The organism is Maritimibacter alkaliphilus HTCC2654, assembly GCF_000152805.1.
Lineage (GTDB): Bacteria > Pseudomonadota > Alphaproteobacteria > Rhodobacterales > Rhodobacteraceae > Maritimibacter > Maritimibacter alkaliphilus.
Genome location: NZ_CH902580.1, coordinates 50,968 through 105,848, shown reverse-complemented (window position 1 = coordinate 105,848; position 54,881 = coordinate 50,968). Strand labels below are relative to the sequence as shown.

General features: G+C 60.9%; 57 protein-coding genes, 6 pseudogenes and 1 riboswitch. Of the genes and pseudogenes, 27 read left to right on the top strand and 36 right to left on the bottom strand.

Annotated features, from left to right (window positions below; all coding sequences use genetic code 11):
- Nucleotides 1-55: 55 nt before the first annotated feature.
- The 3 genes from RB2654_RS21720 to RB2654_RS21705 all read right to left on the bottom strand — a co-directional run bounded on the left by RB2654_RS21720 (nt 56) and on the right by RB2654_RS21705 (nt 2,967).
- A complete protein-coding gene (locus tag RB2654_RS21720; RefSeq protein ID WP_040885945.1) occupies nt 56-901 on the bottom strand; it encodes a DMT family transporter in 846 nt (281 codons plus the stop codon).
- Between the two features lie 241 nt (nt 902-1,142).
- Nucleotides 1,143-1,484: a helix-turn-helix transcriptional regulator gene (locus tag RB2654_RS21715; RefSeq protein WP_008335736.1), complete on the bottom strand. Its 342-nt coding sequence runs from the start codon at nt 1,482-1,484 to the stop codon at nt 1,143-1,145.
- 1,240 nt (nt 1,485-2,724) lie between these two features.
- Complete coding sequence (locus RB2654_RS21705; RefSeq protein ID WP_008335738.1) at nt 2,725-2,967, bottom strand: helix-turn-helix domain-containing protein; 243 nt, start codon at nt 2,965-2,967, stop codon at nt 2,725-2,727.
- 678 nt (nt 2,968-3,645) lie between these two features.
- Between RB2654_RS21705 and RB2654_RS21700 the strand changes: the two genes are divergently transcribed.
- On the top strand, nt 3,646-4,071 hold the full coding sequence (locus RB2654_RS21700) for a helix-turn-helix domain-containing protein (RefSeq protein ID WP_008335739.1): 426 nt from the start codon (nt 3,646-3,648) through the stop codon (nt 4,069-4,071).
- Between the two features lie 285 nt (nt 4,072-4,356).
- On the opposite strand, the gene RB2654_RS21695 is transcribed toward RB2654_RS21700, so the two are convergent.
- The 7 genes from RB2654_RS21695 to RB2654_RS22700 all read right to left on the bottom strand — a co-directional run bounded on the left by RB2654_RS21695 (nt 4,357) and on the right by RB2654_RS22700 (nt 11,313).
- The gene (locus RB2654_RS21695; protein ID WP_008335741.1) at nt 4,357-5,697 is read right to left on the bottom strand and encodes a hypothetical protein; all 1,341 of its coding nucleotides are present in this window, start codon (nt 5,695-5,697) and stop codon (nt 4,357-4,359) included.
- A 1,001-nt stretch (nt 5,698-6,698) separates the two neighbouring features.
- On the bottom strand, nt 6,699-7,244 hold the full coding sequence (locus tag RB2654_RS21690; RefSeq protein WP_008335743.1) for a hypothetical protein: 546 nt from the start codon (nt 7,242-7,244) through the stop codon (nt 6,699-6,701).
- A 224-nt stretch (nt 7,245-7,468) separates the two neighbouring features.
- The gene (locus RB2654_RS21685; RefSeq protein WP_008335748.1) at nt 7,469-8,023 is read right to left on the bottom strand and encodes a hypothetical protein; all 555 of its coding nucleotides are present in this window, start codon (nt 8,021-8,023) and stop codon (nt 7,469-7,471) included.
- 157 nt (nt 8,024-8,180) lie between these two features.
- Complete coding sequence (locus tag RB2654_RS21680; protein WP_008335750.1) at nt 8,181-8,858, bottom strand: hypothetical protein; 678 nt, start codon at nt 8,856-8,858, stop codon at nt 8,181-8,183.
- On the bottom strand, nt 8,855-9,550 hold the full coding sequence (locus tag RB2654_RS21675) for a hypothetical protein (RefSeq protein ID WP_161600720.1): 696 nt from the start codon (nt 9,548-9,550) through the stop codon (nt 8,855-8,857). Before RB2654_RS21675 ends, RB2654_RS21680 begins: the two co-directional genes overlap by 4 nt.
- Before the next feature lie 123 nt (nt 9,551-9,673).
- Nucleotides 9,674-10,183, bottom strand: a complete 510-nt coding sequence (locus RB2654_RS21670) for a hypothetical protein (protein WP_008335752.1) — start codon at nt 10,181-10,183, stop codon at nt 9,674-9,676.
- Nucleotides 10,184-10,335: 152 nt separating this feature from the next.
- Nucleotides 10,336-11,313, bottom strand: coding sequence for a hypothetical protein (locus RB2654_RS22700; RefSeq protein WP_008335753.1), 978 nt, complete (start codon nt 11,311-11,313; stop codon nt 10,336-10,338).
- Nucleotides 11,314-11,704: 391 nt separating this feature from the next.
- Here RB2654_RS22700 and RB2654_RS21660 point away from each other — a divergent pair, with 391 nt between their 5' ends.
- Nucleotides 11,705-12,256 (top strand): PAS and helix-turn-helix domain-containing protein, encoded by a 552-nt coding sequence (locus RB2654_RS21660; protein WP_008335754.1) that lies wholly within the window; start codon nt 11,705-11,707, stop codon nt 12,254-12,256.
- Between the two features lie 13 nt (nt 12,257-12,269).
- On the opposite strand, the gene panD is transcribed toward RB2654_RS21660, so the two are convergent.
- Nucleotides 12,270-12,719 carry an aspartate 1-decarboxylase gene (panD, locus tag RB2654_RS21655; RefSeq protein ID WP_008335756.1) on the bottom strand — a complete coding sequence of 150 codons (450 nt, stop codon included), beginning with the start codon at nt 12,717-12,719 and terminating at the stop codon, nt 12,270-12,272.
- Nucleotides 12,720-12,816: 97 nt separating this feature from the next.
- Between panD and panB the strand changes: the two genes are divergently transcribed.
- Together panB and panC are read left to right on the top strand one after the other, a co-directional pair.
- Nucleotides 12,817-13,644, top strand: a complete 828-nt coding sequence (gene panB / locus RB2654_RS21650; RefSeq protein WP_008335758.1) for a 3-methyl-2-oxobutanoate hydroxymethyltransferase — start codon at nt 12,817-12,819, stop codon at nt 13,642-13,644.
- Nucleotides 13,641-14,489, top strand: a complete 849-nt coding sequence (gene panC / locus RB2654_RS21645; RefSeq protein WP_008335760.1) for a pantoate--beta-alanine ligase — start codon at nt 13,641-13,643, stop codon at nt 14,487-14,489. Before panB ends, panC begins: the two co-directional genes overlap by 4 nt.
- 19 nt (nt 14,490-14,508) lie before the next feature.
- On the opposite strand, the gene RB2654_RS21640 is transcribed toward panC, so the two are convergent.
- The 10 genes from RB2654_RS21640 to RB2654_RS21595 all read right to left on the bottom strand — a co-directional run bounded on the left by RB2654_RS21640 (nt 14,509) and on the right by RB2654_RS21595 (nt 22,836).
- Nucleotides 14,509-15,453, bottom strand: a complete 945-nt coding sequence (locus RB2654_RS21640; RefSeq protein WP_008335762.1) for an alpha/beta fold hydrolase — start codon at nt 15,451-15,453, stop codon at nt 14,509-14,511.
- Nucleotides 15,454-15,461: 8 nt separating this feature from the next.
- Nucleotides 15,462-16,616, bottom strand: coding sequence for a pyrroloquinoline quinone biosynthesis protein PqqE (gene pqqE, locus RB2654_RS21635; protein WP_148912641.1), 1,155 nt, complete (start codon nt 16,614-16,616; stop codon nt 15,462-15,464).
- Nucleotides 16,613-16,936 (bottom strand): pyrroloquinoline quinone biosynthesis peptide chaperone PqqD, encoded by a 324-nt coding sequence (pqqD, locus tag RB2654_RS21630; RefSeq protein WP_008335768.1) that lies wholly within the window; start codon nt 16,934-16,936, stop codon nt 16,613-16,615. Before pqqD ends, pqqE begins: the two co-directional genes overlap by 4 nt.
- Complete coding sequence (gene pqqC / locus RB2654_RS21625; protein ID WP_040885943.1) at nt 16,933-17,703, bottom strand: pyrroloquinoline-quinone synthase PqqC; 771 nt, start codon at nt 17,701-17,703, stop codon at nt 16,933-16,935. Before pqqC ends, pqqD begins: the two co-directional genes overlap by 4 nt.
- A complete protein-coding gene (pqqB, locus tag RB2654_RS21620) occupies nt 17,700-18,662 on the bottom strand; it encodes a pyrroloquinoline quinone biosynthesis protein PqqB (protein ID WP_008335770.1) in 963 nt (320 codons plus the stop codon). The genes pqqC and pqqB overlap by 4 nt, the downstream gene beginning before the upstream one ends.
- 3 nt (nt 18,663-18,665) lie before the next feature.
- Entirely contained in the window at nt 18,666-18,746 is an 81-nt protein-coding gene (pqqA, locus tag RB2654_RS21615; RefSeq protein WP_008335771.1) for a pyrroloquinoline quinone precursor peptide PqqA, read from the bottom strand.
- Nucleotides 18,747-18,865: 119 nt separating this feature from the next.
- Nucleotides 18,866-19,894 (bottom strand): LysR family transcriptional regulator, encoded by a 1,029-nt coding sequence (locus tag RB2654_RS21610; protein ID WP_161600719.1) that lies wholly within the window; start codon nt 19,892-19,894, stop codon nt 18,866-18,868.
- 106 nt (nt 19,895-20,000) lie between these two features.
- On the bottom strand, nt 20,001-21,122 hold the full coding sequence (locus RB2654_RS21605) for a Fic family protein (RefSeq protein WP_008335773.1): 1,122 nt from the start codon (nt 21,120-21,122) through the stop codon (nt 20,001-20,003).
- Between the two features lie 62 nt (nt 21,123-21,184).
- Nucleotides 21,185-21,568 (bottom strand): replication initiation protein RepC, encoded by a 384-nt coding sequence (gene repC, locus RB2654_RS24110; RefSeq protein ID WP_040885942.1) that lies wholly within the window; start codon nt 21,566-21,568, stop codon nt 21,185-21,187.
- Nucleotides 21,569-21,780: 212 nt separating this feature from the next.
- Nucleotides 21,781-22,836, bottom strand: a complete 1,056-nt coding sequence (locus tag RB2654_RS21595) for an MBL fold metallo-hydrolase (RefSeq protein WP_040885941.1) — start codon at nt 22,834-22,836, stop codon at nt 21,781-21,783.
- 126 nt (nt 22,837-22,962) lie between these two features.
- A riboswitch (TPP riboswitch) is annotated at nt 22,963-23,071 on the top strand.
- On the opposite strand from RB2654_RS21595, the gene RB2654_RS21590 reads away from it, so the two are divergent.
- The 4 genes from RB2654_RS21590 to RB2654_RS21575 all read left to right on the top strand — a co-directional run bounded on the left by RB2654_RS21590 (nt 23,064) and on the right by RB2654_RS21575 (nt 26,184).
- A complete protein-coding gene (locus RB2654_RS21590) occupies nt 23,064-23,675 on the top strand; it encodes a YkoF family thiamine/hydroxymethylpyrimidine-binding protein (RefSeq protein ID WP_008335784.1) in 612 nt (203 codons plus the stop codon). (Overlaps the previous riboswitch by 8 nt.)
- Nucleotides 23,676-23,715: 40 nt before the next feature.
- The gene (locus RB2654_RS21585) at nt 23,716-24,477 is read left to right on the top strand and encodes an ABC transporter permease (protein WP_008335786.1); all 762 of its coding nucleotides are present in this window, start codon (nt 23,716-23,718) and stop codon (nt 24,475-24,477) included.
- On the top strand, nt 24,470-25,210 hold the full coding sequence (locus tag RB2654_RS21580; RefSeq protein ID WP_008335790.1) for an ABC transporter ATP-binding protein: 741 nt from the start codon (nt 24,470-24,472) through the stop codon (nt 25,208-25,210). The genes RB2654_RS21585 and RB2654_RS21580 overlap by 8 nt, the downstream gene beginning before the upstream one ends.
- Nucleotides 25,207-26,184: an ABC transporter substrate-binding protein gene (locus RB2654_RS21575; protein ID WP_008335791.1), complete on the top strand. Its 978-nt coding sequence runs from the start codon at nt 25,207-25,209 to the stop codon at nt 26,182-26,184. Before RB2654_RS21580 ends, RB2654_RS21575 begins: the two co-directional genes overlap by 4 nt.
- A 180-nt stretch (nt 26,185-26,364) precedes the next feature.
- On the opposite strand, the gene RB2654_RS21570 is transcribed toward RB2654_RS21575, so the two are convergent.
- The 6 genes from RB2654_RS21570 to RB2654_RS23530 form a co-directional block, all read right to left on the bottom strand.
- Nucleotides 26,365-26,982, bottom strand: a complete 618-nt coding sequence (locus RB2654_RS21570; RefSeq protein WP_008335792.1) for a class I SAM-dependent methyltransferase — start codon at nt 26,980-26,982, stop codon at nt 26,365-26,367.
- Nucleotides 26,983-27,002: 20 nt separating this feature from the next.
- Nucleotides 27,003-27,740: a CDP-diacylglycerol--serine O-phosphatidyltransferase gene (gene pssA, locus RB2654_RS21565; protein WP_008335793.1), complete on the bottom strand. Its 738-nt coding sequence runs from the start codon at nt 27,738-27,740 to the stop codon at nt 27,003-27,005.
- A 10-nt stretch (nt 27,741-27,750) separates the two neighbouring features.
- Entirely contained in the window at nt 27,751-28,425 is a 675-nt protein-coding gene (locus RB2654_RS21560) for a phosphatidylserine decarboxylase (RefSeq protein WP_008335794.1), read from the bottom strand.
- Between the two features lie 109 nt (nt 28,426-28,534).
- Entirely contained in the window at nt 28,535-28,825 is a 291-nt protein-coding gene (locus RB2654_RS23130; protein ID WP_083783495.1) for a WGR domain-containing protein, read from the bottom strand.
- 250 nt (nt 28,826-29,075) lie between these two features.
- Nucleotides 29,076-29,654, bottom strand: coding sequence for a PIN domain-containing protein (locus RB2654_RS21555; RefSeq protein WP_008335796.1), 579 nt, complete (start codon nt 29,652-29,654; stop codon nt 29,076-29,078).
- Complete coding sequence (locus tag RB2654_RS23530) at nt 29,651-30,247, bottom strand: helix-turn-helix domain-containing protein (RefSeq protein WP_246146616.1); 597 nt, start codon at nt 30,245-30,247, stop codon at nt 29,651-29,653. The genes RB2654_RS21555 and RB2654_RS23530 overlap by 4 nt, the downstream gene beginning before the upstream one ends.
- Before the next feature lie 64 nt (nt 30,248-30,311).
- On the opposite strand from RB2654_RS23530, the gene RB2654_RS21545 reads away from it, so the two are divergent.
- From RB2654_RS21545 to RB2654_RS21530, 4 genes are read left to right on the top strand one after another with little or no spacing between them, the layout of a single operon-like run.
- Nucleotides 30,312-31,550 (top strand): nucleotidyltransferase domain-containing protein, encoded by a 1,239-nt coding sequence (locus RB2654_RS21545; protein ID WP_008335800.1) that lies wholly within the window; start codon nt 30,312-30,314, stop codon nt 31,548-31,550.
- A gap of 47 nt (nt 31,551-31,597) precedes the next feature.
- On the top strand, nt 31,598-32,035 hold the full coding sequence (locus RB2654_RS21540; protein ID WP_050772059.1) for a type II CBASS E2 protein: 438 nt from the start codon (nt 31,598-31,600) through the stop codon (nt 32,033-32,035).
- The gene (locus RB2654_RS21535; RefSeq protein WP_008335826.1) at nt 32,028-33,173 is read left to right on the top strand and encodes an SAVED domain-containing protein; all 1,146 of its coding nucleotides are present in this window, start codon (nt 32,028-32,030) and stop codon (nt 33,171-33,173) included. The genes RB2654_RS21540 and RB2654_RS21535 overlap by 8 nt, the downstream gene beginning before the upstream one ends.
- Nucleotides 33,174-33,180: 7 nt before the next feature.
- A complete protein-coding gene (locus tag RB2654_RS21530; RefSeq protein WP_008335828.1) occupies nt 33,181-34,524 on the top strand; it encodes a hypothetical protein in 1,344 nt (447 codons plus the stop codon).
- A 19-nt stretch (nt 34,525-34,543) separates the two neighbouring features.
- Here the strand turns inward: RB2654_RS21530 and scpB are convergent, their stop codons facing one another.
- Nucleotides 34,544-35,140 carry an SMC-Scp complex subunit ScpB gene (gene scpB / locus RB2654_RS21525; RefSeq protein WP_008335834.1) on the bottom strand — a complete coding sequence of 199 codons (597 nt, stop codon included), beginning with the start codon at nt 35,138-35,140 and terminating at the stop codon, nt 34,544-34,546.
- Between the two features lie 2 nt (nt 35,141-35,142).
- Entirely contained in the window at nt 35,143-36,027 is an 885-nt protein-coding gene (locus tag RB2654_RS21520; RefSeq protein WP_040885939.1) for a DUF1403 family protein, read from the bottom strand.
- Between the two features lie 157 nt (nt 36,028-36,184).
- Between RB2654_RS21520 and RB2654_RS21515 the strand changes: the two genes are divergently transcribed.
- Nucleotides 36,185-37,282, top strand: a complete 1,098-nt coding sequence (locus RB2654_RS21515) for a tyrosine-type recombinase/integrase (protein ID WP_008335838.1) — start codon at nt 36,185-36,187, stop codon at nt 37,280-37,282.
- Nucleotides 37,283-37,346: 64 nt separating this feature from the next.
- Here RB2654_RS21515 and RB2654_RS21510 read toward each other — a convergent pair whose 3' ends face one another.
- Both RB2654_RS21510 and RB2654_RS21505 read right to left on the bottom strand, forming a co-directional pair.
- On the bottom strand, nt 37,347-38,468 hold the full coding sequence (locus RB2654_RS21510; RefSeq protein WP_008335839.1) for a ParB/RepB/Spo0J family partition protein: 1,122 nt from the start codon (nt 38,466-38,468) through the stop codon (nt 37,347-37,349).
- A gap of 10 nt (nt 38,469-38,478) precedes the next feature.
- Nucleotides 38,479-39,774: an AAA family ATPase gene (locus tag RB2654_RS21505; protein WP_008335840.1), complete on the bottom strand. Its 1,296-nt coding sequence runs from the start codon at nt 39,772-39,774 to the stop codon at nt 38,479-38,481.
- A 459-nt stretch (nt 39,775-40,233) separates the two neighbouring features.
- On the opposite strand from RB2654_RS21505, the gene RB2654_RS21500 reads away from it, so the two are divergent.
- The 7 genes and pseudogenes from RB2654_RS21500 (at nt 40,234) to RB2654_RS21480 (ending at nt 46,584) form a co-directional block, all read left to right on the top strand.
- On the top strand, nt 40,234-40,911 hold the full coding sequence (locus RB2654_RS21500) for a DnaA N-terminal domain-containing protein (RefSeq protein ID WP_040885963.1): 678 nt from the start codon (nt 40,234-40,236) through the stop codon (nt 40,909-40,911).
- A gap of 94 nt (nt 40,912-41,005) precedes the next feature.
- Nucleotides 41,006-41,494, top strand: a pseudogene (locus RB2654_RS23990) (transposase); the annotation flags it as partial.
- A gap of 91 nt (nt 41,495-41,585) precedes the next feature.
- Nucleotides 41,586-41,900, top strand: a pseudogene (locus tag RB2654_RS23125) (integrase core domain-containing protein); the annotation flags it as partial.
- Between the two features lie 129 nt (nt 41,901-42,029).
- Nucleotides 42,030-42,161, top strand: a complete 132-nt coding sequence (locus RB2654_RS24105; RefSeq protein ID WP_202795890.1) for an acyl-CoA dehydrogenase family protein — start codon at nt 42,030-42,032, stop codon at nt 42,159-42,161.
- A gap of 526 nt (nt 42,162-42,687) precedes the next feature.
- Entirely contained in the window at nt 42,688-43,719 is a 1,032-nt protein-coding gene (locus RB2654_RS21490) for an ABC transporter substrate-binding protein (RefSeq protein WP_040885938.1), read from the top strand.
- 21 nt (nt 43,720-43,740) lie between these two features.
- Nucleotides 43,741-45,480, top strand: coding sequence for an ABC transporter permease (locus RB2654_RS21485; protein ID WP_040885937.1), 1,740 nt, complete (start codon nt 43,741-43,743; stop codon nt 45,478-45,480).
- Between the two features lie 9 nt (nt 45,481-45,489).
- Entirely contained in the window at nt 45,490-46,584 is a 1,095-nt protein-coding gene (locus RB2654_RS21480) for an ABC transporter ATP-binding protein (protein ID WP_008335861.1), read from the top strand.
- A 69-nt stretch (nt 46,585-46,653) separates the two neighbouring features.
- Here the strand turns inward: RB2654_RS21480 and RB2654_RS21475 are convergent, their stop codons facing one another.
- Together RB2654_RS21475 and RB2654_RS21470 are read right to left on the bottom strand one after the other, a co-directional pair.
- A complete protein-coding gene (locus RB2654_RS21475) occupies nt 46,654-47,835 on the bottom strand; it encodes a Rieske 2Fe-2S domain-containing protein (RefSeq protein WP_040885962.1) in 1,182 nt (393 codons plus the stop codon).
- A 140-nt stretch (nt 47,836-47,975) separates the two neighbouring features.
- Nucleotides 47,976-48,527: a MarR family winged helix-turn-helix transcriptional regulator gene (locus RB2654_RS21470; RefSeq protein WP_008335863.1), complete on the bottom strand. Its 552-nt coding sequence runs from the start codon at nt 48,525-48,527 to the stop codon at nt 47,976-47,978.
- Nucleotides 48,528-48,707: 180 nt separating this feature from the next.
- On the opposite strand from RB2654_RS21470, the gene RB2654_RS21465 reads away from it, so the two are divergent.
- Together RB2654_RS21465 and RB2654_RS21460 are read left to right on the top strand one after the other, a co-directional pair.
- Nucleotides 48,708-49,622 (top strand): PDR/VanB family oxidoreductase, encoded by a 915-nt coding sequence (locus RB2654_RS21465; protein WP_040885936.1) that lies wholly within the window; start codon nt 48,708-48,710, stop codon nt 49,620-49,622.
- Between the two features lie 37 nt (nt 49,623-49,659).
- Nucleotides 49,660-50,835: a Rieske 2Fe-2S domain-containing protein gene (locus RB2654_RS21460; RefSeq protein ID WP_008335865.1), complete on the top strand. Its 1,176-nt coding sequence runs from the start codon at nt 49,660-49,662 to the stop codon at nt 50,833-50,835.
- A 71-nt stretch (nt 50,836-50,906) separates the two neighbouring features.
- On the opposite strand, the pseudogene RB2654_RS21455 reads toward RB2654_RS21460, so the two are convergent.
- Nucleotides 50,907-51,187, bottom strand: a pseudogene (locus RB2654_RS21455) (DDE-type integrase/transposase/recombinase); the annotation flags it as partial.
- Between the two features lie 102 nt (nt 51,188-51,289).
- On the opposite strand from RB2654_RS21455, the pseudogene RB2654_RS23805 reads away from it, so the two are divergent.
- Nucleotides 51,290-51,723, top strand: a pseudogene (locus tag RB2654_RS23805) (transposase); the annotation flags it as partial.
- On the opposite strand, the gene RB2654_RS21445 reads toward RB2654_RS23805, so the two are convergent.
- Entirely contained in the window at nt 51,687-51,983 is a 297-nt protein-coding gene (locus RB2654_RS21445) for a hypothetical protein (RefSeq protein WP_040885934.1), read from the bottom strand. The pseudogene RB2654_RS23805 and the gene RB2654_RS21445 overlap by 37 nt on opposite strands.
- A gap of 76 nt (nt 51,984-52,059) precedes the next feature.
- On the opposite strand from RB2654_RS21445, the pseudogene RB2654_RS23525 reads away from it, so the two are divergent.
- Nucleotides 52,060-52,227, top strand: a pseudogene (locus RB2654_RS23525) (integrase core domain-containing protein); the annotation flags it as partial.
- 22 nt (nt 52,228-52,249) lie between these two features.
- Here the strand turns inward: RB2654_RS23525 and RB2654_RS23520 are convergent.
- Nucleotides 52,250-52,366, bottom strand: a pseudogene (locus RB2654_RS23520) (IS3 family transposase); the annotation flags it as partial.
- 217 nt (nt 52,367-52,583) lie between these two features.
- Here RB2654_RS23520 and RB2654_RS21435 point away from each other — a divergent pair.
- The 3 genes from RB2654_RS21435 to RB2654_RS21425 form a co-directional block, all read left to right on the top strand.
- Nucleotides 52,584-53,726, top strand: coding sequence for an acyl-CoA dehydrogenase family protein (locus RB2654_RS21435; protein ID WP_050772058.1), 1,143 nt, complete (start codon nt 52,584-52,586; stop codon nt 53,724-53,726).
- Nucleotides 53,727-53,736: 10 nt separating this feature from the next.
- On the top strand, nt 53,737-54,189 hold the full coding sequence (locus RB2654_RS21430) for a MaoC family dehydratase (RefSeq protein ID WP_008335877.1): 453 nt from the start codon (nt 53,737-53,739) through the stop codon (nt 54,187-54,189).
- An 89-nt stretch (nt 54,190-54,278) separates the two neighbouring features.
- A partial coding sequence (locus RB2654_RS21425; RefSeq protein WP_008335879.1) for an electron transfer flavoprotein subunit beta/FixA family protein occupies nt 54,279-54,881 on the top strand: 603 nt, incomplete at its 3' end.

Below are 54,881 nucleotides of genomic sequence, written 5' to 3'. Positions count from 1 at the left end.
CCAGTGTTTCTGAGACAACGGACTGGATGACAGCAGCTTAAACGTGACGAGCTGCTTATGATGATAACAGCGAGCCGAAGCCAGAAATTGCGATCAACATTAGCCCGAGCATGGCATAGCCATCGGGCAACTCCTCAAACACAAGCAGCCCTGCAACTGTCGCCGAGAATAACTGGCTGTAGACAAGCGGCGCTACCAAGCTGGCTTCAGCGGACTTGCTCGCCACCACCAGTAGGAAGTTTCCAAGAGCAGAGCTAAGCGCGCTCGCAATGATAAATACCACGATAGGCTGCCCGAAATCTGGGAAGCTCACGGTCAGCCCAAATGGTGTCAGTAGAATAGAGCCAACGATGAGTTGCGACATCAGCAAGAATCTCAGTCGATAAAGACCCGCGACGGTCCGCGTCATTGCAAGGTAAGCGCCATAGCAGCCGCCTGCTGCGAGAGCGAAGACCATCCCGGTAGACGCTCCAAATCCTGGCTTAACGACAAGCAGAACGCCTAGAAAACCTAGTGCCAGTAGCATGCTTCGACTTCGGGAAGGCTTCTCCCCCATAAACAGTGTCGCCAGAACATACGAGACGATTGGGCCGACAAAGAATGCGCCAAAAACGTTTGCGATAGGTTCCGTGCGCAGGGCGGTGAGAATACAGCAAATACCGATAGTGATGAATGTCCCGCGAACCAGGACGCGCCAGTCACGCAAGTTTGGGAGTTCGCGCAAAGTAAGCCCGCTGAACGGCAATAGAACAGCCGCGGCCAAAGCAAACCTGGTCCAGGCAATGAAAAATGGATCGACGCCACGCGCGGTTAGCAACTTTCCGGCGGTATCGCCTATCACAACAAACGTGACCGCTGCGAAAACAACACCTGCAAGTCGCAGCAAGCTCGAGGAGTGCATTTGGTTAAGTACCCTTTTGTGAACTTCAAGTCTTGCGGACCTGTAGCACTCTGGCCTTCAGAAGGCACGGCCCAGAACCGTCGCTCGAGCAAGTCGCGGCGAAAGCATAGTGGATAGCGACTTGCACTATTAAAACTGGCGGGTCCTGCGCTGAATACACACGGATCGCAATTAAGGCAGAAACTGAGATTTCCTTCTCGCGCGGCTGTGGGGACTACATTCAAAGGCTTGTTAGCTTGCCTCAAACGATCTCGTCGATGGTCACCCCGAGCGCCCCGGCCAGCGCCTTGAGCGTGGCGACGGACCCGTTTTTGCGCCCCGCCTCGATGTCGGCGATCTGCACGCGGTTCACGCCGGACATCTCGCTCAGCTTGACCTGCGTCAGCCCGCGATAGGCGCGCCAGACGCGCAGGGGGCTTTCGCCGTTCAGGATCCGATCCACATATTCGGCGGGGATCAGTTCCTCCTCGCCCGTCGCCAACGCCGTCTTGGCACGATCATAAGCGTCGATGTCCGACAGCACTTCGGCCGCCGCGACGAGCCGGTCGTATTCCGCACGCGGAATGGTCACCATGTCAGCCATGTTTTCAACTCCTCAGTCATAGACTCCACCACGCGGCCCAATTGCCAGAACCGCCAGCACAGTCCCGTCGTCATCCATGATCACGCGCCAGTCACCAACCCAAAGGCGAATGCCCGCCCCGCCCTTCAACGCCTTCACATTGTTCGCCTGTGACGCCGGATCAGCGGCATAGGCTTCATTCTTTCATGCCGACGGTCGTTGTCCTCGTGGTGGCCACGGGTCTTGCTCTCGCCGTCCAACTCAGCACGTGGCGCTTGCAAGAGCGATGACGCGGGTCGCCCTGGACGGGCAATTCTCATCCTTTTCTCAATGCTTTACGACACCACCCCAAAACAACGGCGCGCATCTTGAAGGCGCAACCCCCTCGTATCCCCGGGCTATTCCCGTGCGGAATCGCATGTTTTTTCCACGGGGTTTCTTCAAGCTCGCCATGTGTCTGACCTGGATTTGCGCCGAGGACAGGCAAAGCACGAACTGCGTCCACCGAACCGTCTCCAGTGCCGCAAAGATCCGACCCCGAGGTCGACCGGAACCGCCAGGCACCGGGGGAAGGCGCCTGGCGGCCGGGATCCAGATCGCGGCACAGGGCGCGATCCAGCAGGGAGGATGCGATCAGTTGATCACAAGGACCGAGACGGCGCAATTCAGGGTAAGCGAAGACCCGTCGTATCCTACGCCCGTCCGTCAACCAATGCCTCAAGGCACGGATCTCGCTGAGACCACAGGCAGGTCACCAGTTCCGGTCGCGGAGGGCAGTGCATTAGACAGGGCGAGAACATCGTGAACATCAAAGCGACGGTATCGAGAGGGCCTCATGAAGGGGCCACGCTATCCCCGCACGATACCGAGACGGCGAACCAGGCGAGATGGAAGCCTTGACCAAACCCCAAGCGCATCATCTTTCCACGTATTGAGCGACGCGCATGCGTGGCGAAGAGGAGCAGATACTATGAAGATCACCGCAAAGGTGTCGCGTGGACCCCAAAAGGGCACGACGCTTAGCCCCCATCGCCACCCCGACGGGATGTATGTGGTTTCGCCGTCAAAAAGGGAAGCGGATTACATACGCGTAGCAGACTTGGCAGAGGTTGCCGCATGCGTTCGCAGAGGTTTGGGCGTTCGCATGTCCGCCCCCAGTGTCGATGGCCCCAGGTGGATCACTGCGCAGTCGATCCGCTTCGAGGACTGACACGGACGCACCAGCCGCCGGGTCGGCATCAGGAGTGCTCAACATCCGGGATCACGCCCCTGACCCGTCCGCCCTCAACACGGCCGCCAGATCAGTCCGGAGCGACGCGGCCAGTGCAACAAGGGTGGACAGTTTCACGTCTCTCTTGCCCCTCTCGATGAGCGACAGCGACGCAACGGTGGACCCGGACAGTCGGGACAGATCCTGAAGCGTGAGACCCAGGTCCAGCCGACGAGCTCGAAGCGCTACGCCGACGCGTTCGGCCCAGATTTCCTGTTGGTTCGTATCAGGCATCCGGTCTCCAGGGTGAGCAGTTCGACAAGCCTCAAGGCGGCTTTCTGGTCGCATTTTTATCGTGCACGATAAATTGGTCCATGCTATATGTGATCTCCAGCCTCATTATTTATCGTGCACGATAAAATGTGCCCGTCCTGGCCCCTGCCCCTTTGGCGCGGTCTGGTGCCCTGTCTGAGGTCCGTTTCCTGTCCCGACGGAATGCCGCGCGACGTTCAATGGCGTAAGTGATCCCACATTCAGGTCGAGAGATGGGATTGGACAGACGCCCCCTCAGGCCGCCACGGGATAGGCTGACATCGGGTTTAGGAAAGGCGATGTTTTTGCCTACGGCACGTCAAAATCCTGCGTCGCGCAAACCCCCAAAAAACGGACCGTAGAGGCGCTCTTCTTTTGGGCCAGTGTTGGACAGCCGGAAAGGCAAGACGGGCACCCTACGGCCCGGAGAATGGCTCTGGCGCGCTGCCCAGCACCGATGGTGACGTGTTGGCGCATCCGCCGCGATTGATCTCCCGCCGCCCTACCAGTTTCCACGTGCCATCGCGGCCGGTTCACTCTGTGGGTCAGAATATTTTCACGAACTCTGGTAGAGCGACCAACCCAAGCGCGAGGCTCTCAATCGCGCGTCTATCAACACGTATCGCACAAGCGAAACGTAGACATGCACAGGAGCACGTGATGACCAAACCCCGTAAGACCCCGTCGCCGACCGCCATCTTCCTCAACCACGCAATCTCTGCCTCGGGCCGCACCCAGAAGGAGATCGCCGAGGATGCAGGTTTCCCCAAGCCGAACGTGATCTCGATGATGAAGCTCGGCGCCACCAAGGTTCCGATCGACCGCATCCCCGCACTGGCCGAAGCCCTCGGCGCCGACGCGGACGAATTCCTCGAGATCGCCCTCAGGGAATATCACCCCGAGGTCTTTGCCGTCATCGCCGCCGGTGAGATCGGTCTCTCCGACGACGAGCTGATGCTGATCACGATCTACCGCACCGCCTTCGCGGGATCGACGCTCCCCATGACCCAGGACGTGAGCGAGCTCATCGCGAAGATCTTTCGCCTCATCTGGCTCGTGCAGTTCGAGGCGTCGGCGAACGGCTGAGTGTCAACTTTTTTGGGTGGTTTTTCGGCCAACAGCCGGACGACCACCCGTCACGACTGAGTTGTCCGAGCGCCTTGTTTCGCGATCCATGTAGCATGGCAGCGCCTTGCACGAGCGGCGCTTGTTCAGCCGGGGCTCTATTTACTTCTTAAGACAGTCACGGAGCTGTAGGGACACCACCTTTCACGGGCGACAGACCACCAGACGACAGACACGAAGATGAAAAAGCGATAGGGCGCCCGCCCCAACATCGAGCCTCTCACCATTCCGGGTCATGCAGGCGCTTCACACTGCCTTCCTCGCCCTCTCCCCCTTCGACCTCCACCTCTCTGTCAGACGCTTCAACGCATCCGTCACACGAGCCGTCGTCTCGGCATCGACCGTCATGTGACCCTTCCCGTTCAGATCAAAGTTCGCCTTGCCATGCGGTCTCTTGGCATTGCCTTTCACGTCGATCTGCTTTGCGTGCTGATACCGTCGCAGCCCATAGACTCCCGACCCTGCAAAGATCTCGATCTCCGTCTCATCCGGCAGCAAGGGGTCGCCCTTCAAACAATCCACCGTCGGGATATGGAAGTTGAAGCCCATCGTCCTCAACCTCTCGAACTTGAACCCATTCAAGTCCCACAGACCCTCAAGGCCGATTGCGCCCGGAACGTCATGGTGATCTCCTTCCCAATCACTGTCGGTCTTCAGCATCGTCACTTCGATCCGGCTCCGCCTCTTCTCGATCGGCAACATCTTCGCCGTCTCACCGCGTCGCTCATCATGCGTCTTGTCCTGCAGCCTCCACATCACCGGACCCTGGTTCTGGCCGACATACACCGTCGCTTCGACCGGCGCTGAACGGTGGTTGTTCGCAATGGATGCTGTCCGCAGGAAGCCACTCACGTCATGCTTCGACATCAGCGATTTGAACCGCGCCTCTCCGTCTCGCGGCTTCGGACCGTAGATCAGGTGTTTCGCCTGCTTGTCGCGGCCGACCCATCGCAGTCGGTCTGCATAGTGATCATTGAACAAATCACTCGGCGCGAAGTGCTTGCGCAGATGTTCCGACATCTTCAGACGCATCAGCGTCCACTCATGGTCCGTGATCTCTCCGTCTTTGTTCGGATAGACGTCCACGGCCACTTCGATCCCTGTCACGGGAAAGGTGACGCGTGGCATCTCAGTGTCGACCTCGATCTTTCCCGACGACATCAACACCGCGATGACAGCACGGACCAGCTTCGGCGTCGGATCCTGCAGGCGCACCCAGAAAATCTCGCCCGTTACGCTCCCTCTCGGTGCACCCGTCTTCCTCGCCCGCTTCTGACCACCGACCCAGAACTTCGGCGAGAAGCCCCTTGCAACCAGCGCCTTCTGGAGCAGGGCGTGAATATGACGCGACTGGCTGGTCTCAACGGTTCGGGCTTCGAACTCGACCCAGTCAATTTCTGCGCGGAATTTGTAATCACCCAGATCCAGCACGGGTCGCAACTCGAACCGCCCTGTCCGCTCACCCTTCATGTTCGTCTGTGGGGAAATCTCGTATTCGAGGCTCAGTTCATCCGGATCGATGCCGGGTGCTATGGTCTTGATGTCTGTCGATCGGATCGGAAATCGGCGGATCTGCGTCGGGGTCATGGTTCATGTCTCTCATTGAGGCGTGGGACGGCGCGCCTTTTCGCTGCTATCGAACTCCTGATCCCAATGGCCCCGTAGAGCCACGGAGCGAACCACTGGGCGCATGTAACGCTTTTCGGCACCCAAACAGCCACCACAAACGAACTGCCTTCTACGGGTCATCTGAGCGCACACACTTTGAGCCGCAGCCAGTCGTCTTGTAATGTCATGATCCTGCCCTTGCGTCCGGTCCGCATCACGAAGTCCGGTCGCCATTGGTCTCCCCGCAGGTTTGACTGATCTGTGTCTCGTCAGAGCGCATTCAAGATGTTCTCGCGGACAATTCTGTCAAAGGACACGGCGACCGCAATCTCAGACAGTCGCCCCTCATGTTTGCCGCGCCCTCTTCCATCATCTATTCTGACCCGGCGTGATCGTGGATCTGCGTGCAGGCTCGGATGACGATGTCCCTCTCGCTGTCGAGCTTGCACGCTCCACACACCGCACGCCCCGTCATCTTGGTCAGTATCCCTCGCGGGGCGTGCGGATCGCATCGACAATCTTACCTTACGTAAACTTATGTGCCATGGTCGGACCGCGTGACCTTGGACAGAAGCGCGGCAGCGGGGCGGGGAGCGCCTACTCCCGTCCAGCTGCCGCGTCACACTCTCCGGCCCACACTTCGCGGACACTGCCCAGCCACCCGGCATGTAAGCGCTGTCTCGCCAAGCGATGCCTGGACCGGGAGATAATCTCGACTGCGTCCGGAACTCTCACCTTCACCCCACCCCGACCCTCACCCAAAATTCTCACGGAGCGGGCCGTAGAACGTCACTCCGCGATCTTGGCTCAGGGACACCGAGAACGAGCTCAAGGCCCTCTGGCGGGCCACTCCGGGGCTCTGAGAGGCGCCTGAGGTGCGTATCCATCTAAACACGACTTTCATCCACGGAAACCTTGAGGCGAGACATCCACGCCCCAAAGCAATTGGTTCACTGCAATCACAAGTTCCGTAGATACGTCTACACACGCTGGTTTGCCCGCAACCATCGCCAAAGGGCTCGCCGCAACTTCTCGTCACGAATTATCGATGGCCGCACGGCTGAAAAGGCCAGACCTAGAGCGGGATTTTGCGCCTGAAAGCCGAGTTCAAGCATTACCTGCCCCATAGTCAACTTTCGATACGCCATGATGCCTTTGATCCTTCGGATCGTGCGATCATCGAGGTATCCTGCATCGCTCCCGCACGATCCCAAACCTATTGCTGATTTGGTTCGACCCCTCGCTGCATTGTTCACCACTTTTGCGGGATGACTGGCGGAGTGCGCCGGGGTCGTTGATACCTTCTTCCCGATTTCAATCGCGCCTAGGAAGTCAGCCCGTTCAGATGGGGATGCCTTCTTCCACTCACGTAACAGCGCCTTCAGCCGGTTTGTATCTTTGCGCAGCCCGGCCTTGATGAAAGCCTCTCGCGGCGATCTGTAGAGCCCGGACTGGAGCTTTGCAAAATGGGTTGGGTGCTCGTTCTTGAGACGCTCGAGGAAATAAGCGTTGTCGCGTTTGGTCATTATGCCTTCCAATCTTCATACACATGCCACTCGTAGACACATCCACGAACTTCTGATGGCTGTAGGGCAGAGGCGAAGACTTTGGTTGCAGGACGGGGCATGGATTGGGTCCGTGTCTATGAGACGTGAGAAGTAGAGGTGGAGGTAAGCGGGTCCTGCGGGAGTGAGCGCCCCCGCAGGATCCATGATCGCGCTTGCAATAGATGGCTTTGGCGAAAAGTGCCTTACGGGGCTTGGACGGGTTTGGGTTTCCCGAACTCGACCAAGTTGTCACCAGATTGGTTGCACACCACTGACAACTTCTGGCGCGGGCGGCCATCGAGAACCGGAAGATCTCCCATTGTCGGAAACTCCGCGTTCGCTGCTTCGAGCAAGTGGTCTGCAAGCTTCAGGGCGTCTTCATTGGATAGGAAGTGAACCGACGTTTGTTCTTCCGACCAAACTTGGATGCCGATCTGAAGCGGGGAGGTCTCGTAGAGTGTGCCGATTTTCGTCCCCCAGATTGCCAGCTCTATTCCAAGCGTGGTCGGCAACAGTGCGAAGACCATCCGTCCTTGTTTGACCTTTTGCAGGGTCTCCCCGATCGATCTTGCGACTTCGCAGCCAAACACGACCTTGGTATTATCTGACGGCGAGAGATGCAGTGTGAATTGGAAATCACCTGCATTGAACGGCTGCGTTCGGAGTTCGATCTCAATCGCTTCGCCTTCTCCTTTCTCGTTCTTATTGTCACGACACCACGCCGATAGCTTAAACGATTGCTTGGTGTTGTTCGTCATTTGGATACTCCCTGGCTGACGATGTGGATGTGTTCGACGCGGCCTCAGACACACGTCGGCTGGTCGCTGACCGAGAACCCCGGTCAGCGTGGTCTTTTGTGGATTGTGAGGGGTGGTCAGACCGGGGTGTTCGGGACGCCGGTTCGTTTACAGACCCCTATGCAACGTCCAGGTCAGACACCGGCATAGAGGGGGTTTCCACAACGGCGGCCACGGGACGAGGACGATGCAGGAGCTCCCAGAGAAGGTCCGGGGTTTTCACGACGCGATAGTCTCGCTCGCCGGGCTGATCCACCCAATCCGCCTGCGCGTCTTTCCACACCTGTTGCATCTTTTCGCACAGTGTCGACTCGAGATCGCGGGCGTGCCCAAAAGCGCGCTCCAGATCACGAAATGCGGCGTAACTCAGCACGAGCGGTTCGAACGTCTCGGCATTTTCGGGCCACAGCAGAAATTTCGCTTTGGTCACGTCGAGAAGCCCCGGCTCGTCCATGCGAATGATGTGCAGGTCGTAGTTCACACCAAACTTGATACAGGTGTGGTGAGCACGACCCGTGATCATTGTCTCAAGCGCCTCGCAGCAATGGCCGATCTGACAGGCCTCGATCGCATAGACCCCGTAGACGGGACCCATGTCGACAATCAGCGGTGCGAGAAAGGGAGTTTTGCCACGTTCCGAGATGAGATCACGGCCCTCAAGAAGGAGGTGCCGGGGCTCGATCATGACAACGCCACGCTCGATGCGGCTCTGATGCGCCGGAATGGCCATCGACATGCCTTTGCAGTCGACCCGGTGATCGTCGACGTCTTTAATAATCACAGAGGTTGCTTTCATTTCATGTCTCCAAGGTAGGGTTCGACAGGGTTTGTCCACAGGAGGGTGCTATCGACAGCCGCTTTCACGTCGTCGGGCGCGGCATGCTCCCAGTGGCGGGCCGGGGTCGGGACAGGTGCATAGTCGCGCGTCCCAGGCTTAGTGCCGGAGCTTTCGATGGACGTCAGCCAATTCTCGCCGAGAACATCCACGTCATCGTCATGAAACCAGGCGCTCTCGAACGCCTCGCACAGCGCGCCCATGGACGTCGCGTTCAGCACCAGCGGCTCGAAGGTCTTGGCGTTCTCCGGCAGCATCAGGAAGAGCGCGTCGTCCAGAGCGATTGACCCGGGCGTATGCACGCGTGTCACCGTCAGATCGAAGTTCACGCCAAGCTTCAGGCGCACATGCTGTGCGGTCCCCTGTTTGACCGCCTTGAGCTCGTTCATCGCGTGATCGATGTGGCAGAGCTCAAGCGGGAAGGCGCCATACTCTTCCCCAAGGTTCAGACAGAAGGGCGGGAGGTGATCGAAGGGATCACGAAACACAGGCTGAACGGCCTGCTGGAAGCGGAGGACATGCCGCTCGATGATCGGCGTTCCCCCGTAGAGGCGGCGGCGAAACGCCGGGATCTTGATGTTCAGTTCGGGACCTTCGTGGTCGTCCGCAACATAAGTATCACGCATGAATAACTCCTTGCGTAGATGGGCCATAGAACACACCTTCCCCATCCGCTGACCCGAACGGATCAGCGCCAGACAGAATGTGCTTTTCCCGGGAGTGGGCGGGAGGCGAGGCTGGCAAGGCCCCGCTGTCCCGGTCTTAGTCGTTCTGTGTCAAGCCGATCCGGCTACACCCGTCCACGCGCGATACTCGCTCGGGTGCACATATCCTCTCGGCTTGCGATCGCCGCGAAAGTCCATCTCGATTTCGAAGTCCTTTGCAAAACGATTCACAAACTGAAACCACACTTTGACCTGATCCATCGGAAGGCGAAGATGCGGATAATGCGTAGCTGTCGAAGGCCAAACGTGAAGTTCTGGTGCGGTCGACGGCTTGTTGATGTGCTCCGGCACCCGCCACAGCATCAGCGTGTCGTAGTCATCAAGCTCTAGCGGTTTGCATCCTAGACCGCCACGCATTGCAGCCCGAAGCCGCTGCGCGTGGCGATATGCCTGATGCGGAAATACTTCAAACGTGCCGTAATAGCTCCCGAAATCATACAATAGCGGGCTCCGGCGCTTGGCAGTGTCATTGCGGATAAGACGGATCTCGTGATCCCTGTCGACGGAATGGTGGCCGAGGGCAAAAGTTCTTTTCGCTTTCAGCGTGATTGTCTTCTTCATGATCTGCTCCTTTCATTGTGTAGAGGGCGTGCTGCGGAAACAGGTCCGCTGTTCACTGAGCGGCGATCGCTCAGTGTGATGTCTTTCTTTCAGGGTTGAATCCTCCAACAGGAGGTCAGGTTGCCGATGCCGAATTGGGCTCGGTCAGGCCCTTAGCTGGTGTCGGCTTTGGCCATCGCTTCGAGGTCCTGCCGCTCGATCCGTCGAAACTCTTTCGTGTTGCCGCGGACGCGGGTCCAGATGCCCCCGGACGTCGGGCGCCGCCATGTGGGGATGTCCATCGTCGCAAGGATGGAGAGCGCTTCGTCAAAGTCTTCGACAGCGCGCTCCCGCCCCTCTCCGCCGAGGAGGTAGACCCCGTCCTTCTTGAGACCCGGATGGAACATCGAACCGTCCATTGCGATCGGCACGAAGCGCACATCGGTCAGCGGCTCGTTGACCTGCTCGAGGACCTCGGTGTCGTCCTGGTGCTGCCAGATCGAGGCGAGGAAGCTCTTGGTCTCGAGCCACGCAAGAGCGGCACTGGCCGGCACCTCCTTCCAGTTTCCGGCAAGCCCGTCCTTCTTCTTGCTAAGCTCGTTGCGCACGGTCTGCTCGGCCTTGCCACTCAGGAGCACCAGATCAGGCCCCGTGATCGGGTCGCCCTGCTCAAGCCGCCAACGCGCGATCGCTTTGCGGGCGATGTCGACCGTCTGGGTCTCTTCAAGCCCCCACCCGTCCACGGGAATGAGGCGCAGGAACTCTGATGCCTGCTCGATCATCTCGGAGATCCGGCCTCGGCGCACCTCGGCATCCGTCGCGATACCCGCATAGACACCGTAGTCCGCATAGGCGTGCAGGTCGTGAAACAGCCCGCCGATCGGCAACTCGCTGTAGAGACCATTCACCTCTTCCTCGAGCGCGCCGCGCCAGCCGAGCTGGTCGACGACCTCGCCAAGACGATGGCGCAGCATCGTGTTGAGCCCGTCATCCGTGGCCTCAGGACCGAAGAAGATGCCGCACACATCCGAGATCGCGTGTACGCCCTGCACGATACCCACTTCGAACTGCCCGTCCCCACCGAAGTCCTCGCGGAACTCGGAGAGGCGGTCTTCGGCTTGGTCTGCCAGTGTGTAGGATTCGGTTTGCATTGTTCGTTTCTCCGTTTCGGTATGCGATGGATACCACATACCACAAAAGATGCAAGCCCTATCTCGAAATATTTTCGTATTTTTCTTCTACTGACTACCGTTTCTGTTCCAGTCGCCGAATTTTAGGAAAGGCTGCACATTTACCTACCTGAGGGCGTCGTTCCACGGAGATGCGCCGAGTGACCGCACGGTTGCAGGAAGTCCTAGATGGCCCATCGGTCTCTAACAGGGGGGTGTCGAGGAGGATCGCGGGAATACCGCGGAACCTTGGATGACCGATCCTTGGATGGCCGCGAGTAGTCCCGAAGGAGAAGCGTCCTCTCACCGGCGACTTGATCAAGACCCCTCAGACGCGTTCATTGAACGGGGGCGCGACGCGAGGGAGATGCGAATGGAAAAAGACTGCCCGACGAGCCTGGCGTTCCAATACGCGCCGATCGGGATTCTCATGTCGGAGCATCGCGTCATCGTCGACTACAATGACCGCTTCCAGGAGACGTTCGGCTACGGAGACCGTGACCTGCGCGGCCAGTCGCTCGAACTGCTCTATCCTTCCGTGCAGGACTTCGATCATATCGGCGACACGCTGCCCGACAAGATGAAGACCTCAGGACGACACTGGGACGAACGCCTGATGAAGCGCGCCTCAGGTGAGCTATTCTGGTGCCGCGTCCGTGGCCAGACCCTCAGCCCCGGCGCACCATTTGAGAAAGCGATCTGGACCTTCGCAGACTTGTCCGAAGTCAGGCCGACGATCACGCTCACGGAGCGAGAACGACAGGTGGCAGCGCGTCTTGCTGAAGGATTGACTGCCAAGGAAATCGCGAGGGTGCTGGGGATCTCACACCGGACCGTCGAGACCCATCGCGCCAAGCTGCTTGTTAAGATGAAGGCCAAGAATAGTCTCGAACTGGTCGCCCGACTAGCAGGGTTTCCATTTTGAAACCACGCGGGCGTCAGGCAACCCCGGCCTTGTAAGGGATGGCCTGTGGCTCCCCCGCCTTCCGGATCTCGAAGGTGATCCGGCCCTCAGCGTCGCGCTCGGCCACATAGGTCAACACCTCGTCGATGTCATTCTCGGGCGTGAAGGTCAGCACCGTGGGGCGCAGCTCGGTCACATCCGCCGCCGGCCTCATCTCGTTCGCGCAGATGATAAGCTGATCGCCGACCTGACAGGTGCGCGCCGCCGCCCCGTTCAGGATGCACTGCCGCGCGCCGCGCGTCCCATAGATCACATAGGTCGAGATCCGCGCGCCGCTTTGCTTGTTCCAGATGTCCACGAACTCCATCGGCAGGATACCCGCCGCCTCGCAATGGTCGGGGTCGAGCGTGATCGAACCGTGGTAGTCCAGATCGGCCTCGGTCACGCGGATGCCGTGCAGTTTCGCCGTTACGAAGGTCTTCATCCGAACCGGACCCCTTTCCCTGTGCCGCCGCGTCGACCTTGCCATCCCAAGGCAATGCCCCTACGAAGTTGCCGTCACGTAAACTTGAGGCCGATCCATGAGTCAACCCAGCCCGCAGAAGTCCCTCACCGCCGCCGACATACGGGGGCGCAAGGGCCAGACACCGCTGGTCTGCCTGACCGCCTATACCACGCCCGTCGCGCGGCTGGCGGATGCGGAATGCGACGTTCTGCTCGTGGGCGACAGCGTGGGTATGGTGCTGCATGGCCTGCCCTCGACCCTCCCCGTGACGCTCGACATGATGATCCTGCATGGGCAAGCGGTGGTGCGCGGCGCCGAGCGGTCTCTCGTCGTCATCGACATGCCCTTCGGCAGCTACGAGGAAGGCCCCGATCAGGCGTTTCGCAATGCCGCGCGGCTGATGGCCGAAACCGGCGCGGGGGCCGTGAAGCTCGAAGGCGGGCGGCACATGGCCGACACCATCGCCTTTCTCGTCGCACGCGGCATCCCGGTCATGGCCCATATCGGTCTGACACCGCAGGCCGTGAACGCGATCGGCGGCTACCGCGTGCAGGGGCGCGGCGCCGATGCCGAACGCATTCTGGCCGATGCCCGTGCCGTGGCCGATGCGGGCGCCTTCTCGGTCGTGCTGGAAAAGGTCCCTGCCCGACTGGCGGACGACATCACCGCCGACCTCGCCATCCCGACCATCGGGATCGGCGCGTCGCCCGGCTGCGACGGTCAGATTCTCGTCATCGACGATATGCTGGGGCTGTTCGACGCCTTCAAACCGAAGTTCGTCAAACGCTACGCCGATCTCGCGACCGACGCCGCGCAGGCCATCCGGGCCTATGCGGGCGACGTGCGGGACCGCAGCTTCCCGGCACCCGAACACGTCTTCACCGACGAGGGAGGGCAATCATGAAGATCGTCCGCCAGAAATCCGACCTGCGCGACCTGACCCACACGTGGCGCCGGGCCGGTGAAACCATCGGCGTTGTTCCGACCATGGGCGCGCTTCACGCCGGTCACCTCAGCCTCGTCGAGGCCGCGAAATCGCGGACCGACCGTGTGATCGTGACCCTGTTCGTGAACCCCCGGCAGTTCAACAACCCCGAAGACCTCGCCAAATATCCGCGCACCGAAGACAGCGATGCGGAAAAGCTCGCGCCCTTCGACGTGGACGTTCTGTATGTCCCGGACCCCGACCAGATCTATCCCGATGGCTTCGCCACCACGATTTCCGTGGCGGGCGTGACCGAGGGGCTTTGCGGTGCCACCCGCCCCGGCCATTTCGACGGGGTCGCAACGGTCGTCACCAAGCTCCTGCTTCAGACCGATGCCGATCTCGCGTTCTTCGGTGAAAAGGATTTCCAGCAGTTGCAGGTCGTGCGACGGCTCGCGGCCGATCTCGACCTCAAGACCCGGATCGTGGGCTGTCCCACCGTTCGCGAGGAGGACGGGCTTGCCATGTCCTCACGCAACCTGCGGCTGGGGCCGGATGCGCGCGACAGCGCCCCTGTTCTGCACGACATCCTCCAATCCGCCGCCGAAGCCCTGTCACGGGGCGCGCCGACCACGGACGTTCTGGACGACGCGCGCAGCCGCCTTGTTGCGGCTGGGTTCACGGATGTCGATTACCTCGACCTGTGCAGCGACCCCGACCTCACCCCCATGTCCGCCGCCACCGGACCCGGTCGCCTCCTCCTCGCCGCATGGCTCGACGGGGTGCGCCTCATCGACAACGTGGCGGTCCAGCCGACGGGTTGAACCGGGACCGCCCGCCCCCTTACAGACGCCCGTTCATGAGCCTCGCCATCTCGGTGATGGCAGCCGTAAGCGCGGACCGAATGCTCTGGTCCTCCATCGAATGCCCTGCGGGGGACACGACCCGAACGCTCGAACCCGTCCATCTGGAGGCAAGGGCATACGAGGTCTCGGGCGGGCACAAGAGATCGTAACGGCCCTGAATCAGGATACCGGGAAGCCCGTTCAGCCTGTGAACCTGTTCGATGAGCGGCGCGTCCAGGAAACAGTCGTTGTGGAAGTAATGCGCCTCCATAAACGGGGTGCGCGGCAACGGCCTGTCGCCCCGCGCCGACAGGTCTTCCGACAGGCAGGGCACGTCCGGCGACAGGACCGACAGAACCCGTTCGGTGTCGTGCCACGCGATCGAAAACGGCCGGTGAACCGCCGGGTCCGCGTCGAGGATGCGATCCCAATAGGCATCCAGAACGCGCGAGCGATCATCTTCGGGCAACAGACCGACGAAGTCGGCATAGAGCTGCGGATAGAACCGCGGAAGGCTGGACAGGAACGCCCGTTCAAGCTCGTGGCGCGTGCCGAGGAAGACGGCTCGAAGCACCATCGCGCCGATCCGGTCCGCGTGCGCCGTCGCATAGGCGAGCGCAAGCGTCGCGCCCCACGACCCGCCGACCACCATCCAGCGTTCGATCCCGAACCTCTCTCGGATGCGTTCGATGTCCGCCACGAGATGCGGTGTCGTATTGGCGTGAAACCTGTCGTCGAACCGGCTCAGCCCCGCCCCGCGCTGATCGAAGGCGATGACGTGAAAACGGCTCGGGTCGAAGATGCCGAGCTGGCTTTCCTGCACCCCCGACCCCGGCCCGCCGTGCAGAAACAGCGCCGGGATACCGCCCGGATTGCCATAGCTGCGAACGTGGATCTCGTGCCCGTCACCGACAGCGAGGTTATCTCGGGTCAGCTCCTTCATGCCCGACGCTATTCGCCGGGCACGGGGGTCAGGTAATTCCGATACGCGAACGACATATCGTCCGCCGCGGCCTCGGTTTCGGCAACGCGGAAGATCTCGTCATGGAGCGGCGAGAAGGAACAGGCCGGATCGGTCGCCCCGGCATCGCCGGCAAGGGCGAACGCCTGACACCGGCACCCGCCGAAGTCCTCTTCGCGATGCTCGCAGCTTTTGCAGGGTTCGGCCATCCAGTCGGTGCCGCGATACCGGTTGAGCGCGGGCGAGTGATCCCAGATCCACGCCAGCGAGTGATCCCGCACACTGTCGAAGTCCAGCCCGGTGATCGTTTCGGCGGCATGACAGGGCAGCACTTTTCCGGCGGGCGAAATGTTGAAGAACTGACGCCCCCAGCCCCCCATGCAGGTCTTGGGCCGGACCGCGTAATAGTCCGGCACCACGTAGTCGATCATCAGGATGCCGCGCAGACGCTCTTCGGCCTCGGCCACGATGCGGTTGCAGGTCTCGATCTGCTCCATGGTGGGCATCAGCGCGGCACGGTTGCGAAGCGCCCAACCGTAATACTGGACGTTTGCGACCTCGATCCGTTGCGCGCCCAGTTCGACGGCCATATCGATCATCTCGGGCAGTTGATGCAGGTTCTGACGGTGCATCACGGCGTTCACCGTCAACGGAAAGCCCGCCTCGCGCGTCAGGCGCGCCGCCTCCAGCTTCTTGGCGTGACCGTTCCGATACCCCCCTACCCTATCGGCGGTTTCGCTCTCGCTGCCCTGAAAACTGATCTGGACATGGCTCAACCCGGCCTCGGCCAGCGCGGCAAGCCGCTCGCGCGACAGATTCACGCCGGAGGTGATGAGGTTCGAATAAAGCCCCGCGTCGGTGGCGGCCGCGACCAGTTCGACGATGTCGCGACGCGCCATCGGTTCACCGCCCGAGAAATGCACCTGCAACACGCCCAGGTCCGCCAGCTCGTGCAGAACCCGGACCCAGTCTTCGGTCGCAAGCTCGGCCGCCGGACGCTCGAGGTTCAGGGGATTGGAGCAATACGGGCATTGCAGAGGGCAACGATGCGTGACTTCCAGCAACACCGCGACGGGCAACCCATGGGTCGTGCCGACGCCGGGCGCCAGTTTGCTGTCTGGTTCGTGAAAGCTGGTATCCATCATGCCCCTGTTTCAACGGATTGAAGGTAACCCTGCGTGGCAAGATCCTGCACCATGACGATGACGTCCGCCTCGATCCGGTCGATGGGGGCGGCATAGATCTCGGCAAGCGCCTCGCAGACCTGATGCACGCTGCGTGTCCCGTCGCACAGTTGCAGGACGCGCACGGCGATGTCGTCGGGGGTCAGGATGCGCTCGGGCGCCAGCAGCAGCCACATCTCGCGCAGCTTGTCGAACTTCAACTGCACATGCCGGGGCAGCGCCACGACCGTTTCCGGGCGAACGACCAACGGCTTGCGCTCGGACGCCACCGTCATCGTCATGCCTCGACCTGCGGCCTGAACGCGCCGGGCGGCGGGAAGCCCGACACATAGGCATGGTAAAGCGCGTCCAATTGCACCCACAGAACCTGTGTCTTGAACAACAGGGCATCGCAGACCAGCGCCCGCTCCTCCGGGGTTCTGGCGTTCCGCTTTACGTAGTCGAGCGCAAAGGCCGCATCGCGCGGCGCCTGCGACAGACGGCGCTTGAAATAGGTCATGATCTCGGGACGGATGAAATCATAGTGCTCCAGCATCCCCGAAATCCGCTGTTCGTGAAGCTGCGGCGCGAACAGTTCGGTCAGCGACGATGCGATCGCCTCCAGCGGGCTCCGGTCCCGCACGAAATGAACATAGGCATCCACCGCGAACCGCGTCGCGGGCAAGATGCCTTGCGTCGATTCCACGTAATCGCGCGAAATGCCCAGCCCGTCCGTCAGCTGCAACCAGCGTTCGATACCGCCCTCGCTCTCCGGCGCGCCGTCGTGGTCTTCGATGCGATGCCGCCACTCCACCCGGATCAGGCGGTCGGTGAACCGCGACACGATGATCGCATCCTTCAGCGGGATCGAGCTTTGGTAGTAATACCGGTTGATGGCCCACGCCTGCACCTGACCCTTGGTCAGCCGACCGCCATGCAGCATGTCGTGGAACGGGTGCAGGTTGTGATAGCGGGTTTCCCCGATCAGGCGAAGCCGCTCTTCCATCGCCTCCGCACTGTCGAGCGGCGTGTCGGGGATCTGTGGAAACTCTCTGAAATCAAGGCTCATAGCGTGACCTTCTGGCCCTGTCTGGCGACGATCCAGCCCGCCTCTTCGACGCTGCTGCGTTCGGGCGAACCCGGCAGGTTGGCAGGGTTCGAGTTGTTGACGTGGATGAAGAACCGGCGCTTGACGCCGAGATCGCGAAACGCCTCGACCACCCCGTCCGGGCCGGACATCGACATATGGCCCATGCGCTGACCCGTTTTCTGGCCAAGCCCGGTGACGAGCAGTTCGTCGTCGCGCCACAGTGTGCCGTCGAAGAACACGACCTCGGCCCCGCGCAGACGATCCGCCAAGGACTGATCCAACCCGGCGCAGGCGGTGATGACGAACACCTTCCGCCCATCCGGCCCGGTGATCTCCAGCCCCAGCGTATCGCCCGGAACGTCACGCTGATGCCCGTGGCTCGTCTTTTCCAGATACCAGGCGGATTTGCCCGGCACCTCGAACGCCTCGACGGTCATCCCGGTCGGTGTCCCGTCTTGCAGCACAAGCTCGAACGGCGTTCCGATGTCGATTGCGCGGCGGGGGACGGTCTCACGGTCCAGAACGTTGAAAATGCTGTTCTGCTCCAGAACGCTCAAGACCCGGTCATGCGCCCAGATCCCGAACGGCGACCCCTCCCGCAATGACAAAAGCCCCACGAGGGCATCGACCTCGCCATTGGCGAGCAGGACACCCGCGATCGGGCTGTCGCGAAGCTTTCCACTGCGCGGATGCAGTTCGGGTATGTCATTGATCTGCTGGCGCAGGTCAGGCGACGCATTCACGAGAAACCAGTTCTCGCCATCGGCACTGAAGGCAAGCGATGCCTGCCCGTCCGCCAGCGACGGATCGCGCCGCGCGGCCTGACACGACGCGCAGTTGCAGTTCCACTGCGGAACCCCTCCACCCGCCGCGCCACCAAGCACGATCAGGCTTAGTGAACCCTGCTCGGCGGGCGCGAATTCGGATGGAGGGGTCATCGATTACTTCTGCTTCGCGCAGGCGTACATGTTGATTTCCATGCCGACCGGAATCTCGCGAACTTTCGGTGCATCCCAAGCCATGTGGACCTCCCTTTCTAGCTTTTGAACAGCGGAATTGCTGCCTTGCGAGCCTAGAAATGGACCCCCCGATCCGGCAATCTATGGCATCCATAGAGCCATTCGTGCGCGTATGGACGCGGCTACGACGCCGGGTCGAACTCGGGCGTGGGCTTGAGCAGAAAGGGCGGCGTTTCGCTGGCGGGCGGCGGCGCATAGGTGCGCCCCGCCGCCCCGAGCTCGTCGATCAGGCAGGAATAAAGCTCCTGCCGCAGATACTGTTTCGGCAGCAGCGCGACCACGTCACGTGCCGGGAAATCGACTCGGTAGAGCCGGACACCGTCGATCACGCGATCGCCCACCACACAGGACATCGCCGGCGCCAGACAGATGCCCAGCCCGGCCCGCACCATGCCGATGGCCACCTCGAAGCTCCGCGCCTGTGCGAAGGGCCGGTTTCCCGGCATCAGCCCGTCATACCAAGCCTGCACCCGCCTGCTGTGCTGCGTGCCGAAGGCGAACTGGATCGACCGAAACAGGACGTCCTGATCCTTCGCGGACAGATCGCGCGACGGGTCGGTCACACCCGACAGGTCGAGGTCGCTGGGCACGGCCAGAACGTAGGGGTCGGTGCAAATGTGAATCTGCTCGAACCCGGCACTGGCCGGCGCGATGGAATTCGACGAGATCAGGCCAAGGTTGATCCGCCGCGCATAGAGCATCTCGATAACTTCCGCGGGCGCGCTTTCGTGGATGTCATAATCGATTTCCGAGAATTTCTTGTGCAGGGCTTCCATGGCGGTCGGCACCAGCACCCTCAGAATCGAATTCAGACCCGCAAGGCGCAGCGTCCGGCGCGACCCATCCCCGATGGCACCCAGCCCGTCCTCCAGCGACTGCATACTCTCGAGAACTTTCTGCACATGGCGCATCAACTGCCGCCCGGCTTCGGTCAGCTCGAGAGAATTGGACCGGCGCTCGAAAAGCGGCATCCCGACGATGTCCTCGAGCGAGGCGATCTGCTGTGACACCGTCGGCTGCGCCAGCCCGATCTGCTTGCTCGCCCGAGTCAGGCTCGACGCGTTCGCGACCGCCCAGAAGATCTGAAGCCGTCGAAACGTCAGCCCGCCGCCCGTGCCCCCGACCTGACGCAACTTGGCTGTATTGTCCAAGGGCCCGTTTTCTTCATTGTTCATGTTCGGTCTCTACTGCGCTTGAGCCTCACTGGATCGCAGCATCCTCGCACTTGGACCCATTGGTTTTATCTATATTCAGAATTCAAGCCTGCCTTTGCGGCCGGTCCAAGTTCAGCCAGTATCGCGTGTATCGCCGTTCGCCCGTGCGCGTGAGGGCGCCGATCTCGACCAGACTTTGCAGATCCCTCGTCGCCGTCGCACGCGAGGTTCTAGTGATCGAAAGATAGTTCTCCGCGCTCAAACCGCCCTCGAATCCACCCGGCCCTTCGCGAAACATCCGCTCGATCGCCTTCGTCTGCCGTTCGTTCAGCCTGTCGCGGTGCCGGTCATAGAAATGCGCCTTCGCGATGAAAAAGCCCACGCGGTCCAAAGTGACCTGCTGCGCGGCCAGAACGGCCTCGGCGAACCAGACCAGCCAAGGCGTGACGTCCAGTGTCCGCTGGTGGCGTTCAAGCTGATCGTAATACGCCTTCCGCTGTCGCTCGATGGTGAAGGCAAGCGCGATGAGGCTCGGCTGCCCGATGTTCTGCGCCAAAGACTTTTCGGCAAGGGCACGACCCAATCGCCCGTTCCCGTCCTCGAACGGGTGAATGCTCTCGAAGTACAGATGGCTGAGCCCAGCCCGCGTCAACGCCGGCAACGGGGCGTCGGCATCCGGCCCGGTCCGATTGAACCAGTCGACATACCTGTCCATTTCCGCCGGAACTTGCTCGGATGGCAGGGCCTCGAAATGCACGACCGGGCGATCGGGCCGGCCTGAGACGATCTGCATGGCCTCCGCGTGCTGCCGGTATGATCCAATGACCTCGAGCCGCTTGTCGAAAGCCAGCAGCATCTCATGCCACCGAAAAAGCGTCTCGTGATTAAGCGCCTCCGGAAACGTCGAATAGACGTCGACCATCATCTCGGCCACACCCTGCTCACGCGGTTTGCCCGGATAGCTGCCCGGTTCCAGTCCAAGGTGGCGGCGGAGCGAGGATTGCACGCTGCGCCGATCCAGCATCTCGCCCTCGATGGCGCTGGTCTTCATCGCCTCGTCGCTCAGGAGATCGATGCGAAGCTGATCGCGCTCGGACGGGGTCACATGATGCACGGCGCCCAGCACTTCGCCCGAAGACAGCAGAAAGCGTTGTTCGAGCGGTGCTAATGCCTCCGGATCATACCGGAAGTCCGGCCAACCGGGTATCTGCCAGTTCCAAGCCATGAGTGATAGCGTCCTCGCCTATAACTCATCAAATAACCATTTTTGAGGCATAGATGTCAATTCTATACCTCACCCCGCCTCACTCCTGCCCCCGCAACGCCCGCCTGCCCTGCTGTCTGTTTGGAGTTCACAGCTGTGAACCCCCACGCTGCGGACCTTCGCCCAAATGCCATGACCATCGGGCTGCTCGAGAAAAGGCCCTCCTTCGACCGCATTGTGAGGGTCCTGGGATAAGCCCCTGGGTTCTTGATCTCAGTGACCCGTTCCAGCATCGCGGCGATGACAACTGAGGCTTCAATCGCGCCCATGATATTCATAACGGCCCCCCACAACTCCACGGTGATCCCCATCATCGGTCGCACGATGTCGGCGAGCCTCGCAAGATCGTGCCAGGACCGAATGTCGCCCTGCGCATAGATGAGAATCTCGGGACAATTAGAGAGCACGAGGTTTAAGGGCAGGTTTGAACCTAGCACGGTCGGTTGCTTCGCGCCGCCATCTGCACCGTCCGGTCCCGATCAGATCGCCGTCGTGAAAACGCCCTCTCTACTGGCCGCTGAATCCGCAGCCGAGTATATTTCCCAACGCATTCCACTTGATTGGCCAGTGACATACGATAGCCGTGCCCGGCCACCTTCAGGTCCGGCGACTGGCCGTTTCATCCCGCGGGAACGTGCACGATCCGCTCCTCGCTTTCGCGGGTTTCGATCTCTGCGCGCCGGACGAGGCGGTTCACGTGGGCCAGCGTTTCGGTGAAGGCGAAACTCATCTGATGTGGGTCGAGCGTGCGGGGAAACAGAACCGGCACAAGGTCCGCGACCGAACGCGGTGCGGTTGCACAGGCGTCCCGGATCAGATCGCACCGCTCCTCATGATGAACTTCGAGCTCAGCGCAACGCGCATGCAGCCCGTAGAACGGCCGCCGGTGGCCAGACAGCACCAGCACGTCATCCGGAAGCTCGGACCGCATCAACCGCAGGGATCGCAAGAAATGACCCAGCGGATCGCCATGTGGATCTCCCTCGAACACACTGATGTTCGGGGAAATCCGCTCGATCACCTGATCGGCCGAGAACAGCAGCTTTTCCTCCTCGCAATACAGCATCACCTGCTCCTGCGCGTGACCCTCGCCGGTCATGACCCGGAAACTGCGAGTCCCAATCTCGATCACATCCGCCATCACGAGGCGAAGGAACTCGAGCGGTAGGGGCGTCACGCGGTTCAGATATTCGTTCCCGCGAATGGCGACGAGGCTCGCCAGTTCCTCGCTCATCCCGTGGCTGCGATAGAAATCGAACGAATGGCGCGTGGCGGTCTCGCTGCGCCCCTGCGAAATCACCTGACACCCCATGTAGGTCGAAAAACTGGTGAGCAACGGCGCATCGAACCGCGCGCACATCCAGCCCGCGAGCCCAATATGATCCGGGTGCGCATGAGTCACGATGACCCGTGTGATCCGCGCGCCGCGCATCGGACCGGCGAAGATCGCCTCCCAGATCCCGATTGCCTCTTCCGTGCGTATGGCCGTGTCGATGACCGCCCAACCGTCGCCGTCGCGCAGGAAGTAGATGTTCACGTGGTCCAGGCGATAGGGCAACGGAATGCAGGTCCACAGAATGCCATCGGCAATCTCGATCATTTCGCCGAAGTCCGGCATCGTCTCAAACGGGAACGTCAGCATAGGGGCGGCATCTGCACTGTCCGTTCGGGTCATAACCGCGATCCTTCGTCTTGTTCGCCCACCTTGTGCCACGTTCCGCAGCGAAGGTCAGGCCCACAACCACGATTTCCAGGTCGCCAGCGCCTGTTGACAATCCAGACCGCAAGCATGACGGTGCCCTCACATAACCAGGGGTGCTCCTTCTCGGGGCTGAGATGCGCGATCCGGCGCGAACCCTTTCACAGCTGATCTGGATAATACCAGCGGAGCGAGGTGCTAGCATGTTCATAGGCGCGCAAGTGTCACTGTATCCGATGACGTCTCAATTCGTGGAGGTCATCACCGCCGGGCTCGACGCCCTCACCCCCTACAAGGACGACCTGAGGATCGAGACCGACGACATGTCGACCCTCATGGTCGGCGCGCCGGAGCCGCTGCTCGACGCGATCCGCGACCTGTTCGCCGCCTCGGCGAAGCGGCCAGAGCATGTCACCATGCATGTCACGCTCTCGCGCGGCTGTCCCGGCGAGCCGGACGATCCCTCCTGCCGCTGCGAAGTGCTTGAGCGTGCACAGGACGAAACCCTGGCCGAGCGTCAGGCGCTTGCCGCCCAGGCGGTCGAGAACGCCGTGGTCACGGGCGTGGGCATCGACGTGCAGTTCTCGCTTTACGTCATGGGCAGCGGCAACCACATGGACGAGATCTACGGCTGCATCGATTTCCTCAAGTCGAGCGGTACGTTCCTGGAATCCAAGAACTTCTGCACCCGGTTGCGGGGCGACGCAGGCGCGGTGTTCGAGACTCTGCGCCAGGCATTCCTGCGCTTCGGCCCGGCCGAGGGTCACGTGACCATCGACCTCACCGCTTCCGCTAACAGCCCCAGCCTCGCCTGAGAGCCCTGCACCGGCCGCCCCCGCCCCTGCCCAGAGTACAATGCTGTATCTGCGATATATCTACCCGGCCCTCGTGCTGGCGACCTTCTTCCTCGCGGGATGGGAGGGCTATGTCCTCCTCACCGACGCCTCGGCCCTCATCCTGCCTGCCCCAAGCGACGTGGCGAACGGCCTTTGGGTCGAACGGCGTGAGATCTTGCGCCACGCCCTCGCCACCATCGGGGTGGCCGGCGTCGGCTTCAGCCTGTCGATCCTCTTCGCCTTCGCGGTGTCGGTCACGCTCCATTTTGTGCTCTGGCTGCGCCGGGGGATGATGCCGCTCCTCGTGGCGAGCCAGACGGTCCCCATTGTCGCCCTCGCTCCGCTCATGGTCCTGTGGTTCGGCTTCGGCCTCCTGCCCAAGGTGCTGCTCGTGATCCTCGTCACCTTCTTCCCGATGGTGGTGAGCCTGATGGCGGGCTACGCGAGCCAGCCGCGTGCCTTTCGCGATCAGCTCGTCTCGATGGGCGCCTCCCGGTGGGCCGTGTTCCGTCGCGCCACCCTTCCCTCGGCCCGGGTGCAGTTCTTCTCTGGCCTGCGAATCTCGGCCACTTACGCCATCGTCGCCACGATCTTTGCCGAGTACGCCGGCTCGCGGCAGGGGCTGGGCATCTATATCCTGACCGCCAAGAACAACTTCCGCGCCGACCTCGTCCTCGCCGCCGTCGTCATCTCGGCCACGCTCACGCTCACCCTGCTCGCCGCGATCCTGATCGTCGAACGCGCCACCGGCCGTCGGTTCCGGAGGGCCACCCATGCTTGAGGTGGAGAACCTGACGATCCGGGTGGGGCGGGAGGTGCTGGTGAAGAGCCTCTCCCTCACCCTGCCCCACAACGCGATCACCTGCCTGATTGGCCCCTCGGGCTGTGGGAAGAGCTCGGTCGTCAAATGGCTCTCGGGCGTCCTGGCGCCGGAACTCGACGTCACCGGCACCGCGCAGCTGGGGGGGAGGCCGATCACTCTGCCCTGCCCTGACATTTCCTACCAGCCGCAACAGGACACGCTGTTCCCTTGGCTCACCACCACCGAGAACGCGAGCCTCGGGCTGGAGATCCGGGGCACTCGCCCCCACGTCGCCCGCGACCGGGTGCGCGCCATGTTCCCCGCCTTCGGGCTTGAGGGGCACGAGGACAGCTTCCCCGACCAGCTGTCGGGGGGCATGCGCCAGCGGGCGGCTTTCCTGCGCACCATCGTTCAGGACACGCCAGTTCTCCTGCTGGACGAGCCGTTCTCGGCGCTAGACGCGGTGACGCGGCTCAGGATGCAAAACTGGCTCGTCGCCCGGCTGGAGGCGCAGCCGCGCACGGTGCTGATGGTCACACACGACCTTTATGAAGCCACCCAACTGACCGACCGCATTCTCGTCATGGCGGGCGGTCCCGGTCGCATCACCGCCGACATTCCGATCCCCACACCGCGCGCTGCGCGGACCGAGGCCGCGCTGGCCGAGATCCGTTCGATGCTCAGAACTATGCTACTGGAGGAAACCCCATGAAACGCACAGCACTCACCCTCGCCGCCTACTTTGCAGCCCCAGCGGCCCTTGCCGAAGAGGTCAGCATCGCACTCGACTGGACGCTCAACACCAACCACATCGGCTTGGTCGTCGCGCAGGAGAACGGGTATTTTGACGAGGCCGGGCTGGACGTGGAAATTCTCCCCTATTCCGACAGCGCCTCGACCGCGCTCCTTGCCGCAGGCGCGGTGGATTTCGCCTACATGACCGCGCTCGGCTTTATGAGCGCCAAGGCGGGCGGCGCCCCGATTACCGCGCTCTGGGTCACCATGCAGCTTGAAGCGGGCCGTCTGGTCTACAACTCCGACCACCCGGACATTTCGAGCCCCAAAGACCTGGAGGGAAAAACCTACGCGGGCTTCGGCAGCGCGTGGGAGGACGCGCTGATCTCGACCATGATCGAGAATGACGGCGGCAATCCCGACTACGACACCGTGACCCTGGGCACCGGCGCCTATGAAGCGCTCGCGTCGGGCGCGGTGGACTTCACCCTCGAAGTCGCGACATGGGAGGGCGTGAACAGCGAGCTTCTGGGCCGCGACCAGTCGTATTTCCTTTACCAGGACTACGGCGTGCCGGAGCCGCAGGGCGGTTATATCGGCACGCAAACCGCAACCCTCGCGGAGAACCCGGAACTGGTCGAAGCCTTCATGGAAGCGACGCGGAAGGGCTATGAGTGGGCCGCCCAGAACCCCGCAGACGCCGCCGAAATCCTGATCGAGAACGGCGACTTTCCCAACGAAGCCCTCGTGCGCGGCTCGATGCGCGTGATCGACGAGGGCGGCTACCTCACCGATGGCACGACCCCGGTGGGCTCGATTGACGAGGAGCGGCTGGAGGCGATGGCCCGCTTCCTGTTCGACAGCGGCGTCTTGCGCGGCGCTGATGGCGAACCGCTCACCTGGCCCGGCAGCGTGTCGGACTGGATCGAACAGGGCTGGCGCGAGGAATGACCCCCTGCCCCGGCTCCGGCCGGGGCAACCGCGCACGTTTTGTCAGCCGCAAACGGAGCAGCACGCCTCCTGCTCGCCGCCTGGTTCGACGGGGTGCGCCTCATCGATAACGTGGCAGTGGAGCCGGCGCTGAAAGTCAGCGAAGCCGCACTAAGCGGCTGAACCGCGCGAGTTCCTCGGTCAGGCCGACTTCCGGAGAACGAGGAAGGTCATCATACCCATGGGCGGCAACGGCCGCTTCTCCTCGACCGCCAGATCATCCTCCTGCAAAACAGTCTCGATCTCAAAATCCGAGTGCCAGCCGAGGACGTTGGACAGCGGCGCGGCGACCCGTTCGACCATCGCCAGCAGGCCGTCGTCGCGCTTGAAGTGGTTGGTGATGACGACGTGCCCACCGGGTTTGCACACACGCGCGATCTCGGACATGACCTTCTCGGGGTCCGGCACCACCGAAAGCACGTGCATCGCGACCACCGTATCGAAACTTGCATCGGGAAAATCCAGCGTCCGGGCGTCCATTTGGCGCAGGTCCACCACGTGGTTCAGGCCCATGTCCCGCACCTTCGCACGGGCCTTGGCCAGCATCTCGTCACTGAAATCGATGCCGGTCACTTCGAGGTCGGGACGATAGTGCGGCAATGCAAGCCCCGTGCCGACGCCGACCTCAAGGACCCGCCCCGAAAGACCGTTCACGAACGCCACCGCCCGGCGCCGCCCGGTGTTGGTGATGGCTCCGAACGTCCGATCATAGACCGGCGCCCAACGGGCGTAGGATGTCTTGACGGCCTTGATGTCCAATGTCCCGCTCCCGGTCCGTTTCAGCGTGTCCTGCGATCCAGCAAGGCCCAGATGACCATGCCGATGTAGGCAAGGCAAATCACGACCAACGAAACCCACGGCTCGATCAACAGCGCAGCCGAGAGCACGGCGAACCCCACGAGAAAGAACTTCACATTGTGGCGCGACACCTTGGTTTTCTTAAAGGACCAGGTCGGGATGCGGCTGATCATCAGGAGCCCCACTCCGACCATGTAGACCGCGATCACGTAGCCGGGCACCAGAGGGACGTCCGCGAACGCGAAGGATACGAACATCGGCAGCATGACCAGGAACGCACCGGCCGGGGCTGGCACACCGACAAAATACGCGCGGTCCGCAGTCGGCTCTTTGGCTTTGTCGCTGACATTGAACCGCGCAAGGCGCATCACGCAGCAGACCGCATAGGCGAGCACGGCAAGCCACGTGACGCTTGGCAGGTCCTGCAAGACCCAGAAGTAAAGAACCAGTGCAGGGGCCACACCGAAGTTCAGGAAATCCGCAAGCGAATCCAACTCGGCCCCAATCGCGCTGTCGCTGCCCAAGAGCCGCGCGATACGACCGTCGAGGCCGTCGAGCACGGCGGCGGCAAGGATAAGAAGCACCGCCGTCGCGTAGTCGCCCCGAAACCCCTCCCGGATCGCCGACAGGCCCGCGCAGATCGCGACGATGGTCAGCATGTTGGGAAGAAGCTGGATCAGCGCGAACTCGGTCGGCGCTTTGTTCGGGGTGTCAGGCATGTGCTGTCCCCTACCCTTCTGTTGGTCGCGTCAGCTCCGCGATCACGGATTCGCCCGCGATCATCGTCTGTCCCAGCGCGACGATCGGCTCGACCCCTTCTGGCAGGTAAACGTCCAACCGCGACCCGAAACGGATCAGACCAAACCGTTCGCCGGTGGTCAGGGTATCGCCCTCCTTCACGAAACAGACGATGCGCCGCGCCACCAGTCCGGCGATCTGAACGACGGCAAGATCGCGCCCATCCGTCATACGGATGCGCAGGCTGTTGCGCTCGTTGTCCACGCTCGCCTTGTCGAGCGAGGCGTTGAAGAACTTGCCGGGGCGGTAGGCGATGGCAGCGATCTCACCCGTCACCGGGACCCGGTTCACGTGACAGTTGAACACGCTCATGAACACGCTCACACGCGTTAGCGCCACGTCCGGCATACCCAGCTCGGCGGGCGGGACGGCCGGTTCGATCAGCGAGACCACCCCATCCGCCGGACTGACCACGACGCCCGGCCTCTGCGGCGTGACCCGCTCCGGGTCGCGGAAGAAGTAATAGCACCAGACGGTCAGCCCGACGCCGATCCAGCCAAGAAACCCCGAGATCAGGAACAGACCCACCGTAACGATCGCGAAGATCGCCACGAACCGCCGACCCTCGGGATGCATCGGCTTGATGAATATGTCGCGCATGCGCATCGGCGAGGCTCCTCCGGGTCGATACCGGGCAAGTTGATAGAGTTATGTCCTTGGAACGCAAGGGCTGCACACCCTTTGGCCACGGCTTCGAAAGGTCAGATGAATTGACCTAGATCGACGTCCTCGATCCGTATCCACGTTTGCGCTTAGCCGCTTCGCGAGCCCTCATTGCCGCCATCGCAGACTCTTCGTCCGGATGCCGTTCGATCAAGGATTGACCACGACGACCAATCCGACCCCACTCACGCACCACATCCACGCCGCCGAACAAGTCCGGTTGCAGGCTCATATGATAATATCGACGCATATTCAGCGCAGCATCGATACGTTTCAGGTCGACAGTGCATGACGAGCCGAAAGGCTCAACGCGGCATTCCACAATGTTGGGCGCATCGTCCATGCGACAACTCTAGCCGAAGCGCCCTATCGCTCCAATATGTTCTTCTTTAGTTCCAGATCGTGCCATTTCGGTTCGGAACTTGGATGAAGAGAAGCCACAGCCCGGACGCACGCCGCCTGATAGGACCATGACCAAATGCGGGGCGCGGTGGACGATAGGCTCAGACCAAAGCTCTCATCGGACCAGGAGTGCTTCGAGGATGATCGACGTTCCCGCTCATAGGATCTTGGCTTTGAAATTCGATCTTTGGCTACAGGAAATCGCGTCGGTCTCGAACACGGGCTGCCAACTTCGGCATACCCTTCGCAGTCAGATCCAAAACGAATTCTGAAGGGCTGAAAGGAGGATTGCTGTAGTGAGATCTCAGATTTCGCAGCACATTCATAGCCTCAGCCGTATATAGATCGAAGGTCCTTGCCAGGAATTCGTCTGCCTCAATAGCTTCGATGTCAAACTGTTCCAGCTCTGCCAACGGGAAATCTCGTGTGTTGTCTGTGATGATGTGCTGCGCGCCACATTGGATGGCCGCAGCAAGGACGTGCTTGTCGTCCTCATCAGGCAAAGCGAGTCCAGCTTCAAGATGTTCAAAATCAGCGACCAAAGCTTCAGGGAAGACTGCCATCATCTTCGCTTGCTGCGCTTCGATGCTTTGTTTCAACTCTGGACGTACGCCGAGCAAGTTTCCAGCCCATTCGTCGAGGATTCGATCTGTCCAACGCGCACGGAAAAGCCCTGCGTCGTAGAAACGCAAGAGCACATCTCTTTTGCGAAATGGATAAAGGACGTTTGCATCTAAAAGTACGACGAAACGGTCGGCAACGTGACTCAATTGGCGTCAAACTCCTGGCCGAGGTCTGCCAGTTCATCGAGTGCCTTTTTGCGCGTGCTATCTCTCTTTGCTTTGTAGGTCATCAAATCCTCAAACATAACCCGTCGATGAGACCCGACGGGGACGTGTGGTATCTCGTTCTCTTTCAGTAGCTTGCTAAGGAATGGACGAGAGACGTTTAAGATATCGGCGGCCTGCTGCGTTGTCAGCATCGCACCAGTAGGCACCAAAGTAACCATATTGCCCTGAGCAATATGGCCAAGAAGATCGACGATAAGATCGGCAATCGCCGGCGCAAGATGTACTTGCTCGCCATTCATACCATTGAACTGCAAGCAGCCATGTTCAGCAACGGCCTGAGCCAACGCATGCGACGCTTCAGCCGCACTCGCAACTTCGTCATGTGTCGGCAGTCTCTGGGTCAGATCTGTCACGTTGGCCGGTTGTGGCATGGTTCCCTCCATCAGGCTTCGCTGAAGATCATATAGCGAAAACTGCTGTTGCACACAACCGAAATAAGTGTAATAAGCGTAATAAAAGTAAGTACAGGCCGATTCCCAAAGCCCGTCTGAGCGCAGTACACCTTGATACACACAATACTGGTATCCAAGTTGCGCACAGCGCTAAATATTGAGGCCGCGATACGGAGCACGCATCATGCCACTTGACGCAACATCCCCTGGCCTCGACGCCCTTCTGCTGGCGACGGCCCTACAACTGGAACTCAGCGACCGTGATCTGCGCGTCGCCGACAAACGCTATCTGCACATCCCAGAGCACCTGCAGCGACCAACTAGTCGGCTACGAAAGCTGATGGACAGTGCCCGCGTATACCCTCAGGGATCGCGTGCAATCGGTGCGACCATCGTCAACGGCGCCGACGAAGACCGCTTTGACCTCGACGCCATCCTTGAATTCTATCGTCCCCAAGGGTGGACCCCACGCGATGTCCTCGATGAGTTGTTCATCGCCTTTCAGGGGTTCCCAGACGTCAAAAAGATCGAGCGCTGCACCAGATGTATTCAGCTCCAGTTCGCCTTCATGCATCTGGACGTCACACCGATGGATCCGCACCCGGAGCCAAGACACGAGCGCGTGGGTCAGATTTTTCACAGCCCGGATCGTGGATCCGATGAAACGCACGATGTGAACCCCTTCGGCTTCATCCAATGGTTCAAGGCGAACGTGGGTCCGGCAAACAAAGTGTTCCTTGACCAAGTAGCCAAGACGCGCTCCGGCCTGGAGCTGACGGGGCGCCTCGAGCCGGGAACGCTCTACGCCGATGCGGACATTGATGATCTGCCCGACCCCATTGATCCGATCCGCGACACGCCCCAAGTCATCGCGCTCAAGTTGATGAAGCGGTATCTCAACCGGCGCTACGCCAATCGCGACCTGAAGCGGCCCGTGTCGATCTACCTATCGAAGATCGCCGCCCTCTTGCCAGCGCATCCCTATGGTCTCTGCGCACAGCTCGAAAACTATGCCGGGGAACTCAACCGCCGCATGACCCTAGCCATCGAAACAGGTCAGTGGCCCGAAGAGCGCAACCCGGAGTTTCATCCGGAGAATTTCAATGACCGCTGGCCACCCACCGTTCAGGACATGCGAGTTTTCAGCAGCGACCTTAAACACCTGATCCATGAGCTGTCACGAGCACGGCACTCTGAGCTGATCGACATTCAGAAGATCTTCGATGATCTCTTTGGTGAGCGTATCACCGAGAAGGCAGTTCGCTCTTATGCCGATGGCCTGGCAGGTGCCGCTCCTACGAGCAGCTACGAGCGCGGGAAAGGGTTTGTGGCCTCGCCAGGCCTTCTGCGGCCAGCGGATACCTCGCAACCAACTACTTCACAGGCAAGGCCGCATCATTTTCACCCCGGGAAATTGAAGTGAGCCTCAAGCGCCGGAAACCAAGATCACCCCATGGCCAACTTAACCGCATGGCCATGCGCTGGCCTGGTTTGGCGGCACGCGTTCTCTCCGATGGACCGAGCATTGTATGGCGCGGACCATTGCGTGGGTTCCAGATGGAGTATCAGGTTCTCGTCCACTGGCCCTGGCTGGCAAACCCGAACACCCCACACGTCTTCATACTGGACCCTCAGATTAGGCCGCGACCCGGCGGGCGTTTCGAAGACATCCCGCATCTGAACTTCGACAGCTCAAACCCGGTCGACTCTGCCCTGTGCCTGTTCGACCCAGATGATGGGGAGTGGAACTCAACGATGCTCATTGCCGATACTACAGTTCCCTGGGCGTCAGAATGGCTTCACCACTATGAGCTCTGGCATTTTGATGGCGTTTGGCGTGGTCCCAATGCGCCCGGGCCGATTTCCGTTGGTGAAATGCGTCAGGCAGACGAGCTGACTGATGCCTGACAAACGTGGCCCGACTACTCCGACGACGAAGATGATCGTCTGGGGCCGCGCGGCTGGTCGGTGCCAGTTCCAGAATTGCGGGAAACGTCTGGACCAGGATCTGATCGCGGGCAAGACAAGCCGTAACAACGCCTACGTTGCGCACGTCATAGCAGCGGCGCCGGGAGGTGAACGCGGTGATCCCGAATTGTCCTACGCGCTGTCTGATGACCCGGAAAATCTGATGCTGCTCTGCGATGAGCACCACAGGCTTATCGATGACCCATCAAATCTGGCGACCTATACAGTCGATGTGTTGATGGAGATGAAGCGGGAGAATGAGGAGCGGACGGATCGTTTGTTGTCGGTAAGATCGGCGAAGCGGACGACAATTCTCCAAGTCAGTGCACCCATCGGAGACAACGAGACGGCCGTGCCGTTTGATGACTGCGCTACGGCAGCCGTAGCAAACGCCACCTTGGCAGATCGTCACCCTATCGAGATCAAACTGCGAGGCATGCGCCACAAGGATAGTGATCCAAATTACTATCAGACTGAGATTTCCAGCCTCCGGAAACGGTTTGATACGGACGTCCGGTGGAGGTTTGAGGAACGCGACATCGAGCACTTGTCGATCTTCGGACTGGCCCCGATCCCCATCCTGATCGAACTCGGGCGGTTGATCTCGGACATCTCCGACGCGACGGTGTTCATGCGGCACCGCGAGCCGTCTCCCGCATGGACTTGGCCAAACGATGGATCGCCAGTTTCATTCGAAGCGGTCGAAGGCGCCAAGAGTGGCAAGACGGTAGCTTTGAAACTCTCCGTTTCGGCAGAAGTGAGCGATGATCGCATACGTGCGGCGGTCGGGGACGATGTGTCGATTTGGGAGATCCGATCCTCGGTGCTCGGCACTACAGTCCTACGCAATCAAGCCGATCTGACCGGGTTCCGAGAAACCGTCGGACGCACGTTCGATCGGATCAAGGCGACCCATGGCGAAGAGACCAACCTGACGGTGTTCCCTGCGATACCGACAGCTTGCGCCGTCGAGTTCGGCCGCGTCTGGCAACCGAAGGCGCATCCACCCTTCACGATCTACGATCAGATCGCGGGCACAGGATTCGTTGCCAAACACGCAATCTCTACAGAACACTGAGAAGCTGGTGGTAATCTTCGGACAACTTGACAGACGCCGATTCAATGCTCTCGCCGGGTACGCGAGACATCCCAAAATCACGCTGATTACCACGGAACTGGATTGGTTCGCCGATCCACAAGAGCGGGTTCTCGGCATGCTCTGCTGGGACCGGATTGACGACGACTACGGATGGGTGGTGTTTGGCCGGGATGCGGTAGCTCGATTTCGGGCAATCAAGGTAAACGCCTCATATCCAACCGCCGAGGAGGCCTATTCGGCGCTCATGGTTGCCATGCGTGATTCGATGGACTTACCTGATGAGGCGTTTCACCAGGGCGATGAAGAAGGAGAAGCTGTAGACTTCTTTGAACCTGCAGTTGATGAAGAGCGGTTCCATTCTTCGTTCAAGATGCTGTTGGAAGACCCACGATATTCGCCTGCTCGAGAACTCATTTCCAACATGATGCGGTTTCACGAGGATGTTGATGGCAATTTCGTACAGAAGTTCCAAACAGCCGGATGGGATGCACTCCTTTGGGAACTATATCTCTTTGCGACCTTCACAGAGCTCGGATTTATCAGGCAGGTTGATGCCCCGACACCAGATTTTGTCCTTCAGGGAAATCTTGGGGGCCTGACAGTCGAAGCAACCAGCGTGAATCCCTCTTCTTCTGGCCCCGAGAAGGTCCCAGACGAACCTGAGGCATTCAAGCAATACCTTGAGAACTACATCCCAATTCGGCTGTCGTCAGCGCTTCGAAACAAGTTCAATCACAAGCCACCCTATTGGGAACAACCAGCCGCAAAAGACTTGCCGTTCTGCATTGCGGTCCAGGACTTCCATCTGCATGGAACCATGCGGTTCATTGTGCCGGCCGCAACGGAGTACGTATTCGGAGTCAGGCACTGGATTGAAGATGGTGCGAGGAAGATCGCGCGCATCATAACCCACCGTTACGGCAAGAAACGTGCGCGCCCAGGTTTCTTCGAGCTCGATGGCGCTCAAAATGTCAGTGCTGTTATCATCAACCCTCAAGGCACAGTCACAAAGTTCAACCGTCTTGGCAAAGCGGCCGGGTTCGGAGACCCACGCGTCAAGCTGTTGCGGACCGGCATGCAGCGGAACGATTCGAACGCTGACAACCCCTATCCCACGCCATTCTCCGAGGACGTGGGGCCTGCCTCGACCGAGACGTGGGTGGAAGGCATGGTCGTGCTTCACAACCCGAAAGCCCGTATCCCACTTGATCCTGCTCTATTGCCAGGAGCTGCACATGAGTTTCTGCAGCGAGACGGTAGTATCATGTCGTTGCTGCCAGATTTTCACCCTCTATTTTCTCAGACACATACGGCGATGGACGAAGGGTGAGACAGATGGGACGGATCGTTCATACCTCGCGTAGCATACCTGAATCCTCGAGCTGCTCCCGATCCGGCAAGTCCTGGAGCGACCCCAGATCGAACGCCGTGAGGAACTCATTCGTCGTCACGTAGGTGTAGGGCGCACCGCGCCGTGGCGATCGTGGGCCCGTGCCGATCAGTCCGCGGGCATGCAGCCGACCAATCAGATCGCGGCTGATCTCCTTACCGAAGATATCCTTAAGCCCGTCCCGCGTGATCGGCTGGTGATAGGCGATAGCGGCCAGCACGGCGACATCGTACTCGCGCAGATCGAGATCCTGGTCAGCCACATCCGCCGCGGTCCGGATCGCCGCCGCATAAGCTGGCCGCGTCCGCAGCATCCATCCGCCGGCGACCTTGGCGACTTCGAACGACCTCCCCTCGAGATCAGACATCAGATCGTCGATCAGGAGATCGACCGAGACCCCCTGCCCCACGACGCGCGCCAGGTCCTCGCGCGTTACCGGCGTGGCAGAGGCAAAGAGCACGGCTTCGATCCGGCGCATCCATTCGCGCCGGCGAAGCTCGGCTGGCAACTCGTCCAGCTCCCGATCCAGCACCTGATCTGCGTGATCCTTGGCCATCGCTATACCCCGTAGAGCCGGAAGGTGTCGCGCCCGGTCAGCTCGCGCACCGCGCCGAGGTCGACGAGCCGATCGCAGAACCGCCGCGCGGCGCGATCCGGCAAAGGCAAGGCAGACGGCGCCACGGCATCGCGGGTCAGGAACATCTCGACCGCGTCGCCCGCCCCCTTGGCCCGAAGCTTCGGCGCGATCGCCTTCAAATGCGCAGCCCGGCGCACGAGGCCGGCGGCCTGCCGCACGGCTTCAAACGACGATGAGATCAGTGCCCGATGACAGGCCATGCGGAGCTCGTCACCTTGCTTGCGCAGATCGGCGCGTTTCAGGGCTGGGGCCAGCAGCGGCACGAGATGGCTCCAACCGAATGCCTGAGCGAGGGCCGCATCCGCAAGGATCAGTCCTGCTACGTCTGCGCGCGGCGCCTCGCGCAGGACCGCCTCCAACACCATCGCGGCCCGGGTCACCGGCGCCCCACTTCCGGCATCAAGCCATGCGGCAATCTGGCCCGGATCTATGGTCGGCAAGGCGCGACCCAGAGCCTTGATCGACACCGGCCGCTCCGCTGCGCGCCGGCAGGCAAGACAGGTCTCACCCGCGGGTCCCGGTAGATCACCGAGACGCAGCAGGTGCACCGCGTCGCGCAGTTCCCCCGCCCGCTCCGATCGTCCAGAGAACGCGACGCAAGCCTCGGCCGCACGCAGCGCGAGCCGGTCCCGCAACAAGGCTTGGGGCACCTCGTCGCGTCCCAACACAAGATGCAGGTGGTTCAACGCCGCACCCGACAAAAACACAACATCTTCAAGGATTTCAGCGCGTGCAGTGGTGACCCAGGCGGGCATCCGGGGTAACGTGTCGAGGTCGCTGATGGGGTCCGGGCGGGCAAATGTCATGCCCAAAGCCTACACTTGCGCGGCGCTTTCTGCCAGTAAATAGCGCAATAACCGCCCCGCCTTGCTCCTTTCCGCTATGTCCAATAAGTTTGCATTATCGGACATAAATAGATATGCTGGGAGGTAGTCCAATGTCACCGCTGGATTCAACGGAAAGATGCCCTCTGAGACCGAGAAATCGTCGTCTACGCCCTCTGATGAGCTGAATGATGCGCGCGTCGACGAGAGAGCGCGAGAGGAAAGCGATGACATCGCCCTGCCCTCCCATGTCGCCGGATCAGGCACCCTCGATCGCCTGGTCGATACCGCCCGTGATTATGCGCGCGCCGCGGCCTCAGACAACACCCTGAAGGCTTACGCAAAGGATTGGGCGCACTTCACGCACTGGTCCCGGATGAAGGGCGCAGAACCGCTGCCTCCGTCGACTGAAATGGTCGGACTCTACCTCGCGGATCTGGCGTCCGGTTCGGGGCTCTCCCCTGCCCTCTCCGTCTCAACCATCGACCGCCGCCTGTCAGGTCTCGCCTGGAACTACGCGCAGCGAGGCTTTACTCTCGATCGCAAGAACCGGCACATCGCGACGGTGCTGGCGGGGATCAAACGCAAGCACGCGCGTCCGCCGGTGCAGAAGGAAGCGATCCTGGCCGAGGACATCCTCGCGATGGTCGCCACCCTGCCCTACGACCTCCGCGGGCTTCGAGATCGCGCGATCCTCTTGGTCGGCTATGCGGGAGGCCTGCGCCGCTCGGAAATCGTCAGCCTCGACGTGCACAAAGACGACACACCCGGCTCCGGCGGTTGGATAGAGATCTTCGACAAAGGCGCGCTGCTCACCCTCAATGCAAAGACCGGCTGGCGCGAGGTCGAGATCGGCCGAGGGTCCAAGGAACAGACCTGCCCCGTTCACGCGCTCAAACAATGGTTGGACTTCGCGAAGATCGACTTTGGCCCGGTTTTCGTCGGCACCTCGCGCGATGGCAAACGGACATCCGAAACGAGGCTCAACGACAAGCATGTCGCACGGCTGATTAAGCGCACAGTTCTGGACGCCGGCATCCGATCCGAGCTGCCGGAGCAAGAAAGAATGGCTCTGTTCTCTGGCCATTCGTTGCGCGCCGGACTTGCCAGTTCCGCGGAAGTCGACGAACGCTTTGTACAGAAGCATCTCGGACACACCTCGGCTGAGATGACCCGGCGCTACCAGCGCCGTCGAGACCGGTTCCGAGTGAATTTGACCAAAGCTGCTGGGCTTTAGAAAAGCAAAGGGGCCGCGCGATGCGGGCCCCTTTGGGTCAAGACCTTCCCCGCGGAAAAGGTTTCTACATCAGGTCATCCAGCAGCCGACGCACCGCAGCCTCGAGCTTGCGGCGGTCGACGGTCGTGAAATCGCGGTCCATCCGGATTTCGAGCCGCCCCGAAGCCGCAGTGCACTTTGCCCGCCCCTCGGCGCGATCGAATTGAAAACTCGTCTTGGCTTTCCCGACCGTATCCGATTTGCCGGCCGGCGTGCTCCCCCGTCCGGCCGGCTTCTGGTCGCCCCCGTCCTTGACGAAACTGCGCAAGACGTCGAGCTCCTGCTGGACCGAACGGTTGTCCATATCGGCAAGGGCGAGTCCGATCGCAGCGGGCAGTCCCTCCACCTCGTCCATCCGGGCCACAAGCGCGAGGCCGAGTGCGCGCGGCACTTCAGTCGGGTACGACAGGTGCGGCGCGATCTCTTTCACGAAGCGGATGAAGCTGCGGATATAGCTGCGCTTGGAGTAGCTCGCCGACTTGAAAAGCCGCGCCACCACCTTGTCGGGATCGCGCTCCGGCGTACCTGGATCTGCTGCGTAATCGACAGCAAGCTGCGCCATCTCGGCAAAGGAGATGTCTTTGCGGACGAGGTTCTCGTCGACCATTTTCCGGTACAGCGAATCGAGCGTATCGCCCTGCGCGACCACGGCCGCCGGGATCGCGCCGAACCGCTCCGTGTCCCCGGTTTCCTCCAGCAACTCGCGGTACGCGGCGAGACGCCGATAGCCTTGGATCAGTTCGAACCGACCTTCCCCTGCCGCCTCGACCCGGATCGGGTTGGACAGGCCAAGCTCCTGGATCGAGGCCTTCAACTCGGCCAGCTCCATGTCCGGCCCCTTGGCCCGGTCCCGGACCAGCTTGTGGGTCTCGATCTTGTCGAGTGGCACGAGATCGACGAGAAGGCCAAGCCGTTTCAGCCGGACATGTTCGTGGGCGAGCGCGTCATTCTCGGCTCGGATGCGCGCCTCGATATCCTGACGTTCACGCGCAGACGAGGCGGTTTCGCTGATCGCGGTGGCCATAGGCCCACGGCGTGCGCGCGAGGTATCTTGATCAGAAACCTTTTCCGCGGGGAAGGTTTCGGGCGAGGGGGCCGGAGGGTCCTCCGGCATGTCGATATCGAAGATGCGGCGTTTGCGGCTCATGTCACGCTCCTCAGATCTTGTCCCATGCGACGACGACGCGGTCGCGAAACTCTTCATAGGCCCGGTCGAAACTGGCACGCGCCCGACGCCACGTCTCCCGCGTCATTTCGCGGTAATCGATCTCGTAGACCGACGACAGGAACCGCCCCGATTGCTCGACGGCGCGTGTCATCTCAACCGTGTTCTCGGACACATGATCGCCAAAAACCTTGCGGAACGCTTCCAGCATCGCGCGGTGCAGATCGTTGCCTGGCTCGAACCGGGTCATCACGAACCGGATGTCGGCGAAGGATTTGGGCAGGGTCATCTTCCCAGCGGGGAAGGTTCCGTCGAAGCCGTGCGACAGATCCTCGAGCGCCTCGGCAAGCTGACCGATGAAAGACGTGGTCGAGTCGTACTCCCAATAGCCGGGGCCGGACGGGATGTAGAGCATGTCGGCGGCGAAGACCGCGTTCATGGACTGGTAGCCGATGGCCGGGGGGCAGTCGAAGATGATGAGGTCGTAGTCATCGTCGCCAAGACTGTCGAGGTAGCGCGAAACGGCGGCGAAGAACGACCACTCCGGATTGAGGTGGCGGTACTGGGCCGACGCGAACTCGACGAAGGCGGCGTTGGCGCAGGATGGTATGATGTCGATCGTCGACCACGCCGTCGTCTTGATGAAGTCCTGATGGCGAAGCTCGGACAGGCCGAGGTCGCGGATCGAGGACGGGATCTTACGCTGGGGCAGGGCGGTCCCGCTTTCCGCGCCGACGAGCGCGTCGTTCATACGATCCGTCTCGCGGATCAGGTCGCGCGCCATGATGCCCCAGACGGTATAGTCCTCGGCCACATCCGTGAGGCCCATGGAGTGGCTCAGAGTCGCCTGCGGGTCGAAGTCCACCACGAGCACCCGGTAACCGTCGAGCGCGGCGGCGTGCGCGTAATGAAGCGCCACGGTCGACTTGCCCGCACCGCCCTTGAAGTTCGCCACCGCGACCCGGAAGGCGCGCTTGCCGGCCGGGCGGGGTGGCATGAGCGACTTGCGGTTCACCTTCATGCGCCGGCGCAGTTCGTTGATCTCGTCGAGCGAGAACCAGCGCTGGCGACCCTCAGGCTCGACTTCCCCGCCGGGAAGGCTCGGGTCCGAGGCAAGACGACCCCGGAACGTGGACTGGTTGATGCCGAAGATCAGCTCGCTCACCTCCCACGACGAGAACCGGCGAAGGTGCTTGGTGTTCTCGGGGGAGAAGGTCTGTTGCCTGATCCAGCTTTGCATCTTGAGCGACTGGGACTGTAGCCGCGCGAGATCTTCATGGTCGTACATGGAACGCCTCAACGTAAATTCTGCCTGTTTTCGGAAATACGCCGGATTTGACAAAAACGCAAAACCAAAGTCAGGATGGTTCAGAACCTTTTCCGCGGGGAAGGTTTTGGCTCGCCCCTCAAGCGCAGGAGGACCGCCGCCGATTCGCTGACCGCCGACGGAACACGCGCAAGACCACGCTCTATTGGGGGACGCCACAAAGACCTCCACCACATATTGAGTGACATTTCCTGCCGATTAAGGGACACTCAGGATGTCCCTCAGTACCAAAGATACCTATTCTTTCAGAACGGGATCTGGGTCAGAATGATCGACGCTTGACAGAATCGGGAAACCGGACGCTAATGGCGATCAGTCGGGGAAAAACGTTGATAAAGACGAAATCCCGAATAAAGTCACGTAGATGACGATGAGGCACAGGTTCCCGGAACACCGGGAGAGGGACACGAGGAGATGGCTATGGAAATGGCCAAGCCGGTTGGACGCGCAGCCGCTTCCCACAAATACGACATTCTCTCGGCGCTCATGGCCTTTGCCCTGAGCCAGGACAAGCATCGACAGCGGCAGGTCACGCGGATGATGTCGCTTATCACGACGCGCTACAACTGGCAGCGCGATGAGTTGTCGATGGGGCAGGAGGCGATCGCCGCACTCTGGTCCTGCGATGTGCGAACGGTAAAGCGCGAGATCGCCAAGCTTCAGGCTATTGGTTGGCTCGTGATGAAGCGGCGCGGCGCAAGGGGTAGGGTGAGTGTCTACGGGATCGATTTCTCTCGCATGATGGACGATACGCGCCCGGCCTGGCCCAATATCGGACAGGATTTCGTCGAACGGATGGACCCGACGCGAACGGAGCCGCGGGCAACGAATGTGGTCGCGCTTCGGCAGGTGGCCGCGCCGGTGTCTAACGGTAGCCTGTGGGCTGAGGTTCAGGCGTTCCTGCACGGTGCGGACCGGGCGACCTATAGCGCGTGGTTCCACGGGATGACCGAGGTTGAGCGGCACGAAGGCTGGCTGATCCTCTCAGCCCCGACAAAGTTCCACGCCACCTATGTCGAAACCCACCTGATGGCGCGTCTGATGAGGGCCATTCGTACAATCGATCCAACGATCGCAGGCGTTCGGATCGAAGGGTAGGACCCGCTATTACAGAACCGCCGGGATCGCAGAAACACTGGTCTTCCCCCACTGAAGTGGTCCGCCATTATGACTAGGACATCGGAGGATCAGAATGGCTACGAAGAGACACAAGCCGGAAGAGATCGCCACGAAGCTGCGGCAGGGTAAGTTGCTTGTCGGGCAAGGCATGGCTCGGGTAGATGCGATTCGCGTGGATCGCATCTACCGAACAAACCTATTTTCGCTGGCGCAAGTAGTATGGCGGTATGGGAACCGACCAACTCAGAATACTGAAGTGCCTCCAGAAAGAACAAACGGCTGCGGAAAGCCGTATCGGACCTGACGTTGGACAGGTTGGTCCTAGCTGAGGCCGCAAAGGGAAACCTCAAAGCCCACTCGTCGTCTTGCCTGATTAGACCATGTTCGCAACAAGCTGGGCATCTCGGAACATTGTCCTTGTCGAGTGTTGCGCCAGCATTGCTCGATGCAGCGCGAGCTACCGAAAGGTCGAGTTGATGAAGGGCGCCTGGGCGTCGACATGATCGAGCTCGCTTGTCAGTTTGGTCGTGACTACTATTGTCGGATCGCGGCTCTGGTGAGATCTGAGACCCAATTATGGCCACCCGCTGTGCTATCTGAGGGTAACGCGCGTAGCGATAACCACAAACAAGAGCTTCTTCCCAAGCTGCTATGGTAGCAGTTACATCTCCGGGGAGCTGGTCACGTGGCTCGAAAAGCAGGGCGCGGACCATGTCCTCGGTGCCACGAACCATCCTCAAACCCAAGGCAAGATCGAGCGTTGTCACCGGACCCTGAAGAACCGCATCCTGCTCGATAACTACTACCTGACAGGCGCGCTAGATCAGGCAATCGGCGACTTCATCGATCATTACAACCACCACCGCTACCGCCAGAGCTTGGGCATTCCAACGCCTGCCGACGTCTATCTCGGAGCAGCGGAAACCATTTTGAAACGACGAAAAGAGATCAAACGACAGACCATCTAGCACCGCCGCCTGCGGCATCGCCAGACCACGCCCTAACCTTAAACATCGACGAGCCAAACTCTCCCTTCGAGATCAGGCGTTCGTGTCCAAAAAAATTCTGACAACGGACAAGCGGCGCGACCACTCGTCCTGCAAACCGCACGGGCGCGTGACGAGGGTTGCGATATCGCGCTTGAGGCGTCGATATACAAATATTTCGCGTTCGAGGCCTGTGGCCGCGCCGCCGACCGCGCCGTTCAGGTGTTCGAGGAAGCCGGATAAGTTGCCAACCACTCGACCGTCGAACGATATTTCCGCGACGTACGCCTGTTCTGGCTTTACGAAAGCACGAGCCAGATTCATCAGTTCAACATCGTCAAGCAGATGAAGCGGCGAGCGGCGGTGTAGATAGTTCGTTTCCAATCTCAGGGTTTTGATCTGCAGGATTGAATCACCTTCGCCCTAAAGCACGATAGCGGGGTCTTTTCGCATCACCCTGTCCCATGCGGCGAACGACGGTCGTGATTCTTTGATCGTCGCGGCCGCCATTCCCTAAATCAAATTTCAGTAGTAATTTGATTTAACAGCCCTTTTTTCGCCGGGGCCGGGTAGGGCCGAAAACTACTTTCTTCGTAGACATTTACTCTCAAATTTCATATGCATTTTGATGCGCACAGCGGGATCAAGGCACGGGACGGGACCAATGGGATGACCCCATGCCATAGGGTCATGTGGCCACGAAGCCAGCGCTCGAAAAGTCCGCCGTGGTGGGTCACGGCGAAAACCATACAAGCTCAGGGAGGAGCGAATGTTCAATAAACTTGTAGCCAGCGTCCTAGCCGGTTCGATGCTGTTCGCCGCATCGTCCGCCACCGCCCAGTCGGACTGGAAATCGAGCCCAGAAGTGGAGGAGCTTTACGCAAAGGCCAAAGAGGAAGGCTCTGTGGTCATGTGGGGCACCAACGGGCGCGAAGTCGAGTGGATTCCGGCCGCCTTCGCCGCCGAGTTCCCGGGCATCGACGTGCAGGTCGTTGGCGACAATGACATCGTGACCAAGGCGATTGCGGAAGCACGTGCAGGGCGGCACGAGGTCGACGTTTTCTGGCATTCCATCACCGGCGTTCAGCCTTTGAACCAGCGCAGCCTCTTCAGTGCTGTGGACTGGTCTCTCTTCGGTGTCGATCCCGCAAACACGGCCTTCGACAAGGGTATGGGGTTCACCAACAACATCGTCTACGTGTTCGCCTACAACACGGAACTGGCAGACACCGAGAACCTGCCGACCAACTGGAAGGATTTGCTCGACCCCAAGTACAAGGGTCAGATGGCAGGGAGCCTTTTCCTTGCACCCCGTCTCGTTTCGGCCCTGTCGATCGAGTGGGGTCAGGAAGAAGCACTCGATTTTGCGCGTGGCCTGATGGAGCAGGACATGCTTCTGACGCGGGCGCCGCGTGACACGTTTCTCCAGTCCGGTGAGCGCATCTATGCAGCCATCGAAGTCGACACGCTTCCGAAGCTCTGGGCGGAAAGCGGTCTGCCGGTCGATTTCGTCGTTCCCGAACCTGCGGTCCTTGGACAGTTCGGCTCGGTTCTGATGAACGATGCGCCGCATCCGAACGCAGGGCTTCTGCTGGCGGGCTGGCTCGCGTCCGAAGAAGGCAAGGCGGCGCGCAAGGCCGCGATCTTCGAAGACGACCTACGCCCGAATGCCGATAACGAGCTGGCGCAGATGATCTGGGCAGATGGCAAAGCGGTCGTGGACGATACGCCTGAGGTGATCGAGGCGCGGTCGGCCCTGTACAAAGAAGCTGGCGATATCCTGTCCGGTCAGGCCGACTAAACGCAGATGGCTGAGATTTCCATGACACAGAGTTCCGAACGGAACCGCGAGCGGCGCCCCAGGCGCCGCTCGGAACTTGGCCTCGCGGCGTGGATCATCATCATCGCCGGAACGGCGCTTGCGATCTACCTGATTGCCGTTCCCTTGCTGATGCTCCTCTTCACAGCATTCAGGGGCCCTTCCGATTTCCTGCCCTTCGAGCCCGGGGCGGGCTGGACACTGGGCAACCTGATCGACGTCTACACGTCGTCGGTGCTTTATACCCGGATCATCCCGGACACACTCATCTTCGCCGGCGGCTCGGTCACGCTGAGCTTCACGGTCGGGTTCACGCTTGCGTGGCTCATCGAGCGTACTGATCTGCCCGCGCGCGACACATGGTTCACGTTGATCCTGTTCCCCATGCTGGTGCCAAGCATCGTTCTGGCCATCGCGTGGATTTTTCTTATGGGTCCGCAAGCCGGATGGTTGAACGTCGCGCTAGAACAGGTGTTCGGTGTAAAGGGCGTGGTGAACGTGTTCTCCATGGGCGGCCTGATCCTGTGTCAGTCGCTTGCAACCATTCCGTTCACCTATCTTTTGCTTTCTTCGGCCCTGCGCACGATGAACCCCTCGCTGGAAGAGGCGAGCGGCGCATCAGGTGCCTCGTCCCTGACCACGTTCAGGAAGGTGACCGTGCCTGTGCTCCTGCCCGGTCTGCTCGCGCCGCTGATCCTCGTGACCCTCGTGACACTGGAGCAATACGAACTGCCCTCCGTCATCGGCGTGCCGGCCCAGATCAACGTGTTCAGCTACCGGATCTTGTACGAGCTCAATCCGGCCGACGGCTTGCCGAATTACGGCGGTGCGGCAGCGGTGGCGCTCCCGTTCCTGCTGATGGGTATTCTTCTGCTCGCGCTCTACAACCTGGCCGTCCGGCGCGCCGACAAGTTCGTGACGGTGACGGGCAAGGCATATCGCCAGCGGCGGCTGGAGCTTGGTCGCTGGAAAGTGCCGTCGATGCTGTTTCTCAGCGCCTATGTGCTGCTCGCCGGGATCCTGCCCGCGCTCGTCCTTGTCTGGACCGCGTTCTTCGGCTTCGCCCCTCCGTCACTCGCCTCGTTGTCATCTTTCTCGGCCGAGCCGTTTCAGAGGCTCTTTGCAAGCCGCGAGTTCTGGCTGGCGATCCGCAACACGTTCTTCGTGGCGGCTGCTTCCGCAGCGATCATCACCATGCTGGGTGGTCTCGTCGCGTGGGTCGTCATGCGGTTGAAGTTTCCAGGGCGCACGCTCCTCGACTTCTTCTCGTTCATGTCTATCGGCATTCCGTCGGTCATCGCAGGTTTGGCGATCATGCTGCTCTACCTGACGCTGCCTGTGGGGATCTATGGGACCGTGTGGATCCTCGTGATCGCCTATAGCTACCGCCTCGCCATCTCCACTCGGCTGGCAAAGGCGGGGCTCTTGCAGATGCACAAGGAACTGGAAGAGGCCTCGTCCGCGTCCGGAGCGACCTGGATCAGCACACAATGGCGCGTAGTTCTTCCCCTGATGCGGCCGGCACTGTTTTCCAGCTTCGTTCTGCTCTTCATCGTGGGGGTGCGCGAGTTCACACTGCCGCTTATCCTGCACAGCCCGGACAATGTGGTTCTGTCCGTGCTCCTGTGGCGGCTGTACCAGAACGGCGACACCATCGGGGCGGCGGCCCTTGGATCGCTCATCGTACTGCTCGTCATTCCCATCGTCATATTGGCGCGCCGCGCGCTGTCACGTTCGTCCTGAGGTCAAACCATGTTGAAAGTCACGAAACTCACCAAGTCCTATGGCGCGGTTCAGGTCATCCACGGGATCGACTTCACGGTTCCCGAGGGCGAATGCTACGCGCTACTCGGCCCGTCTGGTTGCGGCAAGACAACGACACTGCGCTGCGTTGCAGGTCTCGAAACCGCCTCTAGTGGGCGGATCGAAATTTCAGGCCAGGTGGTGTCCGATAGCGAACGGGGCATTTTCGTGCCGGTTCATGAGCGGCCCATCGGGATGGTGTTCCAATCCTACGCGATCTGGCCGCACCTCAATGTATTCGAGAATGTGGCCTACCCACTCCGGGTCCAGCGTCCGCGCGTCGCCAAGTCCGAGATCAGGGAACGGGTGAATTCCGTGCTGAACACGGTCGGCATGCTGAAGATGGCGGACCGGTCAGCGACCCAGCTTTCAGGCGGCCAACAGCAGCGCGTGGCGCTTGCCCGGGCTCTTGTGCGCGAGCCAAAGCTCTTGCTTCTCGACGAACCTCTGTCGAACCTCGACGCACAGCTTCGCATCACGATGCGCAACGAACTGGCGGACATGATCCAGCGGGTCGGCGTCACCGCGTTGTTCGTTACCCACGATCAGGCCGAGGCCTTCGTGCTTGCGGATCGAATGGCCGTGATGAACGGGGGCTTCATCGCGCAAGAAGGAAGCCCGCGCGAGATTTACCGCATCCCGAAGGACCCTTTCATCGCGGAATTCCTCGGGTCGGCCAACATCCTGCGCGGCAGGGTGGGGGAACTCGCACCCGGCGGTCGCGTCGCCCTTCACATACACGGGGGCCCCGACCTTACACTTGCCTATGAAACGCCCGTTTCGGCGGGAAGCGAAGTCGATCTGGTTCTGCGGCCCGAGCGCCTGCTGTTGTCCGCAGAGAAGCCCGAGATCGACACCAACGTATTCGAGGGCCGCATTCGCAAGCTGAGTTTTCAGGGCAACGTCACCGAGTGCGAGATCGACATTGAGGGCGGCCTGACCCTGCGTGCTGTCTCGGCCCTTGACGACGATCTGGTCGAAGGGATGCCAGTCTGGGTGCGTGCGCCGCACGCGACGGTCATTCCAGCGAAACAGGCGGCTTGAAATCCACACATAGAAAAGGCGCTGCAACCCGACCGGTTGCAGCGCCTGTTTTGTTTTGGGCCCGCCGCATCAAGCAGTGGGCGCGTCCTCGATCCAATTGCCCGCCGGGCTGTCGATCCACTCCTCGCCGGGCACGAAGGCCATACCAACCGGGTCGCCGCCTTCTTGCACGATCTTCACCTGCCGCAGCATGAATCGGCGGAGCATGACGATGGCCTGGTCCGTCGTCCCGAGGTGCTCATGGTTGTGCCAGGTAATGTCGCCCTGTGCCTTCTGCGCTTCATAGTCACCCGGGAACATCTGATGCTCCTCCTCGGTCAGGTCCTCCCACAGCTTGCCGTTTTGGCGCGAGCGGATGCCTGACAATTCACCCTCTTTCGTGACGCGGCCGACCGTATAGATCCGGAAATGGGTGTCGTCGATCGGCAGGACAAAGCCGATGGATTGGCAGCGACCCGGTGTCAGCAACGGAGAAGGCACGACACGTAGCGTCGGGATCTGAACCTCCGTGATCCGGCGCAAGCGCTTGCCGTCGCCAAGGTCACGGTAGGACGTCGTGCGCACGCCAAGCGGTTCGTTCGTGAAATCGCACTCCGGCATGGTCGCCATTTCCGGCACGAACTGCGTTCCCGAGAAGGTCGAGTGCAAGACCACCACATGGAACGGGTCCATCACGTTTTCCCAATGCTGGAACCAGTTGAAGTCGGCGATAACAGGGCCGCCGCTTCCGATGGAAATGTCATTGGCCTCGAGGAATTCGCCATCCTCGAACTCCTCAAGCAGTTTGTATCGGGGCAGCAGCGGCTTTTTGTCGGCCGGTCCCATGTAGACCCAGATGAGGCCATACCGTTCCTCGACCGGATACCACGGCTGGCGAACCTTCTCGCGCTGCCCTTCGCCCATCTTCGGCTCGCAGGGTTGTTCCAGACAGTTGCCTTCGGCGTCGAAAAGCCAGCCGTGATAGCAGCAGCGGATTCCACGGTCTTCGACCTTCCCGTAGTAAAGCGACGTGCCCCTGTGCGCGCAGCGTGGGTGAACGACACCGACGATTCCCGAGCCATCGCGGAACAGGATCAGATCTTCGCCCAGAGCGCGGATTTTTCTTGGTGTCGCGGTGGCATCCGCCGCCAACCCGACCGGGTGCCAGTAGCGGCGCAGGAGTTCGCCCATAGGCGTGCCGCGCCCGACGTCCGTCAGGTTCGTGTTTGGTTGGGGCGCTTTCAGATTATACGCCGTGTCAACGATGGGCATCGACCCTTCCATGTCTTGTCCTCCACTTGTTCAAGCAATTCTGACGCGCGTTGCGTTGCGTGCAGATTAGCCCGCTCAACTAGCAAATTGCAACTGCAATTAAAGGCGCGAAGATGAGCCTGCGCGGGAAGGTGGGATTTTTATTCTGCCGGGTTTTCTGCTTTGTTTTCGATCAAGTGGTCGATGTGCGTGCCATCATCGACCCGCTTGCGCACGATGGCCAAGAGTCGAAACAAAGTGTCACGATCCTCGTCGGTCAGATCACTCAGGAGCCATTCGTTTCGACGCTGGGAAATGGGGGAAATGCGATGATAAATTCGCCAGCCTTCGTCGGTAACCGTGGCCGGGCCGAAATAACGTTTGTCGCTGCCGCCAGACCATTCGACCAACCCTTTTGCGCCCAATGAACGCAATCCGCGACTGGCCTGAGGCGGGCTGATGTTGCAGGCGCTGGCGATTTCCTTTCCGGTCTTCGGCCCCCTCGTGCAAAGGGTCAGCAGGCAACGCCATTCGAGCATGTTCAGACCGGCGACCTTGTGAAGAATCTTGTTGGTCTGATGTTCGACCGCATCGTTCAGCCATGAAAGACGGACCGAAAGCATCTCGGCCATGACGACGTCGCCTTCGTCCCGACGCGGCGGAATTGCCAGTTCGTCCGGACGTAACTCGCGCACGGCCTGAAGGTCCGACATAGCTCTCAAATCCCTTGTTTCACTCGCAATTTACGTCTAGCACGCCCGGCCAAGGCCAACAAGCTTCGCTACGCGGCATTAATTACCCTTGCAAATTGCATATGCAATTTGTAGGACGAGAGGTGCGAAACAGGCCCTCGAGCCGCAGGATCACGGAGACAATTGCGAGTGAAGGACGGAATGCGACAAGTGCGGGTGCGCCTGATGCGGTGGGAGTGTACCGGCGTGCTTCGGATCGAGTTGGAGCCGCTGGCCGGCGAACTCACTCCGCCCGAACCAGGCGCCCATATCGACGTTTCCATTCTAGACGCGCCGTTGCGCCAATACTCGCTGACGGCGGGCAGCGATACGGGGCATTACGTGCTTGGCATCCGCCGCGAAGTGCAGAGCCGAGGCGGGTCCGAGGCGGTTCACGACCGACTGCGCCCCGGTGACGTCATCGACATTTCTGAACCGCGCAACACCTTTCCCTTGGCGGCGGATGGCGAGGTTCACCTGATCGCCGGGGGAATCGGGGTGACGCCGATTCTGTTCATGGCCGAAGCACTGGCCAAAGTGGGCCGCTCCTATCGCTTCACCTATTGCGCGCGTTCGCGGACCGACGCCGGGTTTTTGAGCGACGCTCTTACCCTTGGTGGGACCCTTCACTTCGATGACGAAGACGGAATGCCCGATCTGGCCGCACTAACTTCAATGGCCCCGGACAACGCGCATCTGTTCTGCTGCGGGCCGGCGCCGATGCTCGACGCTTTCGTGGCGGCCTGTGCGGACCGGCCTGCCGACCATGTCCATATCGAACGCTTCGAGCCCTCGAAACTCGAAGCAGGGGCAGGCGAATTCGTGGTCGAGCTTGCAAAGACGGGGGCCGAAGTCATCGTGCCGTCCGACAAAACCATTTTGGACGCCCTAATCGATGCAGGTCTGTCGCCGGAGCATTCCTGCGGCGTGGGTGTCTGTGGCACCTGCGAAACGCGCGTCCTCGCGGGCGAGGCGGACCACCAGGACCTTGTCCTGACCGACGAAGAACGCGCGGAGGGAGCGATGCTGATCTGCTGCTCCCGCGCCAAGACAGACCGTCTTGTGCTCGATTTGTGAAGCGCGACGCGGACCCAGCCAGTGGAGGACACAGCCAATGAACGAGATGACTGCCTATAATCTGAAAGAGCCGGTGCCCAACCCGCTCCTGACCGAAACCACGCGCGGGACGCCGATGGGCGAACTTCTGCGCCGCTACTGGCACCCGGTGGGCCTGTCGGAAGACGCCACGGCGACGCCGAAGAAAATCCGCGCGCTCGGCGAAGACCTGATCCTGTTTCGCGACGGCTCAGGCACGGTTGGCATCGTCCACCCGCGCTGCGCCCATCGCGGAACGTCGCTCTACTACGGCAAGGTCGAAGACCGCGGCATTCGCTGCTGTTATCACGGCTGGCTTTTCGACGCCGAAGGCAATTGCCTGGAACAGCCCTGCGAGCCGAAGATGGGCGAAGGCCAGCGCGAACAGGTGCGCCAGCCATGGTATCCGGTCGAGGAACGGTATGGACTTATCTGGGTCTACATGGGGCCACCGGAAAAGAAGCCGTTGCTCCCGCGATACGAGCTTCTTGAAAACCTTGACGACGGCGAGTTGCTGGAAACCGACGACACCTCTATCGGCGGCGGCGGTCCGGTGATCTGCGATTTCAACTGGTTCCAGCATTGGGAGAACATCATCGACCCGTACCACGTGGTCGTGCTGCATGGCACGTTCTCGGGTTCACAATTCGTGCCCGAGATGATGACCATGCCCGACTGCCACTTCACGACCGAGGACTTGGGTGTGCGCACGACCTCTTTCCGCGATCTGGGCGATGGCAAGCGGCTGCGACGGATTTCCGAGGTTCAGATGCCGACGCTCCGCGTCGTTCCCAGCCCGATCCTTGCCGAGGGAAGATGCCAGTTCATCGGGTTCTGCCTACCGATCGACGATGTGAACTTCCGCATCTACACGGTCGGCCGCGTCAAGACGGCGGGCGAGTTGCGGGGTCATCGTGGCACGCGCGGTGAAGGGAAATACTGGGAAGACCTGACCGAAGCCGAACGACGCGAAATGCCTGGGGATTACGAAGCCCAGAAAGGGCAGGGCGACATAACGTGGCACAACCACGAACACCTCGGCACGACCGATCAAGGCATCGCCATGCTCCGGCGCTTTGTCCTGCGTCAGGTCAAGGCGGTGCTGGAGGGTGGCGATCCCGTCGGAGTGGCCTTCGAGCCGGGCCAGGAATGGATCGAAACGCCCGCCGGAAACTGGATCGAAGAACGGGTCTGAACCGAACTTGACCGATTGTGTGACGAACGCGCTGGCCCCGGGGTCGACGCGTTCTTTTTCCCCACGTAGATCAGGCGCTCAATGAAGGTGTTATCGAGGTTACGCCCTTGCCGTCCATCGAGATCCGGGCGCCGATCTGTTTCAGCCGGTCGCTCCAGGCGAAGGACCTGAACTGCGAGCCTTGCTCACTGTTCATGATCTCGGGCGGGCCGAAGCGGTGGACGACCTCGTTGCGGGCCTCGACACAGAAGTCTTCCTCCAGCGTGTTCGAGATGCGAAAGGCCAGCACCTTGCGCGTGATGCAGTCCATGACCGCAACCAGGTAGAGAAAGCCCCGTCGCATGGGCAGGTAATAATACGGAGGCTACTACGCCAAGCCCCAAATCATTTGACCTGCTCCCCTGAAAAGTCCTCCTTTTGAGGTTAGCCTGTTCTCCAGACGAGGAGACAGACGATGAAGAGAAGCCGTTTCAGCGAAGAGCAGATCATTGGCATCCTGAAGGAGCACCAGGCTGGGCTCGGCGCGAAGGCGCTGTGCCGCAAGCACGGGATCAGCGACGCGACGTTCTACAAGTGGCGATCGAAGTATGGCGGCATGGAGGTTTCCGATGCCCGGCGGCTGAAGGCGCTGGAGGCAGAGAATGCCAAGCTGAAGAGTTGGAGGGATCGGAAAAGGCCCCAGTGGGGCGTTTTCCCCGAACAACGCTGGCCGAGGAGATGCTCGACGTCGCCACGCTGAAGGAGACGTTGGGAAACACTTCTGAGGATGAGCCATGTCGCGCCATTGGTCCGAGTGACAATGGCGAATGTTCGAGGAGACGCGCTGTGGACTGGGCTATGACAGAGAAAAGCTACTCGCAGCGGCGGGCTTGCGCCCTGGCCACCATCGCAGCCTTGGCATGTCGCGCTTCAATGCAGACCGCGGGCAAGCCTGCGCTCGTGAGGCCATTGTAAAGCCACTGCGACAAAGGCCCGGCTTCGAAGCCAACTCGCTCGAAGGTGCCGTCGATACCAGCCAGCACTTCGCCGATGTCGGCAGGGTCTGAAACCGCCTTTGTCTCAAGGATCATTCCGCCCTCGGCATCGACAACACAGATGCTGGTCATCTCGAGTGAGACGTCGAGGCCCACATACAATACTCTGGTCATGGTCGTTCTCCCGGTCATGGATTTACCGGTAAGAAGACTACCGGCGAATCTGGGGACTGAGCCCCGATTACGCCATCTCAACGAGCACCTGTTCGCCAACCTGCGCCACGCCCGCCATCTGATCCAAGCCTGGCGCGACGACTACAATCACCACCGCCCCCACACGAGCCTCGACGGGCTCACCCCGTGGGAGTATCACCAACGGTCAAGAGAGGACCAAACCCAGAACAGAGCTAACCAATAAACGCGGACTCCAAGGGGAGCAGGTCAAACGCTTCGATGTAGGCATTGTCATTTGGCTTGCCTGGCCTTGAGAAGTCGAGCGTGACCCCGCGCTGGTAGGCCCAGAGGTCCATGTCGCGGGAGACGAACTCACTCCCCTGTAGTGGTCGATGAAGGCGCCGATCGCTGTTTCCAAGGCGCCCGGCAATTTCGTAGCGGCTGAAGTCGTCGAGGATCGTCGTCAGTTAAAACCAGCCCTATCTGCGGCAGCCTACCCCGTCCGAGACCGAATGAGACGATATTGATATTGGTTCGCTCCCGAGTGATCTGGTTTCCTGTGGCGACTTACCGAAATGAGAACAGCGGACGGAAAAGACCTTGGATTTTGAGCTCCCGGATGATGCAAAGGCAATGATCGACACCACGCGGAAGATGGTCAGGGACCTGATGCCGCACGAACCCGAATTCCAGAAAACCGACAAGGTGCCCGACGCGGTCGGCAAGGTGTTTCGTGACAACGGGTTCTTTTCGCTGGCCTTTCGCGAAGAGAACGGCGGCATGGGTCTGGGGATGCTCGAGATCTGCTGCATTCAGGCCGAGCTTGCCCATCTGCCGGTTCAGTTCTGGGCGGATGTGAAGTCGTCGCAAGGCCCGCAGACTAAGATCATCGAGGATTTCGGGACCGAGGCGCAGCGGCAGGCGACGCTGCCTAAGGTCATCGCGGGCGATCTGGTCATGGCGTTCTGCCTGTCGGAGCCACATTGCGGATCGGACGTGTCCGCTATCCGCACCAGCGCCGAGCGCAAGGGCGACGGCTGGGTTCTGAACGGCTACAAGACCTATGTTTCGAACGGGATCAAGGCGGGGCAGGCGGTCGTCGCGGCCTATACCGACCGGAGCAAGGGCGCCAAGGACGGAATCTCGTTGTTCCTCGTCCCGGCCGATGCGCCGGGCTACAAGCTGGCGGGCATCCTCGAACTGATGGGGCATCATACGCCGGGGGTGGCCGAACTGGCGTTTGACGATGTGGAGCTGCCCGCCGATGCGCTGATCGGGGAAGAGGGCAAGGGGCTGTCTTACCTTATGCACGGGCTCAACGCGGGGCGTCTGGCCATCGCGGGGACGTCGCTGGGCATGGGGGAAATGGCGCTGGAGGAGGCGCGGCTTTATGCGCGTGAGCGGCCCGCGTTTGGCGGCAAGCTGTCGGACTTTCAGGCGGTGCAGCACATGCTGGCCGACATGGCGACCGAGATGCGCGCGGCGCGGCTCCTCATGCTCGACGCCGCTTGGCGCTATGACCGGGGCGAGGTGAGCCGGTCGCTTTGCGCTATGGCAAAGCTTTTTTGCAGCGAGGCGGCAGGGCGGACCGTGGACACGGCGCTCCAGATTTTCGGTGGCGCGGGATACGTGCGCGGCCAGCGGGTCGAGCGGCTGTATCGGGATGTGCGGGTGACGCGGATCTACGAGGGCGCGAGCGAAATTCAGAAAAACACCATCGCGCGCGAAATGCTGCGCGACTGAGGGGATCGGGATGCTTGAGATACGCACGCTTCACGACCTGCGGGACCATGTGGGCGCGACGCTCATGCCCAGCGATTGGGTCGAGGTCACGCAGGAGACGATCGACCGCTTTGCCGAACTGACGCTGGACGACAACTGGTATCACGTCGACATCGAACGCGCCGCGCGCGAGTTGCCGGACGGCAAGACCATCGCACACGGTCTATATACGTTGTCGCTGGTGCCCGGCCTGTCGAAGCAGATTTTTCGCATGTCCGCGCATGGGCGTGCGTTCAACTACGGCTACGACAAGGTGCGCTATCCCGCGCCGGTGCCGGTCGGGTCGCGGCTGCGGCTGCATATGACGGTGGACAAGGTGAACGAGGAACGCGGGGGACTGATGATCTGCCGCACGTTCAAGATGGAACTCGAAGGGTTCGAGGCCCCCGCGCTGGTGGCCGTGGCGCGCACATTGGCGCTTTGATCGGGGGTCGGGCCACTTTTTGGTTGAAAGGTAGGACCATTGACTTTAGCACTTGCGCCAAGTCCAAGTGACAGGAAAGGAAGTCTGCGATGAAGGTGTTGGTGCCTGTGAAGCGCGTGATCGACTACAACGTGAAGGCGAAGGTTAAGTCCGACGGCTCCGGTGTCGATCTTGCGAATGTTAAGATGTCGATGAACCCCTTCGACGAGATTGCGGTGGAAGAGGCGATCCGGCTGAAGGAAGCGGGCAAGGCCGAGGAAGTGGTCGCGGTTTCGATCGGCGTGAAACAGGCGCAGGAAACGCTGCGCACGGCGCTGGCGATGGGGGCTGACCGCGCGATCCTCGTGGTCGCGGCCGACGACGTTCACACCGATATCGAGCCGCTGGCGGTCGCCAAGATCCTGAAGGCGATCGTGGACGAAGAGCAGCCCAAGCTGGTCATCGCCGGCAAGCAGGCGATCGACAACGACATGAACGCGACCGGCCAGATGCTGGCCGCCCTGCTCGGCTGGGGTCAGGCGACCTTCGCCTCGGAGCTCGACATCGACGGCGACGCGGCCACCGTGACGCGCGAAGTCGATGGCGGTCTTCAGACGATCAAGGTGGGCCTGCCCGCCATCGTCACCGCCGACCTGCGCCTCAACGAGCCGCGCTATGCGTCGCTGCCCAACATCATGAAGGCCAAGAAGAAG

Excerpts from the sequence above, each read along its gene's own strand:
- RB2654_RS21460 (WP_008335865.1), top strand. The coding sequence starts at position 49,660 with ATGAACGAGATGACTGCCTATAATCTGAAAGAGCCGGTGCCCAACCCG.
- RB2654_RS21490 (WP_040885938.1), top strand. The coding sequence starts at position 42,688 with ATGTTCAATAAACTTGTAGCCAGCGTCCTAGCCGGTTCGATGCTGTTC.
- RB2654_RS23130 (WP_083783495.1), bottom strand. The coding sequence starts at position 28,825 with ATGGACGATGCGCCCAACATTGTGGAATGCCGCGTTGAGCCTTTCGGC.
- RB2654_RS21520 (WP_040885939.1), bottom strand. The coding sequence starts at position 36,027 with ATGACATTTGCCCGCCCGGACCCCATCAGCGACCTCGACACGTTACCC.
- pssA (WP_008335793.1), bottom strand. The coding sequence starts at position 27,740 with ATGCCTGACACCCCGAACAAAGCGCCGACCGAGTTCGCGCTGATCCAG.
- RB2654_RS21690 (WP_008335743.1), bottom strand. The coding sequence starts at position 7,244 with ATGACCAAACGCGACAACGCTTATTTCCTCGAGCGTCTCAAGAACGAG.
- RB2654_RS22700 (WP_008335753.1), bottom strand. The coding sequence starts at position 11,313 with ATGCAAACCGAATCCTACACACTGGCAGACCAAGCCGAAGACCGCCTC.
- RB2654_RS21505 (WP_008335840.1), bottom strand. The coding sequence starts at position 39,774 with ATGTACGACCATGAAGATCTCGCGCGGCTACAGTCCCAGTCGCTCAAG.
- RB2654_RS21695 (WP_008335741.1), bottom strand. The coding sequence starts at position 5,697 with ATGACCCCGACGCAGATCCGCCGATTTCCGATCCGATCGACAGACATC.
- RB2654_RS21540 (WP_050772059.1), top strand. The coding sequence starts at position 31,598 with ATGGCCATGCGCTGGCCTGGTTTGGCGGCACGCGTTCTCTCCGATGGA.
- RB2654_RS21465 (WP_040885936.1), top strand. The coding sequence starts at position 48,708 with ATGCGACAAGTGCGGGTGCGCCTGATGCGGTGGGAGTGTACCGGCGTG.
- pqqC (WP_040885943.1), bottom strand. The coding sequence starts at position 17,703 with ATGAGCCTTGATTTCAGAGAGTTTCCACAGATCCCCGACACGCCGCTC.
- RB2654_RS21720 (WP_040885945.1), bottom strand. The coding sequence starts at position 901 with ATGCACTCCTCGAGCTTGCTGCGACTTGCAGGTGTTGTTTTCGCAGCG.
- RB2654_RS21535 (WP_008335826.1), top strand. The coding sequence starts at position 32,028 with ATGCCTGACAAACGTGGCCCGACTACTCCGACGACGAAGATGATCGTC.
- RB2654_RS21705 (WP_008335738.1), bottom strand. The coding sequence starts at position 2,967 with ATGCCTGATACGAACCAACAGGAAATCTGGGCCGAACGCGTCGGCGTA.
- pqqE (WP_148912641.1), bottom strand. The coding sequence starts at position 16,616 with ATGATGGATACCAGCTTTCACGAACCAGACAGCAAACTGGCGCCCGGC.
- RB2654_RS21510 (WP_008335839.1), bottom strand. The coding sequence starts at position 38,468 with ATGAGCCGCAAACGCCGCATCTTCGATATCGACATGCCGGAGGACCCT.
- RB2654_RS21590 (WP_008335784.1), top strand. The coding sequence starts at position 23,064 with ATGTTCATAGGCGCGCAAGTGTCACTGTATCCGATGACGTCTCAATTC.
- RB2654_RS21500 (WP_040885963.1), top strand. The coding sequence starts at position 40,234 with ATGGAAATGGCCAAGCCGGTTGGACGCGCAGCCGCTTCCCACAAATAC.
- RB2654_RS21685 (WP_008335748.1), bottom strand. The coding sequence starts at position 8,023 with ATGACGAACAACACCAAGCAATCGTTTAAGCTATCGGCGTGGTGTCGT.
- RB2654_RS21470 (WP_008335863.1), bottom strand. The coding sequence starts at position 48,527 with ATGTCGGACCTTCAGGCCGTGCGCGAGTTACGTCCGGACGAACTGGCA.
- panB (WP_008335758.1), top strand. The coding sequence starts at position 12,817 with ATGAGTCAACCCAGCCCGCAGAAGTCCCTCACCGCCGCCGACATACGG.
- RB2654_RS21640 (WP_008335762.1), bottom strand. The coding sequence starts at position 15,453 with ATGAAGGAGCTGACCCGAGATAACCTCGCTGTCGGTGACGGGCACGAG.
- RB2654_RS21595 (WP_040885941.1), bottom strand. The coding sequence starts at position 22,836 with ATGACCCGAACGGACAGTGCAGATGCCGCCCCTATGCTGACGTTCCCG.
- RB2654_RS21670 (WP_008335752.1), bottom strand. The coding sequence starts at position 10,183 with ATGAAGAAGACAATCACGCTGAAAGCGAAAAGAACTTTTGCCCTCGGC.
- RB2654_RS21445 (WP_040885934.1), bottom strand. The coding sequence starts at position 51,983 with ATGACCAGAGTATTGTATGTGGGCCTCGACGTCTCACTCGAGATGACC.
- RB2654_RS21715 (WP_008335736.1), bottom strand. The coding sequence starts at position 1,484 with ATGGCTGACATGGTGACCATTCCGCGTGCGGAATACGACCGGCTCGTC.
- RB2654_RS21545 (WP_008335800.1), top strand. The coding sequence starts at position 30,312 with ATGCCACTTGACGCAACATCCCCTGGCCTCGACGCCCTTCTGCTGGCG.
- panD (WP_008335756.1), bottom strand. The coding sequence starts at position 12,719 with ATGAAGACCTTCGTAACGGCGAAACTGCACGGCATCCGCGTGACCGAG.
- RB2654_RS21700 (WP_008335739.1), top strand. The coding sequence starts at position 3,646 with ATGACCAAACCCCGTAAGACCCCGTCGCCGACCGCCATCTTCCTCAAC.
- RB2654_RS21585 (WP_008335786.1), top strand. The coding sequence starts at position 23,716 with ATGCTGTATCTGCGATATATCTACCCGGCCCTCGTGCTGGCGACCTTC.
- pqqB (WP_008335770.1), bottom strand. The coding sequence starts at position 18,662 with ATGACCCCTCCATCCGAATTCGCGCCCGCCGAGCAGGGTTCACTAAGC.
- pqqA (WP_008335771.1), bottom strand. The coding sequence starts at position 18,746 with ATGGCTTGGGATGCACCGAAAGTTCGCGAGATTCCGGTCGGCATGGAA.
- RB2654_RS21680 (WP_008335750.1), bottom strand. The coding sequence starts at position 8,858 with ATGAAAGCAACCTCTGTGATTATTAAAGACGTCGACGATCACCGGGTC.
- RB2654_RS21580 (WP_008335790.1), top strand. The coding sequence starts at position 24,470 with ATGCTTGAGGTGGAGAACCTGACGATCCGGGTGGGGCGGGAGGTGCTG.
- RB2654_RS21475 (WP_040885962.1), bottom strand. The coding sequence starts at position 47,835 with ATGCCCATCGTTGACACGGCGTATAATCTGAAAGCGCCCCAACCAAAC.
- RB2654_RS21480 (WP_008335861.1), top strand. The coding sequence starts at position 45,490 with ATGTTGAAAGTCACGAAACTCACCAAGTCCTATGGCGCGGTTCAGGTC.
- RB2654_RS21675 (WP_161600720.1), bottom strand. The coding sequence starts at position 9,550 with ATGGCCCATCTACGCAAGGAGTTATTCATGCGTGATACTTATGTTGCG.
- RB2654_RS21430 (WP_008335877.1), top strand. The coding sequence starts at position 53,737 with ATGCTTGAGATACGCACGCTTCACGACCTGCGGGACCATGTGGGCGCG.
- RB2654_RS21575 (WP_008335791.1), top strand. The coding sequence starts at position 25,207 with ATGAAACGCACAGCACTCACCCTCGCCGCCTACTTTGCAGCCCCAGCG.
- RB2654_RS21660 (WP_008335754.1), top strand. The coding sequence starts at position 11,705 with ATGGAAAAAGACTGCCCGACGAGCCTGGCGTTCCAATACGCGCCGATC.
- pqqD (WP_008335768.1), bottom strand. The coding sequence starts at position 16,936 with ATGACGATGACGGTGGCGTCCGAGCGCAAGCCGTTGGTCGTTCGCCCG.
- scpB (WP_008335834.1), bottom strand. The coding sequence starts at position 35,140 with ATGGCCAAGGATCACGCAGATCAGGTGCTGGATCGGGAGCTGGACGAG.
- RB2654_RS21515 (WP_008335838.1), top strand. The coding sequence starts at position 36,185 with ATGCCCTCTGAGACCGAGAAATCGTCGTCTACGCCCTCTGATGAGCTG.
- RB2654_RS21605 (WP_008335773.1), bottom strand. The coding sequence starts at position 21,122 with ATGGCTTGGAACTGGCAGATACCCGGTTGGCCGGACTTCCGGTATGAT.
- panC (WP_008335760.1), top strand. The coding sequence starts at position 13,641 with ATGAAGATCGTCCGCCAGAAATCCGACCTGCGCGACCTGACCCACACG.
- RB2654_RS21485 (WP_040885937.1), top strand. The coding sequence starts at position 43,741 with ATGACACAGAGTTCCGAACGGAACCGCGAGCGGCGCCCCAGGCGCCGC.
- RB2654_RS21560 (WP_008335794.1), bottom strand. The coding sequence starts at position 28,425 with ATGCGCATGCGCGACATATTCATCAAGCCGATGCATCCCGAGGGTCGG.